Here is a 47,598-nt window from a genome sequence, read left to right as displayed (position 1 = left end):
AGCAAGTACGTCAGCTTCAGCAAGCACGTCAGCTTCTGAATCAACATCGGCTTCAGCAAGCACATCGGCTTCAGCAAGCACATCAGCTTCTGAATCAACGTCAGCTTCAGCAAGCACATCAGCTTCAGCAAGCACATCAGCTTCAGCAAGCACATCAGCTTCAGCAAGCACATCAGCTTCTGAATCAACGTCAGCTTCAGCAAGCACATCAGCTTCAGCAAGTACGTCAGCTTCAGCAAGCACATCAGCTTCTGAATCAACATCGGCTTCAGCAAGCACATCGGCTTCAGCAAGCACATCAGCTTCAGCAAGCACATCAGCTTCAGCAAGCACATCAGCTTCTGAATCAACGTCAGCTTCAGCAAGCACATCAGCTTCAGCAAGCACATCAGCTTCTGAATCAACATCGGCTTCAGCAAGCACATCAGCTTCAACAAGCGCAAGCACATCTGTTATTACAAGTAAGGGAATGCCAGAAAGCTTGTCACTTGATAGCTTAGATATTGATAGTATTATTACATCTGATTCAATTAGTACATCAGTATCACAATCACTATCATTATCAGTAAGTCTTAGTCAATCAATGTCTCACTCAACTTCAACAAGTGCAAGCGCCTCAACATCAATGCCTCATTCGGCATCAACAAGCACAAGCACCTCAACATCAATGCCTCATTCGGCATCAACAAGTGTAAGTGCTTCAACATCAGCGACTCATTCTACTTCAACTAGTCAAGATCCTCAAACCGATACTACTAAGGCTCGTAAGCAATTACCAAATACTGGTGAAATAGCTTCGACTACAAATGCTCTCTTCGGAGTTGTAGCAGGTCTAACAGGATTAGGTTTAGTAGCTAAACGTCGTAAGCGTGATGATGAAGAATAAATTTTATTAGTTGATTATTCCAATCAAAAAGAATCTGAGACAAATTAGTTATCTGACACAAAAAGCTAGAGGTTCCCAATTGTGGAACTCTAGCTTTTTAATTTTTAGTTGTTTTCTTATTGTGTAGTCAAATGAAACAAAAGCGGCTCTTTGTCAACTGTAGTGGGTTGATGAAAAGTTATAACCTGGAGAGGGCCAACTTGGTTCTCTCCCTTTTAATATTCAAAGCGATTAGGATTCTAGTTTTAAAGTTTTCAAAGTTCCGGAAGCCAAAAGCATTTCGTTTGATGACCTTAATGAGGTTATTAGTAGCCTCTAGTTTTGCATTTTAGTATAGCAGTTCCAGTGCGTTCATGATCTTGTCCTTATCTTTCAAAAAGGTCTTAAAAACAGTTTGAAAAATAGGATTTACACAAGAAATTGCTTCTTCAATAAGATCAAAGAAATGATCTGTTTGTTTCTCTTGGAAATGAAACAGTAATAGTTGATAGACTTCATAGTGCTATCTAAGTTCTTGAGAGTATGCAAGGAGCTTTTCGAGAATCTCATTATTCGTGAAGTGCACATACGAAAAGTAGGGCGATAAAATCGCTTATCGCTGAGTTTGCGGCTATCCTGTTGAATGAGTTTCCAGTAACGTTTTAGTGCCTTATATTCGTGCGATTTACGATCAAAATGATTCATGACTTAGATGCGAAGACGATTCATAGTTCGATTGAGATGTTGGACAATGTGAAAGCGGTCGAGAACGATTTTAGCATTTGGGAGTGAAACAGTCTGGGGGACTGTTTCAGCCTGAGCCTTGAAATTTGAGAGCGAAGTTTTCTGGCAATATCATAGTAGGGGCTAAACATATCCATGGTAATGACTTTCACGTGACTTCTCACCTGACTAGAATAACGAAGGAAATGATTGCGAATAGTCACTTGAGTTCGCCCATCCAGGATAACTACGATCTTTCTGGAATCAAAATCCTGTGCAATGAAACTCATCTTACCTTTCTTGAAGCTGTATTCATCCCAAGACATGTGAGTTGGAAGGAAAGATAAATCTGTCTTGAATTTGAATTCTTTCAATTTACGAATGACTGTCGAAGTAGATACAGATAGACTTTCTGCGATAGCCGTCATAGGGACTTTCTCGATTAATTTTTGAGTGATTTTCTGGTTAACGATGGTAGCGATTTGGTGATTCTTTTTGACTAAGGAAGTCTCTGCGACAGCCATTATTCCACAGACTTTACAACGGAAACGGCGTTTTCTCAATCGAATGAGTGCCTTATAGCCTGCAAACTCTAGATAGGGGATTTTAGATTCTTTCTGGAAGTCATATTTAGTCATTTTCCCTAGGCAGTGATGACACTTAGGAGTAGGATAATCTATAGCTTAGTGATGATTTCTTTACGCGTTCCAGCATCAAGATATTCCAAGATTATGATGTTCTTGTCTTTAATTTCGAGTAAGTTTGTGATAAAATTTAATTGTTCCATATGATTCTTTCTAATGATGGTTTGGTCGCTTTTCATTATAGATCTTATGGGACTTTTTTCTACAACAAAATAGACTCCATAATTCCTATGGTGGTTTTACCCACTACAGAAATTATAGAGTCACAAAAGCAGTACACAATGTGGTATAATCTTCTTATGGCATATTCAATAGATTTTCGTAAAAAGTTCTCGCTTATTGTGAGCGAACACGTAGTATAACAGAAGCATCACACGTTTTCCAAATCTCACGTAATACCATTTATGGTTGGTTAAAGCTAAATGAGAAAACAGGAGAGCTAAACCATCAAGTAAAAGGAACAAAACCAAGAAAAGTTGATAGAGATAGAGTCAAAAACTATCTTACTGACAATCCAGATGCTTATTTGACTGAAATAGCTTCAGAATCAGCATCTGAATCAGCATCTGAATCAGCATCAACATCAACAAGTGCGTCTATGATTCATTCGACTTCAACTAGTCAAGCTCCTCAAACTGATACCACTAAGGCCCGTAAGCAATTACCAAATACAGGTGAAACTGCTTCAGCTGCAAATGCTCTCCTTGGAGTTGTAGCAGGTCTAACTGGATTAGGATTAGTGGCTAAACGTCGTAAGCGTGATGATGAAGAATAAATCTTCTAACGATTCTATTAGTTGATTATTCCAATCAAAAAACCTGAAAGATATAACTTTCAGGTTTTTTTAGTTCTATAATATTTGTGTTTGGTAAATTTCTATAAACATTTCGAGAACTTTTTATAATTTTTGAAAAATAAAAAACTAGCCATGGAATTAGTAGTAGCTACTAAATTCTATGACTAGTTGTAGAGTTTAAGGTTTTGACTTGATAATTTTAGTTTGTTTAGACAGTGATTGGAGTGTTTGGTCACTTAATTTTGAATCAGTGATAATGGTGTCGATATCTGAGATATTGTAAAATGTGAAGAAATCAAATTTATCAAATTTGCTATGGTCAGCTAGGAGATATTTTTTATTGGCGTTTTCTAGTGCTAATTTCTGTGCTTCACCTTCGTCTTCACTAAAAGTAGCGATAGCATGATCCTTGATACCATTACAACTAACGAAGGCTTTTGAAAATTGCAAACTAGCGATATCTTGAAGAGTGAGAGTACCGACAAAAGCTCCTGTAATTGAACGATAATTACCACCGATTAGAATGAGATCAGTTAGCTTACGCTCATTTAGAATGAGAAATACAGGCAAACTATTGGTAACAACTCGAATGTTATCGATAGGAAGTTCACGCGCAAAGAATTCTAATGTGGTACCTGGACCAATGAAAATAGTTTCTCTTTCTTCAACTAAGTGACCTGCAAAGCGAGCAATTTCTTGTTTTTCTGCTGTTTGTAGCCCTTGTTTTTCAACGTTAGAACGCTCATTATTTAATAAGGAACCTGTTCGAAGTTTTTCAGCTCCTCCATGAACTCGAACCAGCAAATCCTTATCCGCTAACTCTTGTAAATATCGTCTAGCTGTCATATCGGAAATATCAAGGCGATTCATAATCTCTTTAACAGTGATAGTTCCTTTTGTATTTACAATTTCTAAAATAGTATCTAATTTTTCTTGCTTCAGCATTGAACCACCCCCAAATCTAATATTATTTTATCATATTTTAAACAGCTAAGCAACTTAAAGAAAACAAAAATAAACAAAAAAAAACATCTAGTTTGTAATTAAACTTAGATGTTTTTTAGGTTAGATATTAATTTAGTCCATAGTTATAGTCATCATCCTGCATAGCTTCAACTTCACCAAGTAGATAGCCATTACCAACTTGAGAGAAGAAGTCGTGGTTTGATGTACCAGTTGAAATCCCGTTCATAACGATCGGGTTGACATCGTCAGCTGAATCAGGGAAGAGAGGATCTTGCCCCAAGTTCATAAGGGCTTTATTTGCATTGTAGCGAAGGAAGGTTTTAACCTCTTCAGTCCATCCGACTTCGTCATAGAGGCTCTCTGTGTAGCCTTCTTCATTCTCATAAAGAGTATAGAGAAGGTCGTACATCCATTCTTTGAGTTTTTCTTGCTCATCTTCTGGCAATTCATTGAAACCAAGTTGGAATTTGTAGCCGATGTAGGTTCCGTGTACAGACTCGTCACGAATGATCAACTTGATGATCTCAGCTACGTTGGCTAACTTGTTGTTTCCAAGATAGTAGAGTGGTGTGAAGAAACCAGAGTAGAAAAGGAAGGTTTCAAGGAAAACACTAGCTACTTTCTTTTCTAGTGGAGTTCCGTTTAGGTAGATTTCATTGATAATTTCAGCTTTTTTCTGAAGATATGGATTGGTGTTGGTCCATTCGAAAATCTCTTCGATTTCTGACTTGGTATTCAAGGTAGAAAAGATAGAAGAGTAAGATTTGGCATGGACAGATTCCATAAATTGGATATTGTTAAAAACAGCTTCCTCGTGAGGCGTACGAATATCAGCACGAAGGGCTTGAACACCAGTTTCTGATTGCATGGTATCAAGAAGGGTCAAACCTCCAAAAACTTTACCAACAAGGTCTTTTTCCTTGTTAGAAAGCTTTCTCCAGTCATCTAGGTCATTTGACAAGGGAATACGCGTATCGAGCCAGAACTGCTCAGTCAGTTTTTCCCAGGTTGATTTGTCAATGACATCTTCGATGGCATTCCAGTTAATGGCTTTGTAGTAAGTTTTCATTTGAAATCTCTTTCTGTGTGTAGTAATGCGATAACATAATCATTCTTATTTTATCATAATTCTATGCTATAATCGAACAAAAAGTCGGAAGCCCGACTTTTAAATTCTTACATGATTTTATCAGCAAAATACGTTTAATGGATTAAGTAAATGTAATTTTTTTGAGAGTTGAATTAAATCACACAGCTCTCGCATTGGTTAGCACCGACTTCTCCACCATCATCTGTAAAGGTACGGACGTAGTAGATAGACTTGATACCTTTGTTGAAGGCATAGTTACGAAGGATAGACAAGTCACGTGTCGTTTGTTTGTTTTCTTTCTTCCATTCGTAAAGACCTGTTGGAATATCACTACGCATGAAGAGTGTGAGTGAAAGTCCTTGGTCCACGTGCTCAGTCGCAGCAGCATAAACATCAATGACCTTACGCATATCCATGTCATAAGCAGAAGTGTAGTAAGGGATAGTTTCTGTTGACAAACCAGCAGCAGGATAGTAGATCTTACCAATTTTCTTCTCTTGACGTTCTTCGATACGTTGCGTAATTGGGTGAATAGAAGCAGAAACATCGTTGATGTAGCTGATAGAACCATTTGGTGCTACAGCAAGGCGGTTTTGGTGGTAAAGTCCATCTGCTTTAACTTTATCACGGAGTTCAGACCAGTCAGCAGCAGTAGGAATAAAGATATCTTTGAAGAGTTCTTTAACACGGTCTGATTTTGGAACAAACTCACCACTTGTGTACTTATCAAAGTAGCTTCCGTTTGCGTAGTCTGATTTTTCAAAGTTGTGGAAGGTAACACCACGTTCACGTGCGATATTGTTTGACTCAACCAAGGTCCAGTAGTTCATAAGCATAAAGTAGATGCTTGTGAATTCAACAGACTCAGGTGATCCGTATTCGATCAATTGTTGAGCAAGATAGCTGTGAAGTCCCATAGCTCCAAGACCGAAGGTATGAGCTCGACTATTTCCGTGGTCGATAGTAGGAACAGCGACGATGTGTGAACTATCTGTAACGAAGGTCAAGGCACGTACCATTGCACGGATAGAGCGACCAAAGTCAGGTGAAGTCATCATGTTGACCACGTTAGTTGAACCAAGGTTACATGAAACATCTGTCCCCATTTGGAGGAATTCTTGCGCATCGTTGATAAGACTTGGTTCTTGGACTTGAAGAATCTCTGAACACAAGTTACTCATGATGATCTTACCATCGACTGGATTTGCACGGTTAGCAGTATCGATGTTGACTACATAAGGATAGCCAGATTCTTGTTGCAATTTAGAAATCTCAGTTTCCAAATCACGCGCCTTGATTTTTGTCTTACGGATGTTTGGATTTGCAACTAGTTCATCGTATTTTTCAGTGATGTCGATATAGTTGAAAGGTACTCCATACTCTTTTTCTACAGAATATGGGCTAAATAGGTACATTTCTTCATTTTTACGAGCCAATTCGTAGAATTTATCTGGAACCACAACACCAAGTGAAAGGGTCTTGACACGCACTTTTTCATCGGCGTTTTCCTTCTTAGTTGAAAGGAAGGCGATGATATCTGGGTGGAAGACATTGAGGTAAACAACCCCAGCACCTTGACGTTGACCGAGTTGGTTAGAGTAAGAGAAGCTGTCTTCGAAAAGCTTCATAACTGGTACGACACCAGAAGCAGCACCCTCATAGCCTTTAATAGGAGCTCCAGCTTCACGAAGGTTGCTGAGGGAAATTCCCACACCACCACCGATACGTGAAAGTTGAAGAGCAGAGTTGATAGAACGTCCGATAGAGTTCATATCATCTGTTACCTGGATCAAGAAGCAAGATACCAACTCACCACGACGAGCACGACCTGCATTCAAGAAAGAAGGAGTAGCAGGTTGATAACGTTGGTGAATGATTTCATTAGCAATATCAATAGCAATCGCTTCATCACCATCTGCGAAGTATAGGGCATTAAAGAAGACACGGTCTTCCATGCTTTCAAGATAGTACTCCCCGTCATTAGTTTTCAGAGCATACTGATTATAGAATTTATAGGCAGCCATGAAAGACTTAAATTGGAAGTTCTGATCCTTGATAAATTGATGCAGTTCTTCCAAAAATTCTGGACGGTATTTCTTGATAAATGCTGTCTCAATGTAGTTATGCTCAATGAGGAAATTAATTTTATCCGTAATTGAGTTAAAAACCATTGTATTTGGTACAACATTTTCTTTAAAGAAGGCTTCTAAAGCTTCCTTGTCTTTGTGAAGCATGATTTGTCCATTCACAGGACGGTTAATTTCATTATTAAGACGGAAGTAAGTCACATCTTCAAGTTGTTTTAATCCCATAAAAAATCCTTTATCTAATTACAAAAGAAAGGCTTCTAAGGTAGACATAGAAGCTTTTGTCCTGATTCTTAAGCAAGTTGTTTAAGTTTACCTGGTTGGAAACCAGAGAAAACTTCTGTTGGTGTCTGAATAATAGGAGCAGCACTAAAGCCAAGCTCTTTTACTTGATCAATGTATTCAGGTTGTTCATCAAGATTGATTTCTTTATATTCAACATTATTACTGTCTAAAAAACGTTTCGTCATTTTACATTGGACACAGTTGTTTTTAGAATATACGGTTACCATTTCTGTAACTCCTCTTTAAAAATTTATTACTTTCTTAGTATATCAGAAAAAAAAACTTTGTCAACTTTCTAAAACTAAATCTTGTGTACTTATTTTACTGATTTTACTAACAAACACAATATATAGTGTAGCATTGAGAAACAACGACAGAAAAATCAATGATTTCATTATAGACAACTTAACAAAAACTACATACTGTGTTTTGCTAAATTTAATAGAAGATTTTCAGCAAGTTATCTGAAAGGAAATTGAAGAAAGTCCATAAAATACTTGAAAAATATCAATGAAGGTGATATAATACTAAATTGTAAGGGTTATCAGATATGTAACTCAACAAGAAAACTATTAAAGGAGAGTCAAACTATGGCTTCTAAAGATTTCCACGTAGTGGCAGAAACAGGTATTCACGCACGTCCAGCAACATTGTTGGTACAAACTGCTAGCAAATTTGCTTCAGATATCACTCTTGAGTACAAAGGTAAATCAGTTAACCTTAAATCTATCATGGGTGTAATGAGCCTTGGTGTTGGTCAAGGTGCTGACGTTACAATCACTGCTGAAGGTGCAGACGCTGATGACGCTATCGCTGCAATCTCAGAAACAATGGAAAAAGAAGGATTGGCATAAGGAAATGACAGAAATGCTTAAAGGAATCGCAGCATCTGACGGTGTTGCAGTTGCAAAAGCATATCTACTCGTTCAACCGGATTTATCATTCGAGACTGTTACAGTCGAAGATACAAATGCAGAAGAGGCTCGTTTGGATGTTGCTCTTGAAGCTTCTCAAAACGAGCTTTCTCTTATCCGCGAGAAGGCTGTAGGTACGCTTGGTGAAGAAGCGGCACAAGTATTTGACGCCCACTTGATGGTTCTTGCTGACCCTGAATTGATCGGTCAAATTAAAGAAACTATCCGTGCTAAGAAAGTGAATGCAGAAGCAGGTCTGAAAGAAGTTACAGACATGTTTATCACAATCTTTGAAGGCATGGAAGACAACCCATACATGCAAGAACGTGCAGCGGATATCCGTGACGTAACAAAACGTGTATTGGCAAATCTTCTTGGTAAAAAATTGCCAAACCCAGCTTCTATCAATGAAGAAGTAATCGTGATTGCTCACGACTTGACTCCATCTGATACAGCTCAATTGGACAAAAACTTTGTTAAAGCTTTTGTAACAAACATTGGTGGTCGTACAAGTCACTCAGCTATCATGGCTCGTACACTTGAAATCGCTGCAGTTTTGGGTACAAACAATATCACTGAAATCGTTAAAGATGGTGACCTACTTGCCGTTAATGGTATTACAGGTGAAGTGATTATCAACCCGACTGAAGAACAAGCGGCTGAATTTAAAGCAGCTGGTGAAGCTTACGCTCAACAAAAAGCTGAATGGGCACTCTTGAAGGATGCTCAAACTGTTACTGCTGATGGCAAACACTTCGAATTGGCAGCAAACATTGGTACTCCAAAAGATGTTGAAGGTGTTAATGACAACGGTGCAGAAGCTGTAGGTCTTTACCGTACAGAGTTCTTGTACATGGATTCTCAAGACTTCCCAACTGAAGACGAGCAGTACGAAGCATACAAGGCTGTTCTTGAAGGAATGAACGGTAAACCAGTTGTTGTCCGTACAATGGATATCGGTGGTGACAAGGAACTTCCTTACTTCGATATGCCACATGAAATGAACCCATTCCTTGGATTCCGTGCTCTTCGTATCTCTATCTCTGAAACAGGAGATGCAATGTTCCGCACTCAAATCCGTGCTCTTCTTCGTGCTTCTGTACACGGTCAATTGCGTATCATGTTCCCGATGGTTGCGCTTTTGAAAGAATTCCGTGCAGCTAAAGCAGTCTTCGATGAAGAAAAAGCTAACCTTCTTGCTGAAGGTGTTGCAGTTGCGGATGACATCCAAGTTGGTATCATGATTGAAATTCCTGCAGCAGCTATGCTTGCAGACCAATTTGCAAAAGAAGTTGACTTCTTCTCAATTGGTACAAACGACTTGATCCAATACACAATGGCTGCAGACCGTATGAACGAACAAGTTTCATACCTTTACCAACCATACAACCCATCAATCCTTCGTTTGATCAACAACGTTATCAAAGCAGCTCACGCTGAAGGTAAATGGGCTGGCATGTGTGGTGAAATGGCTGGTGACCAAACAGCTGTTCCACTTCTTGTCGGAATGGGCTTGGATGAGTTCTCTATGTCAGCAACATCTGTACTTCGTACACGTAGCTTGATGAAGAAACTCGACACTGCTAAAATGCAAGAATACGCTAACCGTGCTCTTACTGAATGTTCAACAATGGAAGAAGTTCTTGAACTTTCTAAAGAATACGTTAACTTTGATTAATCAATTACAAATCCTTGTAGCTTCTAGCTATGAGGATTTTTTCTTCTATTTTCTAGAAAACTCCATCTGTAAAATTTATCAAAAATATGGTAAAATAGACGAGGGAAAAAACAAGGAGGCTACAATGCAAAATAGACCAATCATTATCGGAGTAACAGGGGGATCTGGAGGAGGAAAGACAAGCGTATCTAAAGCAATCTTGTCGCATTTTCCAAATGAAAAAATCTCTATGATTGAGCATGATTCCTACTATAAAGATCAATCTCATCTAACCTTTGAAGAGCGTATTAAGACCAACTATGACCATCCTTTTGCTTTTGATACTGATTTGATGATTGCGCAAATCAAAGAGTTGTTGGCAGGACGTCCTGTAGACATTCCTACCTATGATTATGCTGCCCATACCAGAAGTTCTAAAACTTATCGTCAAGAACCTCAGGATGTCTTTATCGTAGAAGGAATCTTGGTTTTGGAGGACAAACGACTTCGTGATTTGATGGATATCAAGATTTTCGTAGATACAGATGATGATGTTCGTATCATTCGCCGTATTAAACGTGATATGGAAGAACGTGGTCGTAGTCTAGATAGTGTTATCGATCAATATCTTGGGATGGTTAAGCCTATGTATCACCAATTTATCGAGCCAACTAAACGATATGCTGATATTGTAATTCCTGAAGGTGTAACCAATACTGTAGCTATCGATTTGCTAACGACAAAAATTGAAAAGATTTTAGAAGAAGCACGTCTAGCCCAATAATAAGTAGATAAAAGGCTATGGGAAAATAATTATTTGTCCAAGATTGAAGCCTTTTCCCATATCAGTAAGTCTTTACAATCATGCTTTTAGATAGTCTCGTCAAAGAGACTTTTAGAAGTCTGTAATCTTAATTAAATACAAAGTCAGTTACTTAGGGCAAATAAAAATCGAGGCCGGGATTTTCCCGACCTCTTATTTTTTGATTTTTTCAAGTCTCGGAACAATAACTAGGGTAAGTATTGCTGAGATTATGAGTTCTGCAATAGAATTTGTTGAGATAACAGTAGCTAATAGTTTTTGGATATTTCCGTCAAAAACATTTCCAAAGAGGAAGAAGATTCCGCCTAGTACAAATACAGTATTTGTGAGGGAACCGAGTGCTCCCGCGAAGATGAGCCCCGCCTTGTTTTTGAGGAGTTTATAGACAAAGTATGGAGTTAACCCAATAAGGATGCGTGGTACAATCGCAATAACTAGGGAGTAGATGTTACCATTTGGTACAAATGGAGAGAAGAGGTAGCTGGTTGGGAGAATTGTGATTGTATTGACTGTCAAGCTAATCATCCCCATCAAGAAACCTAAAATGGCTCCAATCCGTGGCCCGTAGATGATACTAGCAATGATGACTGGAATATGGACAATGGTCGGTTTAATTGGAAATGGCAAGACATTAAAGACAATAGAGCTCAGCAGATGAATCACGATCATGCTGGCAAAAAAGATAGCAATAGGAGCAATATTAGAGCGTTTGTTCATGAAGTTTTTCCTTTATCTGTTGTAAAATAGTATCAAGATCAGCAAGAGCACCCCGTCCTATGTCGCCACAGGCCAGTAGGGATTCTTTAGGGGAAATAATTGTATAACCATAAGTTTCTAAAGTTTTTAAGTTTGTTTGAGTTGCTGGATGGTCATACATTTTGGTATTCATAGCAGGTGCTACTAGTTTTGGAACATAGTTTGGCAAGGCAAGAGCAGTAGCAGTAACCATATTGTCGGCAAAACCGTGCGCAACTTTCGCAATCGTATTAGCGGTTGCAGGGGCAAGGATAAACAAGTCTGTTTCTTTGCCTAGCTCGATATGATTAACTTTATCAGGATAAGGTTCTTCCATAAGATCGAGATGAACTGTATTTTGTGATAAGACTTGAAGGGTTAAAGGTTGAATAAAGGCAGTCGCAGCCTGGGTCATGAGTACAGTAACAGAATGCCCCTGTTTCTTCAAGCCACTTACCAAATCAGCAGCCTTGTAAGAGGCGATAGAGCCTGTAACAGCGAGTGTAATACGAGCCATAATTTTCCTTTCTAACAGTCAAATCCTTGAATTTTTTCCACTAACAAGTCAGCAATTTCTTGTTTGCTAGCAGCAATCTGATAATCTTTTTCCTCTACTAGATAAGCCAGGTGTTGATCAGCATTAATCTGAGTGAGGTCATTAGCGACAATCAAGTCAGCTTGATTCTTTACAAGACTTTCTCTAGCGATTTGAATCAGATGCTCCTTGGTAACCTCAACAAGCAGTTTAAAGCCGATGAGATGAATACTGGGGTTCCATTCTTTAACAAGAGAGATGATCTTTGGATTTTTCTTGAGAAATAGGACTTGCACCTCATCCTTAGAAGAGATCTTTGTTTCCATATTTTTCTTATGCAAAAACTCACTTAAATCTTGGCTCGCTTGAACTTGGTCAAGACCTGTCATGTAAACTGGGCTATAGTCAGAAACAGCCATTGAATGGATCAAGACTTGATAATCAGGGACAATCCGTTTCATCTCTTGGAGTAAATCGGAAGTGTTTTTGATTTCAATCATAGTCAAATTCGGGTGTAGTTCTGGTTTTAGTGCTTGTCGCGTAGTAATTAGACAAACTTGGTGACCAGCTTTTAGTAAAGTCTCAGTTATTACTTTACCAAGTCTACCAGTAGAGTGATTGGTAATGGAGCGAACTCGATCTATTGCCTCGCTTGTACCACCAGATGTAACTAAAATTTTCATAGAACTATTATACAAAAAAATGAACAGTAAGTAAAATGAAAGCGATAAAATATTATGTGAAATCCGAGCTTTTAACTATAGTTAAAACCTATAAAGGCATATAAAAATTTAAAAAGAAGCCAAGAAAGTCTGAAGTGTTGTGATATTTACGAACGTTAGCAAGCTTTATGACTGTTAAAAATCTTATTTTATGATATAATGAATTAACACATTTGAGGTAGAGGAGTTTGTTATGAAAACAGATATTGAAATTGCACAGAGTATCGAGCTAAAACCAATCGTTGATGTTGTAGAGAAACTTGGTATCTCTTACGATGATTTGGAGTTGTACGGAAAATATAAGGCTAAACTAAGCTTTGATAAAATTCGTGCAGTTGAGAGCAATCCAGTCGGTAAATTGATCCTGGTTACTGCTATCAATCCGACACCTGCTGGTGAAGGAAAATCAACTATCACTATCGGACTTGCTGATGCTTTGAATAAGATTGGTAAGAAAACCATGATTGCTATCCGCGAACCATCTCTTGGTCCTGTTATGGGGATTAAAGGTGGGGCTGCTGGTGGTGGTTATGCACAAGTTTTACCAATGGAAGACATCAACCTTCACTTTACTGGAGATATGCACGCTATTACAACTGCAAATAATGCTCTCTCTGCCTTGATTGACAATCACTTGCACCAAGGAAATGAGCTAGGAATCGACCAACGTCGTATTCTTTGGAAACGTGTGGTTGACTTGAACGATCGCGCTCTTCGTCACGTAACAGTCGGCCTTGGTGGTCCTCTTAACGGTATTCCACGTGAAGATGGATTTGATATCACTGTTGCTTCAGAGATCATGGCCATCCTTTGCTTGGCAACTGATATTGAAGATTTGAAACGTCGTTTGGGCAATATCGTCATTGGTTACCGTTATGACCGTACACCTGTTTCAGTGGGTGATCTACAGGTTGAAGGTGCCTTGGCATTGATTTTGAAAGATGCTATCAAACCGAACTTGGTTCAAACCATCTATGGAACACCTGCCTTTGTACATGGTGGCCCATTTGCCAATATCGCACACGGATGTAACTCTGTCTTGGCTACAACTACAGCCCTTCACTTGGCAGATTACACAGTGACAGAAGCAGGTTTTGGTGCAGATCTTGGTGCTGAGAAATTCCTGGATATCAAAACTCCAAACTTGCCAACTTCACCAGATGCAGTAGTGATTGTTGCAACACTTCGTGCTCTTAAGATGAATGGTGGGGTTGCTAAGGATGCTTTGACAGAAGAGAATGTAGAAGCTGTTCGTGCAGGATTTGCAAACTTGAAACGTCATGTTGAGAATATCCGTAAGTTCGGTATTCCAGCAGTTGTTGCTATTAACGAGTTCGTATCTGATACAGAAGCTGAAATCGCAGCTTTGAAAGAACTTTGTGCTTCAATCGATGTTCCAGTTGAATTAGCAAGCGTATGGGCCGATGGAGCAGAAGGTGGAGTAGCTCTAGCTGAAACTCTCGTCAAAACGATTGACGAAAACCCAGCTAACTATGCACGTTTGTATGACAATGACCTTTCAGTACAAGAGAAGATTGAAAAGATTGTCACTGAAATCTATCGTGGAAGCAAAGTAAACTTCGAGAAGAAAGCTCAAACTCAAATCGCACAAATCGTACAAAATGGTTGGGACAAATTGCCAATCTGTATGGCTAAAACTCAATACAGTTTCTCAGATAATCCAAATGCTCTTGGAGCCCCTGAAAACTTTGAAATTACTATTCGTGAGTTAGTACCAAAATTGGGTGCAGGCTTTATCGTTGCTCTTACTGGTGACGTTATGACCATGCCTGGACTTCCAAAACGCCCAGCAGCTCTCAACATGGATGTTGAAAGTGATGGTACAGTTCTAGGTTTATTCTAATAAGAAAATTTAAAGACAAGCTCAACATTGAGTTTGTCTTTTTTGGGATTACTAAAAAATCTCCTAGAAAGTAACTAGGAGATTTGTATTTTATTTCATAGTTGGGAAGAGCAATACATCACGGATAGTAGTTGTATCAGTGAGGAGCATGCAGAGACGGTCGATACCGATTCCCAAACCACCTGTTGGTGGCATACCGTATTCAAGTGCTTCGATGTAGTCGTAATCAATGCCTGTTGCTTCGTCGTCACCAAGCTCTTTGGCTTTGGCTTGAGCTTCGAAACGGCTAAGCTGGTCGATTGGGTCGTTGAGCTCAGTAAAGGCATTTCCGTATTCTTTAGTCATGATGAAGAGCTCGAAGCGGTCTGTAAAGCGCTCATCTTCTGGATTCTTCTTAGCAAGTGGAGATACAGCTACTGGATGACCATAGACAAAGGTAGGTTGAATCAAAGTTTCTTCAACAAATTCTTCAAAGAAAGCATTGATGATATGACCAACTTCAGTGTAGTGTTTTTCAACTGGAACTTTCTTCTCAGCAGCGATAGCTTTAGCTTCTTCGAAAGTCATATCTTTCCAGAAATCAACACCTGTAATTTCCTTGATTGCATCAACCATGTGTACACGTTTAAATGATTCATTGATCTTGATTTCAGTTCCTTGATAGATAACCGGACCATCGCCTTTAACAGCTTTAGCAGTGTGTTGAATGATGCCTTCAGTCAAGTCCATGATATCCTGGAAGTCTGCGTATGCTTGGTAAACTTCGATAGAAGTGAACTCAGGATTATGTGTAGCATCCATCCCTTCGTTACGGAAGATACGGCCAATCTCATAAACACGCTCCATACCACCAACGATAAGGCGTTTCAAGTGAAGCTCAGTCGCGATACGAAGCACCATGTCAATGTTTTGAGCATTGTGGTGTGTGATAAATGGACGGGCAGCAGCACCACCAGCTTCGTTGTGAAGAACTGGTGTTTCAACTTCAAGGAATCCTTTTTGGTCTAGATAACGACGGATTTCAGAAATGATTTTTGAACGTGTGACGAAGCGGTCAAAGCTTTCACGGTTAGAAATCAAATCAAGGTAACGTTTACGGTAGATTGTTTCAACGTCTGTTAAACCGTGGAATTTCTCTGGAAGGGGACGAAGTGCTTTAGACAAGTGTGTGATGTGAGTAGCTTTGATAGAGAGCTCTCCCATATCTGTACGCATCACTTCACCTTCAACACCAAGGAAGTCACCGAGGTCAGCCTTTTTAAAGATTTCGTAGTTTTCTTCACCAACAGCGTCTTTACGAACATAGATTTGAATTTGACCTTCGCGGTCTTGAAGGTGGGCAAATCCAACCTTACCTTTACCACGCTTTGTTACCAAACGTCCAGCGATAGTAGCAGTCTCGTTTAAATCGTGTAGTTGTTCTTTGTCAAGGTCAGCATATTTATCTTTTAATTCTTGTGAGTTAGCAGTGCGTTCAAAGCGTTTACCGAATGGATCGATTCCTTGTTCGCGGAGCGCAGCCATTTTTTCACGGCGAACGATCTGCTGGTCATTTAGTTCTTCCATATGTTCTGTTGACATGGTTTCCTCCTAGTTTTTACTCAATTCTTGATACGATGAGTCTTTTTTGCGATACTCCCATTTTATCATAAAAGTCAAATAAATTCACGGATATTCTACAAAATCTAAAAAGAACTTAACAGCGATTGTTAAGTTCAGTTCTAATTTTGATAAGAAGTGTCGTTCCAGACTAAGAGGTTGAAGTTTTTAAAGTCTTCTGTTTCGACAATAGTAACACTAGCATTTGCTAAACCGCCATCTTTTCTAAGTAGTGGAGTATCATAGCCTAGAAGAGTTCGAATACTGGCTGTGAGATTGGCACCGTGACCAACAATCATAACATGTTCAAAAGGTTTGGACTCTAATGATTTGATAAATTGAATGGTTCGTTGAGTTGTTTGATAGACAGACTCTGCTCCAAACATAGTCGAATCGAATTTTGCTAGATTGGTACGAAAAGCTTTTAATTGCTCGGGATAGATGGCTTCTAAGGTTGCAAATTTTGCACCTTCAAGTTTTCCAAGTTGCCATTCTCTTAGTGGGGGTATCTCTTCTAATGGACAGCTGTTTTTCAGTTGACTTTGGATAATTTGAGCAGAAGTTTTAGCTCGAGGAAGATCACTAGAATAAATTACATCAAATGGAGTTTCCTGGAGATACTGCCCTAGTTTTTTTAAGGACTCAATGGATTCCTCAAGGAGTGGAGAGTCCCCGCTTGCTCCTTGAAAACGTCCCTCCAGATTCCAAAGTGTTTTACCGTGACGAATAAAATAGAATTTCATGTGTTACTTGCCTCCAAGATATCTGCAAATTCAGCTTTAACAAAGGATGCTAGATCTTGAGGATTGATAATGATACTATGACCAACCTCCCCTGCGGAAACAATCATTTCATTCAGGTGAAGAGCAGTTTGGTCGATAAAGATAGGATAGTTATGTTTTTGACGGATTCCAACTGGATTATTGGCACCGTGGATATAGCCTGTTGTTTTTTCTAGGTCTTTTTGTGGAATCATGCTGACTTTCTTATTACCAGAAATCTTAGCCAGTTTCTTTTCAGAAAGATGTTCAGTGATAGGCACGATTCCAATAATTGGTCCAGTTTTATCTCCCAGAAGTGCTAGAGTCTTGAAAATTTGACTCTTTTCATAACCTTGAGGCATCTCACCTTCCAAGGCATTAATTTGAATACCTGTATGGTTTATTCCTGCCTTGGTTAAAATTTGTTGGACCAAGGTTTTCTTGACTTTTACTTTTTTTGCCATTATTTATACTTATCCTCCAATTGACTCATCCAGATTCCCAACCAAATCCCTAGGGCAAAGAAGAAAGCAATCAGTACATATGATACTAGTGACAAACCACTGTAACTAATACTTTCAGCATTGCCAGCATTTGGAATAAGGATCAAGAGTGTACTTGATAGTACGATCCCAATGATAAAATGATACACACGTGAGTGATAAAGGCGAAGAGCATAGTCCATGAATTTAGAGAAAATAATCAGAGTGATAAGAAGCCCAATCCCAATTGGTAAGAAGGTCCCAAACAAATCAAAAGTCTTGAACCCTGTTAACATAGGGCCATAAAGGCCAAGAATCAAGAGAAGATTGGAAGGACTAAGCCCTGGAACCAAAATACCAAGCGCCAACAAACAACCAGCCAGTGTGAAGTTAAGAAAACTTGCAGATAGAGAACCAACTACAAAATTCAAGGCATAGAGGGCGATACCTGAGATGATGAAGGTTGCCCAAAACCATATGTGGTCAACCTTGTCTCTATCAGAGTCACGAGTTGATTCTTTGACAAGACTTGGGATAGTACCAATGATAGCTCCAGCAAAACTCCACAATACATACACTTGATAATTCTCTAAAAGATACTCGATTGGATAGGAGAAAAGTCCGATACCTAGAAGCATTCCAATGCCGACAGGAAGGAAAAAGAGCACATCTTCTTTTAAATTCTTAAAAGGATGGGCAAGAAATCGAATCATTCTCTCATAAATTCCCAAGATAGCAGCAAGAACACCACCAGAAATCCCTGGTAGAATGAAACCTAGGGCGATTACAATTCCCTTAATAATTTTTGATAACCATGATAACATAGAGGTCCTCCGAGATTCATATTCTATAAAGATAAAACAGTGATTTAATACTGAAAAATAAAGAAAAGCAAGCAGAAAGCAATGTCTGACTTGCTTATTGTGATAGTGATTAAGGATTTAAAAACAATTTTCTAAAGGTTTCTTCCTTGTTCTTTGATGAAGAAATGAGATTCAAATCGAGGTGATGTTCAAATCCACCAAGATTTCCATGTGAAGTGTATTGGTGAAGGTCATAGCTAAGATCTGTTTTTGGAGCACTCTCATAGTAACCTGAGTTGGTTCCATAGGAAGGTATCCAGATAGCTGAATAATTATCAACGCTGATACTATGTTCCTCCATAAAGTAAACACCAACATAGATACCGATATTTTTTGCACCCAATGAAGCTAATTTAGCACGAAAGGCCTCAACACCCCGGTTCATGTCAGACATAGTCTTTTCTTCAACATCTAACCAATAGTAGCTCGGGTTGTAAGGGGAAGCAGCGTTATAAAAGGCTTCAGCAGCTTTTTCCATTTCTTCGACATTTTTTCCAGCTACATAGGCATAAACAGCGACTGGAACATTTCGTTTTTGAAATTCTGTGATATGTTCTTTATAAGCCTTATCGACCCCATTTTTGAATGAAGCGTCATTTTCAACAGAAACTTGAGCTCCACTATGAACCCGAACGATTGCACCTGAAATATTTTGAGTTAAGGTGTCATAATTGATCTCTGATGGTCTTTGCCAGCCAGAAACATCAATAATCGGCTTGTTGATATTATGTAAAGCTTGAGTTTCTACTTGAACTGGATTTTGCTTTGTTTTGACTGGATGGTCTTCGAACTTGGGTCTATTGATGATTAAAATACCCACGAGAGTAGCTAATACAGTAAAAATAAAAACAGGATTTATTTTCTTTCTCATACTTTTATAGTGTATCGTAAATGGTGAAAAAAATCAAAAAAAAATACTCGAAATCATCTAGAGAATGCGATGTTTTAAAGCATTTGCCCTCTTTTGTGTTTGAAAAAGCAAATTTATGATATAATATAAGGGAATTTCTATAGAAAAGAGAAAAATATGGCAAATTATGCAGTTATTTTAGCAGCGGGTAAAGGTACTCGTATGAAATCAGATCTACCAAAAGTCATGCACAAGGTTGCAGGAATTTCAATGCTTGAGCATGTTTTTCGTAGCGTAGGAGCCATCAATCCTGAAAAAACAGTAACGGTTGTGGGTCATAAGGCAGAACTTGTGGAGCAAGTTTTAGCTGGTCAAACTGATTTTGTAAGACAGTCTGAGCAATTAGGAACTGGTCATGCGGTTATGATGGCTGAGCCAATTCTTGAAGGACTTTCTGGACAAACATTGGTTATTGCTGGTGACACACCACTCATTACTGGTGAAAGTCTAAAGAACTTGATTGATTTCCACGTTAATCACAAGAACGTAGCTACAATCCTAACTGCAGAAGCTGAAGACCCATTTGGTTATGGACGTATTGTTCGTAATGAGAATGCTGAAGTGCTTCGTATCGTGGAGCAGAAGGATGCGACTGATTTTGAAAAACAAATCAAGGAAATCAATACAGGAACCTATGTCTTTGATAATGCACGCCTCTTTGAAGCTTTGAAGAATATCAACACCAACAACGCCCAAGGCGAATACTACATTACTGATGTCATCGGCATTTTCCGTGAAGCTGGAGAAAAAGTCGGAGCCTATACTCTGAAAGACTTTGATGAAAGTCTCGGAGTTAATGACCGTGTTGCCCTTGCGACAGCTGAAGGCATCATGCGTCGCCGTATTAACCAAGCGCATATGGTCAATGGAGTTAGTTTTGTGAATCCTGAAGCTACTTACATTGACATCGATGTTGAAATTGCTCCAGAGGTTCAAATTGAAGCGAATGTAACCCTCAAAGGTTCTAGTAAGATTGGTGCAGGAACTGTTTTGACTAATGGAACTTATATCCTTGATAGCACTATCGGTTCAGGGGCAGTGATTACAAACTCGATGATTGAAGAAAGCACGGTTGCTGATGGCGTTACAGTTGGTCCTTATGCTCATATCCGTCCAGGATCAAGCCTTGCAAAAGATGTACATATTGGGAACTTTGTTGAAGTCAAAGGTTCTAGCATTGGGGAGAATACTAAGGCAGGACATTTAACTTACATTGGAAACTGTGAAGTTGGTAGTGATGTCAACTTCGGTGCAGGAACCATTACTGTAAATTACGATGGTCAACACAAGTTTAAAACAACCATTGGTAACAATGTTTTCGTTGGTTCAAATTCAACCATCATTGCTCCAGTAGAACTCGGAGATAATTCTCTTGTTGGGGCAGGTTCAACCATTACTAAGGATGTTCCAGCTGATGCCATTGCTATTGGACGAGGTCGCCAAATTAATAAGGACGAATATGCAACTCGCCTCCCTCACCATCCTAACAATAAATAGGAGCTAACGATGGAATTTGAAGAAAAGACACTTAGTCGTAAAGAAATTTATAAAGGGCCTATTTTTCAGCTAGTTCAAGATCAGGTTGAACTACCTTCTGGAAAAGGTACTGCGCAACGTGATTTGATTTTCCACAATGGAGCAGTTTGTGTCCTTGCAGTTACTCCAGATAATAAGGTTGTCCTTGTTAAACAATATCGCAAGGCGATTGAAAAAGTCTCTTATGAAATTCCTGCAGGTAAACTGGAAATTGGGGAGAATGCAGATCCAGAAGCTGCAGCACTTCGTGAATTAGAAGAAGAAGCAGCCTATACTGGTAAATTAATCCTTCTCTATGATTTTTACTCTGCGATTGGATTTTGTAACGAGCGCTTAAAACTTTACTTGGCAAGTGATTTGACAAAAGTTGAAAATCCTCGTCCTCAGGATGAAGATGAGACTTTAGAGTTACTTGAAGTCAGTCTTGACCAAGCTAAAGAACTGATCCAGTCAGGTGATATTTGTGATGCCAAGACTATCATGGCTATTCAGTACTGGGAATTACAAAAAAATAGTGGAGGAACCCATGGGTAAACCTTTATTAACAGATGAAATGATTGAACGTGCCAATCGAGGAGAGGACATCTCAGGGCCTCCCTTGCTAGATGATGAGGAAACTAAGATTTTACCGACTTCTTCTCAAAATTTTGGCTATTCGCGAACTAAAGATCATGGTTTTAGCCAGGATACACTGACCATCGAAGTTGAACCTTCTATTCACAAAAGTCGTCGGATTGAAAATACCAAGAGAAATGTCTTTAATTCTAAATTAAACAAGATTCTTTTTGCAGTTATTTTTCTCTTGATTTTGTTAATTTTAGCAATGAGATTTATTTAAGGGGTCTATCATGAAAATTGGAATTATTGCAGCTATGCCAGAAGAGCTAGTATACTTGATTCAACACTTGGATGATGCCAGTGAGGAAAAGGTTCTGGGACATAGCTATCATACTGGTAAGATTGGTTCTGTTGAGCTTGTACTTGTAGAGAGTGGTATTGGTAAAGTCATGTCTGCGATGAGTGTCGCTATCTTAGCAGATCACTTTGAAGTCGATGCAGTGATTAATACTGGTTCTGCTGGTGCAGTGGCAAGTGGAATCGCAGTAGGGGATGTAGTGATTGCAGACAAGCTTACCTACCACGATGTTGATGTGACTGCTTTTGGTTATGAATACGGACAAATGGCTCAACAGCCTCTCTATTTTGAATCAGACAAAAAGTTTATCAGCTTGATTCAAGAGAGTTTGTCTAAACTGGACCAAACTTGGCATTTAGGTTTGATTGCGACAGGTGACAGTTTTGTTGCTGGAGAAGATAAAATCAAAGCGATAAAAGAACATTTCCCTCAAGTTCTTGCTGTAGAGATGGAAGGAGCAGCTATTGCTCAAGCAGCTCATGCTTTGAACCTTCCTTTCTTAGTCGTTCGTGCCATGAGTGACAATGCAAACCATGAAGCATCCGTTTCCTTTGATGAATTTATCGTAGAAGCAGGACGTCGTTCTGCCCAGGCCCTAATGACGCTTTTGCAGTCTATAAAGGATTAATAGAAGAATTACTGAGAGTGGGACAGAAATCGGTAATTCGTTAGAATTCGATTTCGTCGTCCCACCTCCGCACAGTTGAGTAGGGGCTGTAAAAGCTGATGAAATCAGCGTAGTAGAGCCCACTCAACCACTGCGTCTTGCTCGACAATCAAAAGAGAATTGAGAGGCTAGGACTTTTGTCCCAGCCTCTTCTTGTCTTGCCAACTAAAGTAATCAGAAGGCTCTTAAGAAAAGTTATTTTCAAACTTTTTTGATATAATAGAAACATTGACTTGAAGAATAAGGAAGAGAAAATGAACGATTTATTAAAGGGAATGAATGACCGTCAAGCCGAGGCTGTTCAAACCACAGAAGGACCCTTGCTGATCATGGCGGGGGCGGGATCTGGTAAGACTCGTGTTTTAACCCACCGTATTGCCTACTTAATTGATGAAAAGTTGGTAAACCCATGGAATATCTTGGCCATTACCTTTACCAATAAGGCTGCGCGTGAAATGAAGGAGCGTGCTTATGGACTCAATCCAGCTACTCAGGATTGTTTGATCGCGACCTTCCACTCTATGTGCGTGCGTATCCTACGGCGCGATGCCGACCACATTGGCTACAATCGCAATTTCACGATTGTGGATCCAGGGGAGCAGCGAACGCTCATGAAACGTATTCTCAAGCAGTTGAACTTGGATCCTAAAAAATGGAATGAACGTACCATTTTGGGAACCATTTCCAATGCTAAGAATGATCTGATTGACGATGTAGCTTATGCTGCCCAGGCAGGAGATATGTACACGCAAATTGTAGCTAAGTGTTATACAGCCTATCAGAAAGAACTTCGTCAGTCAGAGTCAGTGGACTTTGACGACTTGATCATGTTGACTTTGCGGCTCTTTGACCAAAATCCTGATGTTTTGACTTATTATCAGCAAAAGTTCCAATATATCCATGTTGATGAGTATCAAGATACCAACCATGCCCAGTATCAACTAGTCAAACTTTTGGCTTCACGCTTCAAAAATATCTGTGTGGTTGGGGATGCTGACCAGTCTATCTACGGTTGGCGTGGTGCTGATATGCAGAATATCTTGGATTTTGAGAAGGATTATCCTCAAGCCAAGGTTGTTTTGTTGGAGGAAAATTACCGCTCAACCAAAACCATCCTACAAGCTGCTAATGACGTTATCAAAAACAATAAAAATCGCCGTCCTAAGAATCTCTGGACTCAAAATGCGGATGGGGAACAGATTGTCTACTATCGCGCTAATGATGAACAAGACGAGGCTGTCTTTGTCGCTAAAACCATCGATGAACTTGGTCGAAGCCAAAACTTCCTCCACAAGGATTTTGCGGTTCTTTACCGTACCAATGCCCAGTCTCGTACCATTGAAGAAGCTCTGCTCAAGTCCAATATTCCTTATACTATGGTCGGTGGAACTAAGTTCTATAGCCGTAAGGAAATCCGTGATATTATCGCATATCTTAATCTCATCGCCAATTTGAGTGATAATATCAGTTTTGAGCGGATTATTAATGAACCAAAACGTGGCATTGGACCAGGAACAGTAGAGAAAATCCGTGACTTTGCCAACCTACAAAATATGTCGATGCTTGATGCTTCAGCTAACATCATGTTATCAGGGATTAAAGGTAAGGCAGCCCAGTCAATCTGGGATTTTGCCAATATGATTCTTGATTTGCGGGAGCAACTGGATCAGTTAACCATTACTGAGTTAGTGGAAGCAGTCTTGGAAAAGACAGGCTACGTAGATATTCTCAATGCTCAGGCGACTTTGGAAAGTAAGGCTCGTGTTGAAAATATCGAAGAGTTCCTTTCTGTTACCAAGAACTTCGATGATAATCCAGATAATCAAGAAGATGAAACTGGCTTGGATAAGCTCAGTCGCTTCTTGAACGATTTGGCCTTGATTGCAGATACAGACTCTGGCAGTCAGGAAACATCAGAAGTAACCTTGATGACGCTCCATGCGGCCAAGGGACTCGAGTTTCCAGTTGTATTCTTGATTGGGATGGAAGAAAATGTCTTTCCACTTAGTCGTGCAGCAGAGGACGTGGATGAATTGGAAGAAGAACGCCGTCTAGCCTATGTCGGTATCACGCGCGCAGAGAAAATCCTTTATCTAACCAATGCTAACTCACGCTTGCTATTTGGTCGAACGAACTATAATCGCCCAACACGCTTTATCAATGAGATTAGTTCAGATTTGTTAACTTATCAAGGTTTGGCGCGTCCTGCTAATAGTAGCTTCAAAGCATCCTATAGTAGTGGAGGTGTTGCCTTTGGTCAAGGCATGAGCCTAGCTCAAGCTCTACAAGATCGTAAACGCAACGCAGCACCAAGATCAATTGAATCAAAAGGACTACCTTTTGGACAGTTTTCAGCTGGTTCTACATCAGCTTCTAGTGAGACAAGCTGGTCTATTGGTGATATTGCCCTTCATAAGAAGTGGGGCGAAGGAACTGTTCTAGAAGTTTCAGGAAGTGGATCTACTCAGGAATTGAAAATCAATTTCCCAGAAGTCGGCCTTAAAAAACTTTTAGCCAGTGTAGCACCGATTGAGAAGAAGTAAGTTTTCTAAATGAATAAGAGTGAGGTTGGGACAAAAGATTCCGACCTCACTTTTTATTAGCAATCAAACTTTGACGCGGTAGCTGATTGAACCTTTTGTTCGTCTTTTAGACTCCAAAAAGCTCCTAATATCATCCTCGCGGGGCTGGGACTACGAAATCGAGACATTGTCTATCGATTTCTGTCCCACCGCCATTTTTACGAATTCTCTTATCACAATCTTGTGATAATTTACAAGTTTTTAACAAATAGCTTTTTAAACTTCATTATTTTTAAAAAAAGTGTATAATGGAAATTGTTTTTGAAAGGAGAAGAAAATGTCTGAAAAACAAATGAAAACACTGGGTTGGATTGCAACCTTTATGTCTGTAATGATGTATGTCTCTTATATTCCACAAATTATGAACAATCTTGCGGGTCAAAAAGGGAATTTTATCCAACCGGCAGTAGCTGCACTTAACTGCAGTCTTTGGGTTTACTACGGTCTCTTTAAAAAAGAACGAGATATCCCTTTGGCAGCAGCTAATGCACCTGGTATCGTTTTTGGACTTATCACCGCTTTGACAGCTTTAATTTAATATAGCTAATGAACTCTTCTTCGTATTTAAGCATGAAGGAGAGTTTTTCTTTATCCGAAATTCCTAAAAAAACATGATATAATACTATTAGAAAGGTTGGTGTTTATGGCTAGAATACTTATCGTTGAAGATAATAATGAGATTCAAGAAATTTTGAGAACTCTTCTTTCTGAGGAGCATGAGGTGATTCAGGCTTTTTCTGGTACTGAAGGAATGATACGATTTGAACAAGGTGACATTGATCTAATCTTGTTAGATATTATGCTACCGGGTAAAAATGGTGATCAAGTTTTAAAAGCCATTAGACACGATAGTTCAGTTCCTGTCATCATGCTAACTGCCCTAAGCGATAAAAAGCTCATCAGCCAATATCTCTTAGATGGTGCTAATGATTATATTGTAAAGCCTTTTGATTTGGATGAAGTTTTTGCCAGGGTTACGGTACAATTACGTCAAAAAAGTGACAAGCAAGCAGCTGAAATCGAACATCCAGACAAGTTGATTCAACAGTTAAAAAATATTCAATTTGATGCAGATAGTTTTGAAATCAAAAATTGCCAGGAAACTATTCGCCTAGCTAAGAAAGAATGCTTGATTCTCCAAACCTTGTTGAGACATCCTAAGAAAATTTTCACGAAAGAAGAACTCTATGAATTGGTCTGGGAGGATACTTATTTACCAGGCGACAATACTCTCAACACTCATTTAAGCAATCTCCGTAAAAAATTAAGCCAACTAGATCCAGAGCAAGAGTATATTGAAACCATCTGGGGAGTTGGTGTTCGGTTAAAAGGAGATGAGCAATGATCTATATTTTACTATCTTTGCTACTAATGGTTATTATCCTATTGACGATAGGGTTGATTCGCTATCATCTAGCACTCATGAGCTTGACCCAACAGATTGAAGACAAGATTCTGACTGGAAGTATGAAGAGAATCGGAGTGTCAACTTTCTCCAAGGATTTTTTACATCTTTACAAGCAAATCAATCATCTCTTTCAAGAAGTTGAGCAGTCACGCTTGATTATGAAGCGTGAAAAGCAGACTTTAGACATGGCTATTAGCAATATTGCACATGATATTCGAACCCCTTTAACGATTGCGTCGGGTTATACTCAGCAATTGCTTAAAACAGAAAATCCTGAGTCTGAGAGTTTGAAAAAAATTGCCCATCATCTCAATCAAGTTTCAAAACGTCTAGAGGCTCTTTTGGACTATCGTCGATTAATGGAAGGAGCAGTTAAACCTGACTTATCTGAGTTAGAAGTCTCGACATTTATGACGCAAAAACTGCTGACCTATTATGATTCATTTCAGACGGCAAAGATTAACCTTGATTTACAAGTGGAACCTAGTTTGTATTTGCTGACTGATTCAGATTTATTAGACCGTATGTTACAAAATCTCATTGGCAATGTTTTAAAACATGGGAAGGATGAAGCGAGATTTTCTCTGAAGGAAGTGGACAATCATATCTGTTTGGAAATTTCAAATCTGGTCAAACAACCCATTCGAAAAATTGAAAATCTCAGTCAACGATTTTACTCTGAAAACCTATCAGATACAGAAGAATCCTCTGGTTTAGGTCTTTATATTACTGAAGAACTATCCCATCTCCTTGGAGCAGAACTACAACTAAGTACAGATGGTGCCTGGTTTACAGTTAAGATACTCTTTTAAAACAAGGAACCTCCTCTTTTTAAAAAGAGGAGGTCATTTTTATAAGCTTTTCTTCTTGAAAACAGCAAGTCCACTAACGGTAAAGAATAGAATAACAGTAACTGTAACGATAATGGTGTATAGAACAGCTTGACTATAGGCAGTCATGGCATAGGCAACATTTAAGGATAAATAGCGTAAAATCTCGATATCTGGAAAGATAAGCATCGGCGTTGAAAGTAAGATAGAACTGATTAAATAGCCAATGAAAACAGCCAGATAAGAATGAGTCACATAGAGAATGAAGGAAATAATGGAAAGCCAAGCAAGAAGGCAGAGGAATTGAAGACCAATCGTTAGAAGGAGATTGCCAATAAATCCTTCTGGCATGGTTCCTACTCCGTTTAGGATAGTTGCTGGTACGAAAGCAATAACTAGGCTAATAAGAATTTGCATTAGAGCGATACTGGCTAATACAACAGATTTGGCTAGAAAGAATTCTGTACGAGAAACCCCTACTGTCAAACTGTTTTTATAGAGTTTTCCGATAAGGTCAACTCCCAGAACGAGGCAAGCAAGGATAATACAGAGAAAAACGAGGTTTGAACCTTGACTCGATGCGTTAATCAGGGCTTGCACACCATTCCAACCTTGGGTTGGAATTTCTGATTCTGGGGGCGTTGTATTAACTGACATTAGATGTCCTGTAGCCCCAATAGTAGCTCCCATTAACATGAGTGCAAAGAGAACAATCTCTGTAATCCAAAAACCTTTGGAACGGAAAAGACGGTAAAAGTCTGCTTGAATTGTATGAATCATGATCTTCCTCCTATTTTACTAATTGTGTGAAGTATTCTTCAAGATTTTGACGAGCATAGTAAATCTCATCAACAGCGACATCTGCTAGAGTAAGTTCTTTGAGAATTCGTTTGACATCTTGTTCATGACTAAAAATATGAATCTCATTATCTGAATTCACAACTTTAAATTCAAGACGCACTTTGTCTTTTAAGATTTGACTAGCTTTTTCTTTTTCACTTGTTTTCAGAACGATATAGTCTTCATTCAGTGTCTCAAATTCAGCCTTACTGATTTCTCGAATGATTTTTCCTTGGTCCAGAATTCCAAAGCGATTGGCAACCAGATAAAGTTCTGACAAGATATGACTAGAGATGAGAATGGTCATTCCTTTCTCTTGATGCAGACGTTGAATCATTTGACGAAACTCTTTGATACCGATTGGGTCAAGACCATTGATGGGTTCATCAAGGATGAGAAAGTCTGGTTTTGATAGGAGGGCAATAGCAATGCCTAGACGTTGTTTCATCCCAAGAGAGAAATCTCGAAAAACTTTTCTACCTGTATCTGTTAACCCCACATACTTTAATGTCTCCTGAATGACTTGATCAGCATTTGGGATATGTCGAATCGTACAATAGTATCTTAGATTTTGATAGGCTGTTAAATGATTGTGAGCTACTGGGGATTCAATGACTGAACCTACTCGAGATAGGGCTTTCGTGCACTCCTTATACCCTTGACTAGAAAATAGGGAAATCGTTCCATGGTCAGCAGATAATAATTGGGTAATAATTTTAATCAGAGTTGTTTTACCAGCACCATTTTTTCCGATAAGTCCATAGATATCTCCTTCTTTAACTGAGAGACTAAGATCTTGTAGAATAGGTTGTTTGCCAAATTGTTTGGACAAGCCATGGATTTCGAGGACTGTTTTCATAGTTTTCTCCTTTAATCTTTAATACTCAATGAAAATCAAAGAGCAAACTAGGAAGCGAGCCGCAGGCTGTACTTGAGTACGGCAAGGCGAAGCTGACGTGGTTTGAATTTGATTTTCGAAGAGTATAAGATGTTTTATTTTTATAATTCTAGTATAAAGCATAGATATCAAAGAATCGTCAAGCATTTCTAAAGTGTTTCTAAAGTTTTTAAGTTTCTAAAAATAAAAAGCCCAGTTGGCTAGAAATACTAGTTGACTGGGCTTATTTTCTACAAAATATATTTCTCAATAGCACGTGCAACACCATCTTCTTCATTGCTAGCAGTTACGGCATCCGCGAGAGATTTGACGTAGTCGCTGGCATTTCCCATGGCAATCCCAAGCCCTGCAAATTCTATCATCTCAATATCGTTATTGGCATCACCCATGGCCATGATTTCAGAAGGTTGGATATCCAAAATCTCAGCCAAGCGAGAAAGAGCAGAAGCTTTTGTGGTACCGAGTGGCATTGCTTCATAGATAACTGGTTGTGAACGAACTCCGCTAAATCTCTGACAAAGTTCATCAGCAAATCGTTGTTCAAAATCATCTGTTTGTTCTTTTGTACCTAAGAACATACCCTGGAACATGCGATATTTTCCACTGGTAGCTTCCTCTAGTGAAATTTCAGTCAGGTCAGAAAAGACGAGTGTCGCATCGTATTTTACGATAGGATTTGGTTCGCCTCCGAGAACGAAGTAGTGTTCCTCGTCAAAGAGAGTCAACTGGACCTCACTCTTTTCAGCAAGTTCATTTAGGTATTCAATGTCTGATTTGCTAAGTTCTCTCCAGTCAACAAGGCCCCAATCACTAGTTTGGTGGGTAGAACATCCATTGTTGACGATGACGTATTCATTCTGCAAATCAAGTCCGAGTTTCTTGTAGTAGGGAAGAACCCCAAAGAGAGGACGACCAGTACAGAGAACCAGTTTGACGCCTTTTTCGACAGCCTTATGAATGGTATTAATATGAGCCTGAGGAATTTCCTTGGCTTCGTTGAGCAGAGTTCCGTCCATATCAAGGGCAAGTAGTTTAATCATAGTAGTTCCTTTTCACGTGTTTTGTCTATATTATAGCATAATTTAGTGGAAATAAGGATTACTATGTCAATTTAGGACGTTTCAATTACAATTCATGATTTGAAGAAGCTTTTTGGCAAATATATGCTATACTAAACTTGCGATATACTGATAATGGATAAAAAAGCAGAGGACTTATCATGAAAAAAAGAGCAGTACAGATTTTACTAGCCTTGTTAGTAATTATTTATAGGAAGACTTGGTTTTGGTGGATTTTTAATCACTTTACAGCTAGATTTGTAGCTGCTAGTCGAGAATTTTTTCAAATTCTTGCTTTTTTAGAGTTTATCGTTATTCTTCTAGCTATGCTATATTTACTAGTATTCGAAGGTAGAAAAATGCTTGAGTTGAAGTAGAAATGGAGATATCTAGTTTATTTGCTTCTTGCTTATGGAGTCAGTTATCTTTCAGATATTGTGTTTTCTTTTTTAACCCCAGCAACGTCCAATCAAATCGCTTTAAATGAATTGACTGAGATGACAGGGCGACAAGAGTTACCTTATCTTTTACTTATTGTTTGTCTACTAGGACCAATTACAGAAGAATTGGTTTACCGTGGAGTTCTGATGAATACATTTTTGAAAGATTCACCTTGGTATGGAGATGTTTTACTATCAGCCTGCGTCTTTGGCTATGTGCATGTCAGTTCAGGTTTAACACCACTCGCCTTTTTCACCTATGCAAGTGGAGGAACGATTTTAGCATTGCTCTACCGAAAAACTCACTCTCTCTATTATCCCATTTTACTCCATATCATGATTAACATTACAGCATTTTGGGATTTATGGATGCTTGTATTTTCATGAAGATAGTGCTTATCGATCAATGCCGGAAATTTCTGGCATTTTACTTTTTATCAGTAGTTTAAGAACTCTCTATTTATAGGATTAGCAGTCAAAAAATGGTATAATGAAAGGTAATGAAAAAATCAAACGAGGCAGAGATGAAACTACTTTATACCGATATTCGGACTTCTTTGACAGAAATCCTGACCAAGGAGGCTCAAGGACTGGTTGCCCAAGGCAAACGAGTCTTTTACATAGCTCCTAACTCTCTTTCTTTTGAAAAGGAACGTGCCGTCCTGGAGTGCTTGAGTCAGCAGGCTTCTTTTGCGATCACAGTCACGCGCTTCGCTCAGATGGCTCGTTATCTGGTTTTAAACGATATACCCGCGAAGTCAAGTCTCGATGATATCGGTCTTGGTATGGCTTTCTATAAATGTCTGTCTGAGATAGACCCTAAGGATTTACGTGTTTACGGGGCTATTAAGCAAGATCCGCAATTCATCCAACAATTGATTGAGATTTACCATGAAATGACAACTGCTAAGATGAGTTTTTTGGATTTAGAAAGTCTATCTGACGCTGATAAACGTTCTGATTTGCTCATGATTTTTGAAAAGGTAACAGCTTATCTGAATCAAGGTCAAGTTTCGCAAGGGAGTCAATTATCATATCTGATCAATGCTATCGAAGAAAACAAGGTAAGTAGTGATTTTAGTAAGATTGCCCTAGTCATTGATGGTTTTACCCGATTTTCTGCAGAAGAAGAACACCTAGTGGATCTACTTTATCGTAAGGGTGTTGAGATTGTTATTGGTGTATATGCGTCTAAGAAATCTTATACTAGCCCATTTAGTGAAGGGAACCTCTACCAAGCCAGTGTTGAGTTTCTACGCCATTTAGCTTTTAAATATCAGACTAAGGCAGAAAATACTTGTCAAGAACATGAGAAACTTGATGCCTTTGCCAAAGCCTCAAGACTACTCGAAAGTGCTTATGATTATTCTGAAATTAGCTTAGAAGTGGATGATAAGGATAGAGAAGATTTGCAAATTTGGTCTTGTCTAACCCAAAAAGAAGAGCTGGAGTTAGTTGCTCGTAGTATTCGCCAGAAATTGCACCAAGAGCCAGAACTAAGCTATAAAAATTTTCGAATCCTATTAGGTGACGTAGAGTCTTATAAACTGTCTCTGCAGACAATTTTTAATCAATATCAAATTCCTTTTTATCTAGGTAAGAGTGAGTCTATGGCTCACCACCCTTTGACTCAATATGCAGAATCCATCGGGCGTTTGAAACGATACAATTTCCGTCAAGAAGATTTGATTAATCTCCTACGAACCGGCTTATATACCGACCTTAGTCAAGAGGAAATCGATAGCTTTGAGCAATATCTTCGTTATCTAGGAATTGATGGTCTCTCTAGTTTTAAACAAGAATTTACCAAAAATCATCATGGGAAATTTGATTTAGAGAAGTTAAACAAGCTTCGTTTTCGTGTTCTAAATCCATTAGAAACTTTATTATCTAGTCGTAAGCAAAAAGCTGAGAATCTTCTTTCAAAATGGAACAACTTTTTGAAAGATGCTCATTTGACCAAGCAGTTACAAACCTTATCTGCAACGATGGAAGTAGCAGAGCAAGAAAGACAAGAGGAAGTCTGGAAAGCATTTTGCCACGTAATGGAGCAATTTGCAACTGTATTTGAAGGTTCTAAGGTCAATTTGGATGATTTCTTAGCTCTTCTTCATTCAGGCATGAGCTTGTCCAATTATCGTACAATTCCAGCAACGGTAGATACTGTCCTGGTGCAGAGTTATGATTTGATTGCACCCTTGACAGCTGATTACATCTATGCAATTGGTTTAACTCAAGATCACTTGCCTAAAATTGCTCAAAACACCAGTTTGTTGAGCGATGAAGAAAGAGAAGTGCTGAACCGAGCAACTCAAGAAGGTTCTCAATTACTGATTGCAAGTCAAGAAAACCTCAAGAAGAATCGCTATACTATGCTTTCGTTGGTCAACTCTGCTAGGAAACAATTAGTCTTATCGGCGCCAAGTTTACTCAATGAAAATGAGAGTAAAGAGTCGGTATATCTGAAAGAATTACAGGACTTTGGTTTTAGCAAGATTGAAAAGAGAATTGACCGAAAAAATCTAACAAAGGATGATATTGGTTCTTATCACAGCCTTTTGTCTAGTCTTGTTGCCTATCATCAGCAAGGTGAGAGTGAGACAAGTGACCAAGACTTAACTTTTGTAAAAGTTCTGGCTCGTGTGATGGGTAAAAAGTTGGAAGACCAAGGTTTAGAAAATCCAGTTTTACCAACAAGTCCAAAGAGCAAGATTTTAGATTCTGAAACTTTGAAAGTCTTGTATCCTGAAGATCAAGATTTCTATCTATCTACTTCTGGATTAACAGAATTTTACCGTAATGAATACAGTTACTATCTCCGTTATGTCTTAGGTTTGCAGGAAGAATTGCGTTTGCGTCCTGATGCACGAAGTCACGGTAATTTCTTGCATCGTATTTTTGAACGAGCAATGAAACTTTCGCCTAATGAATCCTTTGATCGTCGTTTAGAACAAGCAATCTCTGAAACTAGTCAAGAACGTGAGTTTCAAGCCATTTATCAGGAAAGTTTGGATGCTCAATTCACCAAGGAAGTCCTATTGGATGTCGCACATGCTACAGGACACATTCTTCGACATAATGCGGATGTTGAAACGATTCAGGAAGAAGCAGTCTTTGGTAGCAAGGAACAAGCTTTTGTTCAGTTAGAAAACGGCAGAAATGTCTATGTCCGTGGTAAAGTCGACCGTATCGACCGTCTAAAATCAGATGGAGCTATTGGTGTTGTAGATTATAAGTCTTCTTTGACTCAGTTTAAGTTTCCTCTCTTTTATAACGGTCTTAACTCGCAATTACCAACCTATCTAGCTGCACTTAAAAAAGAAGGGAATAGAGACTTCTTTGGTGCCATGTATTTAGAGATGACTGAACCGATTCAAACTCTACAAGCCAATAAAACTCTTTCAAAGGCTGTAGCAGAAGCGAATAAGAGCATGAAGTATCAAGGACTCTTTCTTGAGAAAGAGATAAAAAACCTTGGAGAGTTTTACAATAAAAACAAGACTTATCAGTTGTCTGATGAGGAATTCCAGTTATTGTTGGACTATAATGCCCTTCTCTACAAAAAAGCGGCAGAGAAGATTTTATCTGGTGAATTTGCGATCAACCCTTATACAGAAAACGGTAGAAGCATTGCACCCTATGTTCAACAATATCAAGCTATTACAGGTTTTGAAGCCAATTACCATCTAGGTCAGGCGAGATTTTTAGAGAAAGTTGCCAAGAGCAATGCCAAGGAAGCTTGGTTTAATAAAATCAGAGAGGAGTTGGAGCGATGAAATTTTTAACCCAAGAAGAGATTGCAGCCTTGCAAGTAGCAGAAGCTCAGTCTAACAAGAAACCAAAGAAAACAGCTGAACAAATTCAAGCTATTTATAGCTCTGGTCAAAATATTTTGGTTTCAGCTTCAGCTGGTTCGGGAAAAACTTTTGTCATGGCTGAACGAATTCTTGACCAACTAGCACGTGGTGTTGAGATTCGCCAACTCTTTATCTCAACCTTTACGGTAAAGGCAGCAACCGAGTTAAAAGAACGCTTGGAAAAGAAAATTAGCCAACAAATCCAAGAAACGCAAGATGTGGAACTAAAAAAACACCTCGGCAGACAATTAGCTGATTTACCCAATGCCGCGATTGGGACCATGGACTCTTTTACCCAGAAATTCCTGACCAAGCACGGCTATCTTCTTGACCTGTCTCCAAATTTTCGCATTCTTCAGAATGAAAGTGAGCAACTCCTCTTAAAAAATGAGGTTTTTCGACAAGTTTTTGAACAGCACTACCAAGGCCAGGATAAAGATAATTTTAGTCGCTTGGTCAAAAACTTTGCAGGTAGAAGCAAAGACGCGCGTGGACTACGTAAACAGGTCTATATGATTTATGATTTTTTGCAATCTACTAGCAATCCTCAGGCTTGGCTAGAGGAATCTTTCCTAAAAGGTTTTGAAAAGGCTGATTTTACAGTTGCTAAAGAAAACCTTGTAGACGATATAAAGGAGAAACTCTGTGATTTAGAAAGCTTTTTCCGTTACCATTTGGATAATGATGCCAAGGAATTTGGTAAAGCAGCTTATTTAGAATCTGTTCAACAAGTTCTTGATGAAATCGGAGCTTTAACCAACGAATCAACTTTTAATCAATACCAAGAAGTTTTAGAACGAGTTGTTAGTATCTCTAAGGATAAGGGAGGTCGTGCTCTTACAAATGCTAGTCGTAAGGCCGAACTGCAAGACTTGAAAGAAACCTACAACCAAGAGAGAAAAGCAAAATTTGAGAAGCTGATTGCACTCAATGATCAAATCACTTTACTAAAATTCCAAGAAGATTATCATCAAGAGTCCTGGGACTTGGCAAAGACATTCCAAGTGTTCATGAGAGATTTTGTTGATGCCTATCGACAACGAAAACGCGAAGAGAATGCCTTCGAATTTGCGGATATTAGCCACTATACCATTGAGATTTTAGAAAACTTCCCACAGGTGCGTCAAGAGTATCAGGAACGCTTCCACGAAGTCATGGTCGATGAATATCAGGATACCAACCACATCCAGGAGAGAATGCTGGAACTCCTCTCAAACGGTCATAATCGTTTTATGGTAGGAGATATTAAGCAGTCCATTTATCGTTTCAGACAAGCAGACCCACAGATTTTCAATGAAAAATTTCATAGCTTTGCTCAAGATGGCAAAGAAGGTCAGTTAATTCTGCTTAAGGAAAATTTCCGTAGTAGTTCAGAGGTTCTAGATGCTACGAATGATGTCTTTAAACATCTCATGGACGAGGAAGTAGGAGAGATATCTTATGACGGTATGCATCAACTTGTTTTTGGAAATACTGATATTCAAGTAAATCCTGAAAACAAGGCAGAAGTTCTCTTATATGATAAGGATGATAGCGATTCTGATGATGAGGAAGAACTTGCAACCAACAAATTAACTGGTGAAATGCGCATGGTGCTTAAGGAGATAATTTACCTTCATAATGATAAGGGTGTACCTTTCAAGGACATGGCTCTCTTAACTGCCAGCAGAAGTCGCAATGACCAGGTCCTACTTGCCTTGTCTGAGTATGGTATTCCAGTCAAGACAGACGGCGCCCAATCAAACTATTTGCAATCCCTAGAAGTGCAGGTTATGTTGGATACTCTTCGTGTCATTCACAACCCTCTTCAAGATTTCGCTTTGGTTGCTCTAATGAAATCTCCGATGTTTAGCTTTGATGAGGATGAATTGGCTCGTCTCGCTCTTCAGAAATCTGAGGATAAGGTTCAAGAAAACTTTTATGAGAAACTAGTCAATGCTCAGGAGAAAATTGGTCTTCAAAAGGATTTAATAAGATCTGAACTCCATAAAAAGCTTAATCTTTTCTTGGAAACTGTTAATTCTTGGCGTTTGTTCTCAAAAACTCATTCGCTTTATGACCTTATTTGGAAAATCTATAGCGAACGTTTCTACTATGATTATGTTGGTGCTTTACCAAATGGTCAGGCTAGACAGGCCAACCTCTATGCCCTAGCACTACGAGCTGACCAGTTTGAAAAGAGTAATTTTAAAGGCTTATCACGTTTCATAACTATGATTGATCAAGTCTTGGAAGCCAAGCACGACCTTGCCAGTGTCACTGTAGCTCCACCTAAGGATGCTGTAGAACTTATGAGTATTCATAAGAGTAAGGGGCTTGAATTTCCTTATGTCTTTATCCTCAATATTGATCAAAAATTTAATAAGAAGGATACTATGTCTGAGGTTATCCTCAGTCGCACAAATGGAATTGGGTTAAATTATGTAGCTAGAGTCGCTACAAATGCAAAAGAGGAATATGTTCCATCTACCATTAAATTATCTATTCCTAGCTTGACATATACTCAAAATAAGGAAGAACTCCAATTAGCAAGTTATTCTGAACTCATGCGTTTACTTTATGTAGCCATGACACGTGCTGAGAAGAAACTCTATTTAGTTGGAAAAGGATCTCGTGAAAAGTTAGAATCTAAAGAATATCCAACAAATGGGCAAGGTCTTTTGACTCGAGAAACGAGACTAGACGCTACTAATTTCCAAGATTGGATTTGGGCCATTTATCAAGCATTTTCTAAGGAGGATTTGCATTTCACTGTGCGCTTTGAAGGTGAAGAAGGCCTAACCAAAGAAGCTATCGGAGAATTGGAAAATAAAAGTCAGCTCCAAGACCAATCCCAAGCAGATAATCGCCAGTCAGAAACCATCAAAGATGCGTTGGAAATGCTAAAAGAAGTGGAAGTGTATAACCAAATCCACCGTGCAGCAATCAATCTTCCAAGTGTACAAACCCCTAGTCAGCTTAAAAAATTCTATGAACCAGTCATGGATATGGAAGGTGTAGTAGTAGCTGGTCAAAGTCAACTAAAAGAAAGCACTGTTCAATTCAACCTTTCTGATTTCTCTAAAACTAAGAAAGTTACTGGTGCTGAGATTGGTAGTGCTACCCATGAACTCATGCAGAGAATTAATCTAGCTAAGAAACCCACTTTAGAGACTTTAACAGAGGCCTTAGAGCAAGTTCAAGTAAGTTCAGCTGTCAAATCCAAAATCAATCTAGGAAAAATTTTATCCTTCTTTGATTCAGCTCTCGGTCAAGAGATTCTTGCAAATCAAGATAAACTCTATCGAGAACAACCTTTCTCAATGTTAAAAAGAGACGAGAAGAGCCAAGAAAACTTTGTTGTCCGTGGAATCTTAGATGGATATCTCCTCTACGATGATAAGATTGCTCTCTTTGACTACAAGACAGACCGTTATGAGCATGTTAGTCAACTTGTTGAACGCTATCGAGGACAATTAGACCTCTATGCAGAGGCTCTATCTCGTTCTTATCAAATAGAAACAGTTGAAAAATATTTGATTCTACTTGGTAAAGACCAAGTAGAAGTCGTTAAAATATAGAAAGAAAGGAGGCATCATGTCCATTCCTGTTAGAAAAAACTTATATGATGCAGTTTTAGAGGCCTCTAAAGCCGATACTTGGGAACAAGCTACCAAACAATGGAGTGAAGTTTCCTTGATTTTTAATGGAATCGGTCGAAGCAATTGTGTCTGCGGTAATGCTATTAAGTATGCTTATGAACTTTTTAACGGAGTTACTGGCAAACGACTTTTTCCCATTGGGAGTGACTGTGTGCGTCATTTCCAAAGAATTAGCCTAGATCAACAGCTAGAAGAGGAAGAAAAACTTCTCAGAAAGCTTGAAAATCTAACCAGAAAGGCCCAGAAAAAAGAAGCCATTCGAGTTAATAAAACAGATTTTGATGAGCGACTAATCAACTGGCTATGGGAAAAGGGAGCTTTTAAGTCAAATCGAGGTAATCAATTTTCACCAGAAAAGGATTATCAACTCTTTTTGGAAGTTTTTCAAGGTGGAAGTTGGAGTAGGGCAGAGCCTTTGAAGAAAGCTCGTATGGAGGAAGTCCTTGAAAAATTTATCAAACCCTTTCTACTTGGAAAATCTGACGATCAGCTCTATCTTGTTAAACTAGGAAAAGAAAAAATTGACTATGAGCAGGAACTTCGCATCAAGGCTGAAAAGGAACGAAAGAAGCGAGACGAGATTGCTAAACAATATGCGGATAACCTGGTTCTAGCAATGGGACCAGCTGAACGTGCCTATCAGGATTACTTTGGATTGAGCGAAACACTGACACTAGAAGAGCGCCAGTGGGAAAAGATTCTCTTCGGTAAAAATCGGACAGAACGTTCTATAAAATCAAAACAGTACCAAAGAGAACTCGAAAAGGATCAACGCATTGCTAGTCAAGATCCTCTTGAAAGAAAACAAAAGCAAGTCTGGTTGCTTAACTCTTATTTTAAGGATATACCCGAAGAAAAAGCTCGCTTTTCCCGACTTCTAATCATGTATCGAAAAACTGGAGAAATCCCATTTTCAACTGACTATCTCTCTAACACTTTGTTTGACTTTTTCTACAAAATGAAGGCTTTTGAATTTGAAATAGCACCTGATCAGGTACGTGATTTTCTAAAGGAATGTTTAGATGCGGAAAATCTATCGTCCGCACAAAAATCTTGGATAGAAGGCATTTTAACCAACTGCATCAAACCTTTTTTAGAAAGAATGATAGTTTCGTCCTGAATGGATAGACTCATTATTGTTAAAATTAGTCTTAAAAGTATTTTACATAATTTATTTTATGTATAAACTAAAAATGTTTGTGTCAACATTAAAAAAATAGAAAGAAACTATGTCAAAAGAAATCGATATCGAATATTATCACCAACTAGCCTTGCAAAAACAAAAAGAGCATCGGAAGTTTTTAGGAAATCTGAAAAAGAAAGCACCTAAAAATTTGGATAAAATTGCCCTTGAAATCCATCAAGAAGTTTTTACTGAAATTGATTGTACAGCCTGCGCTAACTGCTGTAAGAGTCTTGGTCCAGACTTCAAAGAAGCAGATATCACACGTATCGCAAAATACTTTAAAATGAAATTGCCAGCCTTTGAAGCTGAGTTTTTGCAAGTAGATGAAGACGGTGATAAAGTCTTTAAGTCAATGCCTTGTCCCTTCTTAGGAGGCGATAATCTCTGTTCCATCTACGATGTCCGTCCAAAAGCCTGTCGTGAATTTCCACATACTGACCGTAAGAAGATTTACCAAATCAATAATCTTACTATTAAAAATACTCTAACCTGCCCCGCAGCTTATCTCTTTGTTGAAAGATTAAGAGAGAAAATAGACTAAGTACTCTCATTGTATGATAAGATTCATCCTCAAATACAGTTACTATTTGGGGATTTTTGTATATTTATTTTTATCTGAAAATTCAAACTAAATTTCTTATTAATTGATAAGTCTTTTCTTTAAGCTTAAAGTTTTTTAAACCTTATCTTAAAGAAAACTGATATAAGGTATTTTTAAGCGATATTCTGTATAGTTATTCCATTATCAAAGAAAGAGGTATCGATATGAACTATATAGTCATTCCAGCTTATCAACCTGATAATAAACTTATCACACTCATCGAAAAAATTCACGAAAAGAGTGATTTTCATATCTTAGTCATAGACGACGGCAGTTCATCAGAGTGCCAAAAAATCTTTGATAAAGCAAAACAATTTGCTACTGTCATTCGTCACCAGGTGAACCAAGGTAAAGGGCAGGCTCTAAAAACAGCCTTTACTTATATCCAAGAACAAAACATTTATGGTACGGTTGTCACAGCAGATGCGGATGGACAGCACAAGGTATGGGATATTTTCCGCACGGCTAATAAAGCTTCCGAAAATCCAAACAAGCTAATCTTGGGTGTACGTGCCTTTTCTGGAAAAGTTCCCCTTCGTAGCCGTTTTGGTAACAGCTTAACCAAAGCTCTCTTTAAGCTTCAAACGGGAGTAGGAGTAACAGACACACAAACTGGACTTCGTGCATTTACGACAAACTTGATACCGTTTATGCTTAAGATTGAAGGTCAACGTTATGAATATGAAATGAATATGTTGCTCGAAGCAACAAAAGAATACGAGATTCTAGAAGTGCCGATTGAAACCGTCTATATTAATGACAATGAGGCATCACACTTCCGCCCAATCCAAGACGGGCTCATGATCTATAAAAATATCTTTAAATTTGCCTTATCATCTCTTAGTAGCTTTGTTGTAGACTATGTCGTTTACGCCCTAGCAGTCTTGATTTTGCCGACAGTTCCGACGAGTCTACGAATCTTTCTAGCAAACGGAGTAGCTCGTGTGACTAGCTCTATTTTCAACTATTCTACAAATAAGAAACTAGTCTTTAAAAATGACGATAGCCTTGTGAAAACAGGGATGGGATACTTTGGTCTAGCAGTCGGACTCTTTATCTTAGACACGCTACTGATTCGTCTCTTCTTTACAGTCTTTGGTATCAACCTTCTGATTGCTAAAGTTATCGTCGGCATCCTTCTCTTTGCTGTTTCTTGGACAGTTCAGAAGAAATTCATCTTTAAAGAAAGGACCTCAACTGTATTATGAAATTTTTAAAGAAACGCTATGCTTACGCCTCAGTTCTCGGTCTACTATTGACAGGATCCTTTAGTTACTCAATGCTAAAGACCTTTGTCCTCGCTGAAACTATCTCGACAGTTGCTACAACTAGCACAAGTTCCAATGCTGCAGCAGCAAGTCAAGCTGCTAAAACAGCTACTGTCACTGACTCTAGTTATAAAGATGACAATATTACTGTCAATTTGTCTGAAACGACGGTCAATAATACCCAAGTCTACGTTGCTGATATTACTCTGAGCTCATCAGATTATCTGAAAACTGCCTTTGCTCAAAATGCCTACGGAACTAACGTAACTGCAAAAACCTCTGTTACGGCAGCTGACAACAATGCCATTTTAGCGGTAAATGGGGACTACTATGGAGCAAACTCTACAGGCTATGTTATCCGTAATGGAGTTGTTTATCGTGATACTGTTCGTGAAGATTCTAGTAATGGGGACTTAGCTATTTATAAAGACGGCTCTTTCAAGGTTATTTACGAAGATCAGATCTCAGCTGAGCAACTAGTAAACGACGGTGTCGTCAATCTCTTGGCTTTTGGACCAGACTTGGTCGAAAATGGTGAGATTGCAGTTGATACCAATACAGAAGTAGGACAGGCCATGGCTTCAAATCCTCGTACAGCTATTGGTATTATCGATGAAAACCACTATATCATCGTGGTTTCAGATGGACGTACCTCTGAAAGTGAAGGACTCTCTCTTTATCAGCTTGCTGAGGTCATGAAATCTTATGGAGCAAAAACAGCCTATAACCTTGATGGTGGTGGATCATCTACACTTTACTTCAACGGTCAGGTTATCAATAAACCAACGACTGGTGGAAACAAAATTTCAGAAAGGGCGGTGAGTGACATTGTCTACATTGGTTACTAATTTGGGAAAAAAACGATTTAAAAAAACGATCATTTCTTATACAATAATTACTATTTTCTTCTTTGCATTTTCTAGAATTTACGAAGCTTTTAGTTTTGGAGAAACTTCTGTTCATATGCACTATTTATTTGCAGTACCTCTTATTGGAGGAATTCTACTAGCAATCTTTCTCAAGGTTCTCCCACATTTCTCCCGTATTAGTCTAAATCTATGGAATTCGGCAGTAGCGATTATTACAGCGGGTACACTTTTCCGTGGGATTGTCAATCTTTCTGGACGCTCAACAACCTTGGATGCACCCTACTGGTATGTTGGGATTGGGTTTGGAATACTAGCAATCGTCACTATTTTCATCAATCCAAACCTTTGGAAGAATTCTGCTAAAGCAACTAAAACAAATCGCAAAGAAGTCTATAGTCAGGTATAATTTTATAAAAAAGTAGTCGTTCAGATGGTGTTCGACTACTTTTTATTGACTTTTATTTCTAAAATATTTTAAAAATATTACAAGTTCTTTTCTTCTGAAAGTTACTGCTTTTATATTTGACAGAATATTGTATAATATAGTGGATAATTACTGTTTTTTACACAATATATAGAAACATCAAATACAAAATCTAGGTATTTGTAAGGAGAAAAGAATGAAAAAAATATTGCTGGCAAGTACAGTTGCCCTCTCTATGGCAGGTTTTGCAAAAACGACCGTCTATGCCGAGGATTCTCAAGCTACCAATAATGTTCAGTCATCAGAAAAGATTGCTACCAATACAGTAAGCAATGAGAAGAAAAATCAAAGCGAAGCTGAAAAAGCAACTTCTCAAACTCCAGAGACCAAAGAACAATCTTCAAAAGAAACAGTAGTAGAAGTAGTTAACAAAGAAGGTTGGCAAAAAGAAAATAACCAATGGCGTTATTATGAGGATAATCAGCCCGTTTCAAATTGGAAAAAAATAGCAGGTGTTTGGTACTATTTTAATCAAGATGGCATCATGCTTAGTAATACTATTTTTAATGATTACCTATTGAATAATAGCGGTGCCTTGGCAGAATCTTCTTGGGTAAAAATTGACAACCAATGGTATTATGCCACTGAGGACGGGAAAGTTACTCGTAATAATTGGAAAAAGATAGCGGGTGTTTGGTATCGATTCGATGAAAATGGTATCATGATCAGCAATGCTGTTTACGATGATTATCTATTCAAAGCAAGTGGTGTCTTAGCTGAAAATAGCTGGGTAAAAATTGGTGATAAATGGTACTACGGTAATCAAGAAGGTAAAATCAATCGTGACAAGTGGGCAAAAATTGATGGCCTATGGTATCGATTTGATGAATCTGGTGCCATGCTAAGTGCTACTATTTATAAAGACTATCTTCTCAAGACTAGTGGAGCTATGGCAGAAAATGCCTGGGCAAAACTCGAAGATAAGTGGTATTATGCTACCGCATCAGGAAAAATTATTCGCGACAAGTGGGAGAAAATCAGCGATTCATGGTACTATTTTAATAAAGACGGTGTCATGTTAAGTAGCCAATGGAAAGAGAAATACTATCTAAAAGATAGTGGAGCCATGGCCAAAAGTGAATGGATTTTCGATGAAAAATACAAGAGCTGGTTCTATCTCAAATCAGACGGCACCTATGCCGAAAATCAACGGGTAGGTTCTTACTATCTCAAACCTTTTGGTTATATGGCCAAAAATGAATGGATTTTCGATAAGGACTATAATGCTTGGTATTATCTAAAAGAAGACGGAGCTTATGTAACTGGTAACTTTACCATTAACGGGAAAGACTATACTTTCCAAAGCAATGGAAAATGGATTTCTGATACAGCAGCTTACTATAAAGTAAAACCAATTACAGCAAATGTATATAGCGCTTCTGGTGAGAAACTCAGCTATATTTCACAAGGAAGTATTGTAGCGATTGATGATGCAGAAGCCAAAGACGGTCGACTTCCAGTCAAAATTTCAGGTCTTTCAGGATATATGAACAAGAGTGATCTAGTAGCGGTCAACTCTGATAGTGACTTTATTCCTCACTATGCCACTGATGGTAACTATCTCTACCACGAATTGTCACCATACGCAAGTATCCGTGTAGCACCTCACAGTTCATCAATGGCGATTGGCAAAAAATACTATTCAGCTGATGGTATTAACTTTGAAAACTTTACAGTTGAAAATCCTTTCTTATTTAGAGATTTAAGAAAACCAAGCAATTACACAGCTGAAGAATTAGATAAAGTCTATTCTCTTATGAATATCAAGGGAAGTCGTCTGGCAGGTAAGGGGGCAATCTTTAAAGAAGCTGAAGAACGCTATCAGATCAACGCTCTCTATCTAATCGCCCATAGCGCCCTTGAAAGTTCATGGGGACGTAGCCAAATTGCTAAGGATAAAAATAACTTCTTTGGTATCGCTGCTTATGATACAACACCATATGATTCAGCTAAAAGCTTTGATGATGTTGATAAGGGTATCTTAGGTGCAGCCAAGTGGATTCGCGAAAATTACATCGATAATGGCAGAACATACCTTGGAAATAAAGCGTCAGGGATGAATGTTCTTTATGCATCAGATCCATACTGGGGAGAAAAAATTGCAAGCATCATGATGTCAATTAACAGCAAGCTAGGTGAAAAAGATTAAAAATCATTAAAATCGATAACAACTGCAAAGTGGTTATCGATTTTACTTATCAAGAGAAACTTGAGAAATGAACTTTATGAAGCAGAATTTTGAACATATACATACAAGAGGGATAAATTTAAATCACATAGGGATCAACGCATACGCTTATGATTATTCAGTAATCCCAGACTTACTTGATAATCTCAAAGCCAATAATCAAATTATACTAGGTGGGGATGTTTTTTGCTACAAGAATGGCCAATTGAAACATACTTATGATCATTGGTATTACGAGAAACAAGATCCAACCATTGATAGCAGTAAATCCATTATTCAAACAGAAAAATATATCAGCAACTATGTTAAAGATCATGGTGAACACTATTATTTTTCAATCGTTTTAGACAACGAGAAATTTTATTTGTGACTGATTTACTTAGAAAACATTTTACAATCGGCATTGAGTCAAGCGTCAAATACGAGAAATCATGTTATAATAAAAGATAGTGATTTATTTTAGAAAAAGGATTTGTATTTAATTTTTGAAACTGTAAAAATAGATACAAATCCAATAAGAGAAAGGAATTATACTCTCATGGCAACTATTCAATGGTTTCCTGGACACATGTCCAAGGCGCGTCGTCAGGTTCAGGAAAATTTAAAATTCGTTGATTTTGTAACAGTTTTAGTCGATGCACGTTTGCCCTTGTCTAGTCAAAATCCGATGCTGACTAAAATCATCGGAGATAAAAAAAGACTATTGATTTTGAACAAGGCAGACCTAGCAGACCCAGCATTAACAAAAGAATGGCGTCAGCATTTTGAATCACAAGGCATTCAAACACTGGCAATCAATTCTAAAGAGCAAATTACGGTAAAAGTCGTAACGGACGCTGCTAAGAAACTCATGGCAGATAAGATAGCTCGTCAAAAGGAACGTGGGATTCAAATCGAGACCTTACGTACCATGATAATCGGTATTCCAAACGCTGGTAAATCAACACTGATGAACCGTTTGGCTGGTAAGAAAATTGCTGTAGTTGGTAATAAACCTGGTGTTACTAAGGGTCAACAATGGCTTAAAACCAATAAGGATTTGGAAATTTTGGATACTCCAGGGATTCTCTGGCCAAAATTTGAAGATGAAACTGTCGCCCTTAAACTCGCATTAACTGGAGCTATCAAAGATCAGTTGCTTCCAATGGATGAAGTGACGATTTTCGGTCTTAATTACTTTAAAACCCATTATCCCGATAAGCTTCAAGAACGTTTTAAACAAATGAATCTGGACGATGAAGCTCCTGAAATTATCATGGACATGACTCGTATCCTTGGTTTCCGTGATGATTATGATCGCTTTTACAATCTTTTCGTCAAAGAAGTTCGTGATGGAAAACTAGGTAACTATACATTAGATACATTGGAAGACCTCAATGGCAACGATTAAAGAAATAAAAGAAGAATTAGCAAAGATAACTGAACTTGAAAGTCCCTTGTTTAAGGAATTTGAAAAAGATTCTCGTTCAGGTGTACAAAAGGAAATTGAAAAGCGTAAGAAAGCCATTCAAGCTAAAATTGATGAAAATCTCCGCTTAGAAGCCATGCTTAGCTATGAAAAAGAGTTTTATGCTCAAGGTATTAGCTTAATTGCAGGTGTAGATGAAGTTGGACGTGGGCCTTTAGCTGGGCCTGTTGTTGCTGCAGCAGTCATTCTGCCAAATAATTGTAAGATAAAAGGCTTGAATGACAGTAAGAAGATTCCTAAGAGAAAACATGAGGAGATTTTTCAAGCCGTTAAAGATAAGGCTCTTGCAATCAGTATTGGCATTATGGACAATCATGTCATTGATCAAGTCAATATCTATGAAGCGACTAAACTAGCCATGAAAGAAGCTATCTCTCAGCTTGAACCTCAACCAGAACATCTTTTGATTGATGCTATGAAATTGGATTTGCCGATTTCTCAAACATCCATCATCAAAGGAGATGCGAACTCGCTTTCTATTGCCGCAGCATCGATCGTTGCTAAGGTTACCAGAGATAAGATCATGGAAAACTATGATCAGGAATTTCCAGGTTATGATTTTTCTCAAAATGCTGGTTATGGAACGGCTAAACATTTAGAAGGTTTAGAAAAGCACGGTGTTACACCCATTCATCGCACAAGCTTTGAACCGATTAAAACGATCGTTTCAGAAGCTGAAAAAGATAATTAAAGGAGAAAATTATGGAGGAACAGTCGGAAACACTTAGTTCCAAGAAAGAATTTGCCTTCGCATCTAGTACAATTCTATCTCAAGTAGGACGAGGAATTATCGTTGGATTAGTCGTGGGCCTTATTGTTGGGTCTTTTCGGTTTTTGATTGAAAAAGGCTTTCATGTCGTTCAAGGACTATATCTAGACCAAGAAAATCTACTTCGAAATCTATTGATCATTTTATTGTTATATATTCTAATTTGCTTGCTTAGTGCCAAATTAACACGCTCAGAAAAAGATATTAAAGGTTCTGGTATTCCTCAAGTTGAAGCAGAGTTAAAAGGTCTCATGTCACTCAACTGGTGGAGTGTGCTATGGAAGAAATATGTTCTTGGTATTCTCGCGATTGCTAGTGGACTCATGCTCGGTCGTGAAGGTCCAAGTATTCAACTAGGTGCTGTTGGAGGTAAAGGAATTGCAAAATGGCTGAAATCTAGCCCAGTAGAAGAGCGTTCTTTAATCGCAAGTGGAGCTGCTGCTGGACTTGCTGCTGCCTTTAATGCACCGATTGCAGGGTTATTATTTGTAGTAGAAGAAGTCTATCACCATTTTTCAAGATTTTTCTGGGTTTCTACCTTGGCCGCCAGTCTGGTAGCAAACTTTGTTTCCCTTCTCATCTTCGGCTTAACACCCGTTCTGGATATGCCAGATGATATCCCTCTCATGAGCTTGAATCAATATTGGATTTATCTGGTGATGGGAATTTTTCTTGGACTCTCAGGTTTTCTTTATGAAAAAGCCGTTCTGAATGTAGGCAAAGTTTATGAATGGGTTGGCCAAAAGCTTAACATTAATAAAGCTTATCATC

At 38.5% G+C, this 47,598-nt stretch carries 41 protein-coding genes and 4 pseudogenes (1 of these 45 cut by a window edge); 28 read left to right on the top strand and 17 right to left on the bottom strand.

The window, feature by feature from the left end:
- Positions 1-447: pseudogene (locus AC3E7H_RS06575) on the bottom strand (DNA translocase FtsK); the annotation flags it as partial.
- A gap of 136 nt (positions 448-583) precedes the next feature.
- On the opposite strand from AC3E7H_RS06575, the gene AC3E7H_RS06570 reads away from it, so the two are divergent.
- Positions 584-886, top strand: a complete 303-nt coding sequence (locus AC3E7H_RS06570; protein WP_490676274.1) for an LPXTG cell wall anchor domain-containing protein — start codon at positions 584-586, stop codon at positions 884-886.
- A gap of 178 nt (positions 887-1,064) precedes the next feature.
- On the opposite strand, the pseudogene AC3E7H_RS06565 reads toward AC3E7H_RS06570, so the two are convergent.
- A pseudogene (locus AC3E7H_RS06565) lies at positions 1,065-2,375 on the bottom strand (transposase).
- Positions 2,376-2,531: 156 nt separating this feature from the next.
- On the opposite strand from AC3E7H_RS06565, the pseudogene AC3E7H_RS06560 reads away from it, so the two are divergent.
- Positions 2,532-2,779, top strand: a pseudogene (locus tag AC3E7H_RS06560) (IS630 transposase-related protein); the annotation flags it as partial.
- Between the two features lie 51 nt (positions 2,780-2,830).
- On the top strand, positions 2,831-3,007 hold the full coding sequence (locus tag AC3E7H_RS06555) for an LPXTG cell wall anchor domain-containing protein (protein ID WP_025171272.1): 177 nt from the start codon (positions 2,831-2,833) through the stop codon (positions 3,005-3,007).
- A gap of 198 nt (positions 3,008-3,205) precedes the next feature.
- Here AC3E7H_RS06555 and AC3E7H_RS06550 read toward each other — a convergent pair whose 3' ends face one another.
- The 4 genes from AC3E7H_RS06550 to nrdH form a co-directional block, all read right to left on the bottom strand.
- On the bottom strand, positions 3,206-3,973 hold the full coding sequence (locus AC3E7H_RS06550; RefSeq protein WP_000917594.1) for a DeoR/GlpR family DNA-binding transcription regulator: 768 nt from the start codon (positions 3,971-3,973) through the stop codon (positions 3,206-3,208).
- Between the two features lie 127 nt (positions 3,974-4,100).
- A complete protein-coding gene (nrdF, locus tag AC3E7H_RS06545) occupies positions 4,101-5,063 on the bottom strand; it encodes a class 1b ribonucleoside-diphosphate reductase subunit beta (protein WP_049526102.1) in 963 nt (320 codons plus the stop codon).
- 173 nt (positions 5,064-5,236) lie between these two features.
- Entirely contained in the window at positions 5,237-7,396 is a 2,160-nt protein-coding gene (gene nrdE / locus AC3E7H_RS06540; RefSeq protein WP_000523571.1) for a class 1b ribonucleoside-diphosphate reductase subunit alpha, read from the bottom strand.
- Positions 7,397-7,464: 68 nt separating this feature from the next.
- Positions 7,465-7,683, bottom strand: coding sequence for a glutaredoxin-like protein NrdH (gene nrdH / locus AC3E7H_RS06535; RefSeq protein ID WP_000259242.1), 219 nt, complete (start codon positions 7,681-7,683; stop codon positions 7,465-7,467).
- Positions 7,684-8,046: 363 nt separating this feature from the next.
- Between nrdH and AC3E7H_RS06530 the strand changes: the two genes are divergently transcribed.
- From AC3E7H_RS06530 to udk, 3 genes are all read left to right on the top strand, one after another.
- Positions 8,047-8,310 carry a phosphocarrier protein HPr gene (locus AC3E7H_RS06530; protein ID WP_000146952.1) on the top strand — a complete coding sequence of 88 codons (264 nt, stop codon included), beginning with the start codon at positions 8,047-8,049 and terminating at the stop codon, positions 8,308-8,310.
- Between the two features lie 4 nt (positions 8,311-8,314).
- Positions 8,315-10,048, top strand: a complete 1,734-nt coding sequence (ptsP, locus tag AC3E7H_RS06525) for a phosphoenolpyruvate--protein phosphotransferase (RefSeq protein WP_025171271.1) — start codon at positions 8,315-8,317, stop codon at positions 10,046-10,048.
- 124 nt (positions 10,049-10,172) lie between these two features.
- A complete protein-coding gene (udk, locus tag AC3E7H_RS06520) occupies positions 10,173-10,811 on the top strand; it encodes a uridine kinase (RefSeq protein WP_490676273.1) in 639 nt (212 codons plus the stop codon).
- 192 nt (positions 10,812-11,003) lie between these two features.
- Here udk and AC3E7H_RS06515 read toward each other — a convergent pair whose 3' ends face one another.
- From AC3E7H_RS06515 to coaB, 3 genes are read right to left on the bottom strand one after another with little or no spacing between them, the layout of a single operon-like run.
- The gene (locus tag AC3E7H_RS06515) at positions 11,004-11,567 is read right to left on the bottom strand and encodes an ECF transporter S component (protein WP_001042711.1); all 564 of its coding nucleotides are present in this window, start codon (positions 11,565-11,567) and stop codon (positions 11,004-11,006) included.
- Positions 11,551-12,102 (bottom strand): phosphopantothenoylcysteine decarboxylase, encoded by a 552-nt coding sequence (gene coaC, locus AC3E7H_RS06510; protein ID WP_000101254.1) that lies wholly within the window; start codon positions 12,100-12,102, stop codon positions 11,551-11,553. Before coaC ends, AC3E7H_RS06515 begins: the two co-directional genes overlap by 17 nt.
- An 11-nt stretch (positions 12,103-12,113) precedes the next feature.
- Positions 12,114-12,803, bottom strand: a complete 690-nt coding sequence (gene coaB, locus AC3E7H_RS06505; protein ID WP_000699482.1) for a phosphopantothenate--cysteine ligase — start codon at positions 12,801-12,803, stop codon at positions 12,114-12,116.
- Positions 12,804-13,035: 232 nt separating this feature from the next.
- Here coaB and AC3E7H_RS06500 point away from each other — a divergent pair, with 232 nt between their 5' ends.
- Positions 13,036-14,706, top strand: coding sequence for a formate--tetrahydrofolate ligase (locus tag AC3E7H_RS06500; RefSeq protein WP_000845264.1), 1,671 nt, complete (start codon positions 13,036-13,038; stop codon positions 14,704-14,706).
- A 90-nt stretch (positions 14,707-14,796) separates the two neighbouring features.
- On the opposite strand, the gene lysS is transcribed toward AC3E7H_RS06500, so the two are convergent.
- The 5 genes from lysS to AC3E7H_RS06475 form a co-directional block, all read right to left on the bottom strand.
- Positions 14,797-16,287, bottom strand: coding sequence for a lysine--tRNA ligase (lysS, locus tag AC3E7H_RS06495; RefSeq protein ID WP_373115177.1), 1,491 nt, complete (start codon positions 16,285-16,287; stop codon positions 14,797-14,799).
- A 140-nt stretch (positions 16,288-16,427) separates the two neighbouring features.
- Positions 16,428-17,048 carry a histidine phosphatase family protein gene (locus AC3E7H_RS06490; RefSeq protein ID WP_490676272.1) on the bottom strand — a complete coding sequence of 207 codons (621 nt, stop codon included), beginning with the start codon at positions 17,046-17,048 and terminating at the stop codon, positions 16,428-16,430.
- Entirely contained in the window at positions 17,045-17,530 is a 486-nt protein-coding gene (locus AC3E7H_RS06485) for an aminoacyl-tRNA deacylase (protein ID WP_490676271.1), read from the bottom strand. Before AC3E7H_RS06485 ends, AC3E7H_RS06490 begins: the two co-directional genes overlap by 4 nt.
- Positions 17,530-18,372, bottom strand: a complete 843-nt coding sequence (locus tag AC3E7H_RS06480; protein ID WP_000954130.1) for a DUF368 domain-containing protein — start codon at positions 18,370-18,372, stop codon at positions 17,530-17,532. The genes AC3E7H_RS06485 and AC3E7H_RS06480 overlap by 1 nt, the downstream gene beginning before the upstream one ends.
- A 109-nt stretch (positions 18,373-18,481) precedes the next feature.
- Positions 18,482-19,282, bottom strand: coding sequence for a glycoside hydrolase family 25 protein (locus AC3E7H_RS06475; protein WP_001227600.1), 801 nt, complete (start codon positions 19,280-19,282; stop codon positions 18,482-18,484).
- A 156-nt stretch (positions 19,283-19,438) separates the two neighbouring features.
- Between AC3E7H_RS06475 and glmU the strand changes: the two genes are divergently transcribed.
- From glmU to AC3E7H_RS06435, 8 genes are all read left to right on the top strand, one after another.
- A complete protein-coding gene (gene glmU, locus AC3E7H_RS06470; protein WP_000024820.1) occupies positions 19,439-20,818 on the top strand; it encodes a bifunctional UDP-N-acetylglucosamine diphosphorylase/glucosamine-1-phosphate N-acetyltransferase GlmU in 1,380 nt (459 codons plus the stop codon).
- Positions 20,819-20,827: 9 nt separating this feature from the next.
- The gene (locus AC3E7H_RS06465; protein ID WP_000393804.1) at positions 20,828-21,391 is read left to right on the top strand and encodes an NUDIX hydrolase; all 564 of its coding nucleotides are present in this window, start codon (positions 20,828-20,830) and stop codon (positions 21,389-21,391) included.
- Positions 21,384-21,695 (top strand): cell wall synthase accessory phosphoprotein MacP, encoded by a 312-nt coding sequence (gene macP / locus AC3E7H_RS06460; protein ID WP_000517859.1) that lies wholly within the window; start codon positions 21,384-21,386, stop codon positions 21,693-21,695. Before AC3E7H_RS06465 ends, macP begins: the two co-directional genes overlap by 8 nt.
- A gap of 10 nt (positions 21,696-21,705) precedes the next feature.
- Complete coding sequence (locus AC3E7H_RS06455) at positions 21,706-22,401, top strand: 5'-methylthioadenosine/adenosylhomocysteine nucleosidase (protein WP_000689807.1); 696 nt, start codon at positions 21,706-21,708, stop codon at positions 22,399-22,401.
- A gap of 293 nt (positions 22,402-22,694) precedes the next feature.
- A complete protein-coding gene (pcrA, locus tag AC3E7H_RS06450) occupies positions 22,695-24,983 on the top strand; it encodes a DNA helicase PcrA (RefSeq protein WP_049509798.1) in 2,289 nt (762 codons plus the stop codon).
- A 316-nt stretch (positions 24,984-25,299) separates the two neighbouring features.
- A complete protein-coding gene (locus AC3E7H_RS06445) occupies positions 25,300-25,560 on the top strand; it encodes a SemiSWEET family transporter (RefSeq protein WP_049509788.1) in 261 nt (86 codons plus the stop codon).
- Between the two features lie 105 nt (positions 25,561-25,665).
- Positions 25,666-26,367 carry a response regulator transcription factor gene (locus tag AC3E7H_RS06440; RefSeq protein WP_049509789.1) on the top strand — a complete coding sequence of 234 codons (702 nt, stop codon included), beginning with the start codon at positions 25,666-25,668 and terminating at the stop codon, positions 26,365-26,367.
- Positions 26,364-27,242: a sensor histidine kinase gene (locus AC3E7H_RS06435; RefSeq protein ID WP_490676270.1), complete on the top strand. Its 879-nt coding sequence runs from the start codon at positions 26,364-26,366 to the stop codon at positions 27,240-27,242. The genes AC3E7H_RS06440 and AC3E7H_RS06435 overlap by 4 nt, the downstream gene beginning before the upstream one ends.
- Positions 27,243-27,281: 39 nt before the next feature.
- On the opposite strand, the gene AC3E7H_RS06430 is transcribed toward AC3E7H_RS06435, so the two are convergent.
- The 3 genes from AC3E7H_RS06430 to AC3E7H_RS06420 form a co-directional block, all read right to left on the bottom strand.
- On the bottom strand, positions 27,282-28,040 hold the full coding sequence (locus tag AC3E7H_RS06430) for an ABC transporter permease (RefSeq protein WP_049509792.1): 759 nt from the start codon (positions 28,038-28,040) through the stop codon (positions 27,282-27,284).
- 10 nt (positions 28,041-28,050) lie between these two features.
- Positions 28,051-28,959: an ATP-binding cassette domain-containing protein gene (locus AC3E7H_RS06425; RefSeq protein WP_049509793.1), complete on the bottom strand. Its 909-nt coding sequence runs from the start codon at positions 28,957-28,959 to the stop codon at positions 28,051-28,053.
- A 269-nt stretch (positions 28,960-29,228) separates the two neighbouring features.
- Positions 29,229-30,038 carry a Cof-type HAD-IIB family hydrolase gene (locus AC3E7H_RS06420; RefSeq protein ID WP_049509710.1) on the bottom strand — a complete coding sequence of 270 codons (810 nt, stop codon included), beginning with the start codon at positions 30,036-30,038 and terminating at the stop codon, positions 29,229-29,231.
- A 179-nt stretch (positions 30,039-30,217) separates the two neighbouring features.
- On the opposite strand from AC3E7H_RS06420, the pseudogene AC3E7H_RS06415 reads away from it, so the two are divergent.
- The 13 genes and pseudogenes from AC3E7H_RS06415 to AC3E7H_RS06355 form a co-directional block, all read left to right on the top strand.
- Positions 30,218-30,883: pseudogene (locus AC3E7H_RS06415) on the top strand (CPBP family intramembrane glutamic endopeptidase).
- A 137-nt stretch (positions 30,884-31,020) separates the two neighbouring features.
- Positions 31,021-34,272, top strand: coding sequence for an ATP-dependent nuclease subunit B (gene rexB / locus AC3E7H_RS06410; RefSeq protein WP_490676276.1), 3,252 nt, complete (start codon positions 31,021-31,023; stop codon positions 34,270-34,272).
- Positions 34,269-37,913, top strand: a complete 3,645-nt coding sequence (addA, locus tag AC3E7H_RS06405; RefSeq protein ID WP_490676269.1) for a helicase-exonuclease AddAB subunit AddA — start codon at positions 34,269-34,271, stop codon at positions 37,911-37,913. Before rexB ends, addA begins: the two co-directional genes overlap by 4 nt.
- A 16-nt stretch (positions 37,914-37,929) precedes the next feature.
- Entirely contained in the window at positions 37,930-39,114 is a 1,185-nt protein-coding gene (locus tag AC3E7H_RS06400; RefSeq protein WP_049509708.1) for a hypothetical protein, read from the top strand.
- 109 nt (positions 39,115-39,223) lie between these two features.
- Entirely contained in the window at positions 39,224-39,721 is a 498-nt protein-coding gene (locus AC3E7H_RS06395; RefSeq protein ID WP_049509707.1) for a YkgJ family cysteine cluster protein, read from the top strand.
- Between the two features lie 224 nt (positions 39,722-39,945).
- Positions 39,946-40,989, top strand: coding sequence for a glycosyltransferase (locus AC3E7H_RS06390; RefSeq protein ID WP_490676268.1), 1,044 nt, complete (start codon positions 39,946-39,948; stop codon positions 40,987-40,989).
- Positions 40,986-41,897 carry a phosphodiester glycosidase family protein gene (locus tag AC3E7H_RS06385; protein ID WP_045763878.1) on the top strand — a complete coding sequence of 304 codons (912 nt, stop codon included), beginning with the start codon at positions 40,986-40,988 and terminating at the stop codon, positions 41,895-41,897. The genes AC3E7H_RS06390 and AC3E7H_RS06385 overlap by 4 nt, the downstream gene beginning before the upstream one ends.
- Positions 41,878-42,324, top strand: a complete 447-nt coding sequence (locus tag AC3E7H_RS06380; RefSeq protein ID WP_490676275.1) for a hypothetical protein — start codon at positions 41,878-41,880, stop codon at positions 42,322-42,324. Before AC3E7H_RS06385 ends, AC3E7H_RS06380 begins: the two co-directional genes overlap by 20 nt.
- A 214-nt stretch (positions 42,325-42,538) precedes the next feature.
- Positions 42,539-44,551 carry a glucosaminidase domain-containing protein gene (locus AC3E7H_RS06375; RefSeq protein ID WP_490676267.1) on the top strand — a complete coding sequence of 671 codons (2,013 nt, stop codon included), beginning with the start codon at positions 42,539-42,541 and terminating at the stop codon, positions 44,549-44,551.
- Between the two features lie 76 nt (positions 44,552-44,627).
- Positions 44,628-44,960 carry an Imm40 family immunity protein gene (gene imm40, locus AC3E7H_RS06370; RefSeq protein ID WP_158001795.1) on the top strand — a complete coding sequence of 111 codons (333 nt, stop codon included), beginning with the start codon at positions 44,628-44,630 and terminating at the stop codon, positions 44,958-44,960.
- A 168-nt stretch (positions 44,961-45,128) separates the two neighbouring features.
- The gene (gene ylqF, locus AC3E7H_RS06365; protein WP_490676266.1) at positions 45,129-45,980 is read left to right on the top strand and encodes a ribosome biogenesis GTPase YlqF; all 852 of its coding nucleotides are present in this window, start codon (positions 45,129-45,131) and stop codon (positions 45,978-45,980) included.
- Positions 45,967-46,749, top strand: a complete 783-nt coding sequence (rnhB, locus tag AC3E7H_RS06360) for a ribonuclease HII (protein ID WP_000201094.1) — start codon at positions 45,967-45,969, stop codon at positions 46,747-46,749. The genes ylqF and rnhB overlap by 14 nt, the downstream gene beginning before the upstream one ends.
- An 11-nt stretch (positions 46,750-46,760) precedes the next feature.
- A protein-coding gene (locus tag AC3E7H_RS06355; protein WP_045763873.1) for a ClC family H(+)/Cl(-) exchange transporter crosses the window boundary here: on the top strand, positions 46,761-47,598 show its 5' portion. 713 nt of this gene lie beyond the right edge of the window; the window shows 838 of its 1,551 coding nt (coding positions 1-838); the start codon lies at positions 46,761-46,763; its stop codon lies off the right edge, out of view.

This window comes from Streptococcus sp. SCPM-O-B-15304 (M98) (genome assembly GCF_058200215.1).
Note: the sequence above shows the minus strand (reverse complement) of the source record. Positions and strands in the feature narration are given on the sequence as shown.

Coding starts and splice junctions, on each gene's coding strand:
- AC3E7H_RS06570 (WP_490676274.1), top strand. CDS start 584: ATGTCTCACTCAACTTCAACAAGTGCAAGCGCCTCAACATCAATGCCT.
- AC3E7H_RS06555 (WP_025171272.1), top strand. CDS start 2,831: ATGATTCATTCGACTTCAACTAGTCAAGCTCCTCAAACTGATACCACT.
- AC3E7H_RS06550 (WP_000917594.1), bottom strand. CDS start 3,973: ATGCTGAAGCAAGAAAAATTAGATACTATTTTAGAAATTGTAAATACA.
- nrdF (WP_049526102.1), bottom strand. CDS start 5,063: ATGAAAACTTACTACAAAGCCATTAACTGGAATGCCATCGAAGATGTC.
- nrdE (WP_000523571.1), bottom strand. CDS start 7,396: ATGGGATTAAAACAACTTGAAGATGTGACTTACTTCCGTCTTAATAAT.
- nrdH (WP_000259242.1), bottom strand. CDS start 7,683: ATGGTAACCGTATATTCTAAAAACAACTGTGTCCAATGTAAAATGACG.
- AC3E7H_RS06530 (WP_000146952.1), top strand. CDS start 8,047: ATGGCTTCTAAAGATTTCCACGTAGTGGCAGAAACAGGTATTCACGCA.
- ptsP (WP_025171271.1), top strand. CDS start 8,315: ATGACAGAAATGCTTAAAGGAATCGCAGCATCTGACGGTGTTGCAGTT.
- udk (WP_490676273.1), top strand. CDS start 10,173: ATGCAAAATAGACCAATCATTATCGGAGTAACAGGGGGATCTGGAGGA.
- AC3E7H_RS06515 (WP_001042711.1), bottom strand. CDS start 11,567: ATGAACAAACGCTCTAATATTGCTCCTATTGCTATCTTTTTTGCCAGC.
- coaC (WP_000101254.1), bottom strand. CDS start 12,102: ATGGCTCGTATTACACTCGCTGTTACAGGCTCTATCGCCTCTTACAAG.
- coaB (WP_000699482.1), bottom strand. CDS start 12,803: ATGAAAATTTTAGTTACATCTGGTGGTACAAGCGAGGCAATAGATCGA.
- AC3E7H_RS06500 (WP_000845264.1), top strand. CDS start 13,036: ATGAAAACAGATATTGAAATTGCACAGAGTATCGAGCTAAAACCAATC.
- lysS (WP_373115177.1), bottom strand. CDS start 16,287: ATGTCAACAGAACATATGGAAGAACTAAATGACCAGCAGATCGTTCGC.
- AC3E7H_RS06490 (WP_490676272.1), bottom strand. CDS start 17,048: ATGAAATTCTATTTTATTCGTCACGGTAAAACACTTTGGAATCTGGAG.
- AC3E7H_RS06485 (WP_490676271.1), bottom strand. CDS start 17,530: ATGGCAAAAAAAGTAAAAGTCAAGAAAACCTTGGTCCAACAAATTTTA.
- AC3E7H_RS06480 (WP_000954130.1), bottom strand. CDS start 18,372: ATGTTATCATGGTTATCAAAAATTATTAAGGGAATTGTAATCGCCCTA.
- AC3E7H_RS06475 (WP_001227600.1), bottom strand. CDS start 19,282: ATGAGAAAGAAAATAAATCCTGTTTTTATTTTTACTGTATTAGCTACT.
- glmU (WP_000024820.1), top strand. CDS start 19,439: ATGGCAAATTATGCAGTTATTTTAGCAGCGGGTAAAGGTACTCGTATG.
- AC3E7H_RS06465 (WP_000393804.1), top strand. CDS start 20,828: ATGGAATTTGAAGAAAAGACACTTAGTCGTAAAGAAATTTATAAAGGG.
- macP (WP_000517859.1), top strand. CDS start 21,384: ATGGGTAAACCTTTATTAACAGATGAAATGATTGAACGTGCCAATCGA.
- AC3E7H_RS06455 (WP_000689807.1), top strand. CDS start 21,706: ATGAAAATTGGAATTATTGCAGCTATGCCAGAAGAGCTAGTATACTTG.
- pcrA (WP_049509798.1), top strand. CDS start 22,695: ATGAACGATTTATTAAAGGGAATGAATGACCGTCAAGCCGAGGCTGTT.
- AC3E7H_RS06445 (WP_049509788.1), top strand. CDS start 25,300: ATGTCTGAAAAACAAATGAAAACACTGGGTTGGATTGCAACCTTTATG.
- AC3E7H_RS06440 (WP_049509789.1), top strand. CDS start 25,666: ATGGCTAGAATACTTATCGTTGAAGATAATAATGAGATTCAAGAAATT.
- AC3E7H_RS06435 (WP_490676270.1), top strand. CDS start 26,364: ATGATCTATATTTTACTATCTTTGCTACTAATGGTTATTATCCTATTG.
- AC3E7H_RS06430 (WP_049509792.1), bottom strand. CDS start 28,040: ATGATTCATACAATTCAAGCAGACTTTTACCGTCTTTTCCGTTCCAAA.
- AC3E7H_RS06425 (WP_049509793.1), bottom strand. CDS start 28,959: ATGAAAACAGTCCTCGAAATCCATGGCTTGTCCAAACAATTTGGCAAA.
- AC3E7H_RS06420 (WP_049509710.1), bottom strand. CDS start 30,038: ATGATTAAACTACTTGCCCTTGATATGGACGGAACTCTGCTCAACGAA.
- rexB (WP_490676276.1), top strand. CDS start 31,021: ATGAAACTACTTTATACCGATATTCGGACTTCTTTGACAGAAATCCTG.
- addA (WP_490676269.1), top strand. CDS start 34,269: ATGAAATTTTTAACCCAAGAAGAGATTGCAGCCTTGCAAGTAGCAGAA.
- AC3E7H_RS06400 (WP_049509708.1), top strand. CDS start 37,930: ATGTCCATTCCTGTTAGAAAAAACTTATATGATGCAGTTTTAGAGGCC.
- AC3E7H_RS06395 (WP_049509707.1), top strand. CDS start 39,224: ATGTCAAAAGAAATCGATATCGAATATTATCACCAACTAGCCTTGCAA.
- AC3E7H_RS06390 (WP_490676268.1), top strand. CDS start 39,946: ATGAACTATATAGTCATTCCAGCTTATCAACCTGATAATAAACTTATC.
- AC3E7H_RS06385 (WP_045763878.1), top strand. CDS start 40,986: ATGAAATTTTTAAAGAAACGCTATGCTTACGCCTCAGTTCTCGGTCTA.
- AC3E7H_RS06375 (WP_490676267.1), top strand. CDS start 42,539: ATGAAAAAAATATTGCTGGCAAGTACAGTTGCCCTCTCTATGGCAGGT.
- imm40 (WP_158001795.1), top strand. CDS start 44,628: ATGAAGCAGAATTTTGAACATATACATACAAGAGGGATAAATTTAAAT.
- ylqF (WP_490676266.1), top strand. CDS start 45,129: ATGGCAACTATTCAATGGTTTCCTGGACACATGTCCAAGGCGCGTCGT.
- rnhB (WP_000201094.1), top strand. CDS start 45,967: ATGGCAACGATTAAAGAAATAAAAGAAGAATTAGCAAAGATAACTGAA.